Origin of the sequence: Streptomyces malaysiensis subsp. malaysiensis (assembly GCF_040653035.1) — a bacterium.
In the GTDB taxonomy this organism is placed as follows: domain Bacteria; phylum Actinomycetota; class Actinomycetes; order Streptomycetales; family Streptomycetaceae; genus Streptomyces; species Streptomyces malaysiensis.
This window is the reverse complement of the sequence record NZ_JBEZNG010000001.1, coordinates 441073-497001: the sequence shown is the minus strand read 5'-3', so window position 1 is coordinate 497001 and position 55929 is coordinate 441073. Positions and strand designations below refer to the sequence as shown.

Sequence of the window (55929 nt, the reverse complement as noted above, 5' to 3'; positions counted from 1 at the left end):
GTGGCTACGAGGCCACGCCACGTGACGCCGACGCGGTGCTCGACGGGCTCGACCCCGAGCAGCGCGAGGTGGCGACGTCCCTGCACGGCGCGGTGTGCGTGCTTGCCGGGGCCGGCACCGGCAAGACCCGCGCCATCACCCACCGGATCGCCTATGGGGTGCGCGCGGGCATACTCCAGCCGGCCAGTGTGCTGGCGGTCACCTTCACCAACCGGGCGGCGGGGGAGATGCGCGGCCGGCTGCGGCAGCTCGGCGCGGGCGGGGTGCAGGCGCGCACCTTCCACTCGGCGGCCCTGCGGCAGCTTCAGTACTTCTGGCCCAAGGCGGTCGGCGGGGAGGTGCCGCGGCTGGTCGAGCGCAAGGTGCAGCTCGTGGCCGAGGCCGCCGCGCGCTGCCGGGTCCGGCTGGACCGCAATGAGCTGCGGGACGTGACCGGTGAGATCGAATGGTCGAAGGTCACCCAGACCGTGCCCGAGGACTATCCGGCCCTGGCCGCCAAGTCCGGCCGGGAGGCGCCCCGCGACACCGCCGAGATCGGCCGGATCTACGCCACCTATGAGCAGCTGAAGCGCGACCGCGGCGTCATCGACTTCGAGGATGTGCTGCTCCTCACGGTCGGTGTGCTCCAGGAGCGGCCGGACATCGCCGATCAGGTGCGCCGTCAGTACCAGCACTTCGTGGTGGACGAGTACCAGGACGTCAGCCCGCTCCAGCAGCGGCTGCTTGAGCTGTGGCTGGGCGACCGGGACAGCCTGTGCGTGGTGGGCGACGCCAGCCAGACCATCTACTCCTTCACCGGCGCCACCCCCGACCATCTGCTCAACTTCCGCACCCGCCACCCCGGGGCCACGATGGTCAAGCTGATCCGGGACTACCGCTCCACCCCCCAGGTGGTCCACCTGGCCAACGGGCTGCTCTCCCAGGCCCGCGGCCGGGCCGCCGAGCACCGGCTGGAGCTGGTCTCCCAGCGGGAGGCGGGCCCCGACCCGGCCTACGCCGCCTATCAGGACGAGCCGGCCGAGGCCGAGGGCACCGCCCGGCGGATCCGTGAGCTGATCACCCCGGTCGAGCAGGGGGGCGGCGGCGTCCCGGCGAGCCAGATCGCGGTCCTCTACCGGGTCAACGCCCAGTCGGAGCTCTATGAGCAGGCGCTGGCCGATGCCCAGGTGCCCTATCAGCTGCGCGGCGCCGAGCGGTTCTTCGAGCGGCCCGAGGTGCGCGAGGCGGGGCTGCTGCTGCGCGGCGCGGCCCGCGGGGGAAGCGCCGATCCGGCGCTGGCGGATGTCGATATCCCGTCCCAGGTGCGGGCCGTGCTGGGCACCCGAGGCTGGACGCCCGAGCCCCCGGCGGGATCGGGCGCGGTGCGGGACCGCTGGGAGTCCCTGGCCGCCCTGGTGCGGCTCGCGGAGGACTTCGCGGCGAGCCGCCCCGGGGCCACGCTCTCCGATCTGGTGGCGGAGCTCGATGAGCGGGCGGCGGCACAGCACGCCCCGACCGTGGAGGGTGTGACCCTCGCCTCACTCCACGCGGCCAAGGGTCTCGAATGGGACGCGGTCTTCCTGGTCGGTCTCACCGAGGGGATGATGCCGATCACCTACGCCAAGACGGAGCAGCAGATCGAGGAGGAGCGCCGGCTGCTCTATGTGGGGGTCACCCGTGCCCGTCGCCATCTGACGCTGTCCTGGGCGCTCTCGCGGGCTCCGGGAGGCCGGGCCTCCCGCCGCCCCACCCGCTTTCTCAACGGGCTGCGGCCCGGCTCCCAGGCCATGGGCGCCGCCCGCACCCCGGGCGGGAGCGGTGGGATCGAGCGCGGGGCGGCGGCCCCGGGCGGGGGCGGCGCGGTGCGCAGGCGGCGCGGCCCGGTCCACTGCCGGGTGTGCGGCAGGGCGCTGACCGACGCGGGCGAGATGAAGCTGATGCGCTGCGAGGGCTGCCCGTCCGAGCTGGACGAGGCGCTCTATGAGCGGCTGCGCGACTGGCGGGCCGAGCAGGCGGGGCTGCTGGGGCAGCCGGCCTACTGCGTGTTCACCGACAAGACATTGCTCGCGATCGCCGAGGCCGTTCCGGGAACCGAATCGGAGCTCACCCGCATCTCCGGTGTCGGACGGCGGAAGCTGGACCGGTTCGGGGCCGATGTTCTCGCGCTGTGCGCGGGCCGGGAACTCCCCTCGGCAGTCGATGGCGAGGGCGGCGTCGAAGCCGGGTGAAGCCATTCGGGTGACCCTTGGCAAAACTCGACGGAAAAATAGTTTGCGCGCGCCGAGGCCATACCCATAGCCTTCCGAGCACGGAGACAACGGCCCTTCCAGGAGCCAAGGATTCCGTGTTGTACTGAACACCCGGACTGGTTTCGATCGGTCCCTGAGACGCCGAGAGGAGGCGAAGACCAGTGATCACCTTCATCAACACCATCAAAAAGGCCGATCGGTCGGTCGTCGCCACATGCCTGCTCGGCTCTGAGCTCCCTGGCACCGGTATGCCCGGCGCCAATGAGGCACGTCTCAGCGAGCGACCGATCCAGGCACCTGCGGTAGCAGCAGCGGCACAGGCAATGGCCTATGCCTTTGCGGCCAATGGTGCCGAATCCCGGATGACGCAGCAGCACCACAAGACGTGGGCCTTCCGCAGGCTCGAACCCTGGAGTTATCCAGCCTGATCCAGGATCAGGTCGGCACCTTCCAGGGCCGCGGAACCCACACCGGGATCCGCGGCCCTTTTGATTTGCCAAGCCCGGCCACCAGCCGGACCGAAGAGACGAGGAACACACCCCGTGCAACTCAACGCACCTGCCCCGTCCGCATCGACCGACCTGAACCGCCCGCCTGACTCCTCGGAGGACTCCTTGACCCCGCTCACCGCCCTCACCGAACTCGATGAGGCCATCGAGAACCTGGGCGTAGCCGTTCCGTGCCGTTCGTACGACCCGGAGGTCTTCTTCGCCGAGTCCCCGGCCGACGTCGAGTACGCAAAGTCGCTGTGTGAGACCTGCCCGCTGCGCGAGGCATGCCTCGCCGGTGCCAAGGACCGCCGGGAGCCCTGGGGTGTCTGGGGTGGCGAGCTCTTCGTCCAGGGCGTGGTGGTGGCCCGCAAGCGGCCGCGTGGTCGCCCGCGTAAGAACCCGGTCGCGGCATGAGCACCCACGGCACCATCGATCGCCCAGCGACGCACGACCCCATGAAGCAGGTCCCGACGATGACCCCACCGGTCTCCGACACCCCCGCACCCGATACCTCCGGCGCGCCCGAATCGCGCCAGAACAGGAACCGAGAGATGCAACTCATCCAAGAAGCCCTGGCTCGTGCGCATATGCACGACCGGATCCAGGAGGCCGAGTCCGAACGCCAGGCCGTTCGACTCGCCGCCGCCCGCCGGATGCAGCGCCGCGCGGAGCGTGCCTCGCTCCGCGCCCGCCGCGCCCTGGCCATGGCGGTCATGCAGTGACGCGGTGACCACCATGCGCGGCGCCGACCAGAAGCGGGGCTGACACGAACACACGCTGATGGGTCATACGCCGACCCATCGCGCAACCACAGAGGGCCGGTCCGATCGGACCGGCCCTTCGGTTACCCCAAGGCAGCCGCGCTCGGGGCGAGCGCTATCCCGGCGTCAGAGGCGCCAATCCCGGCGTTGGAGGCGTGACTGGCGTGACTGGCGTGACTGGCGTGACTGGCGTGACTGGCGTGACCGGCGTGACCGGTCCGGCCGACGTGACCGGCCCGGCCGGTGCTGCCAGTGCCGCATGTGCCGCATGCGCCGCCGATCTGGCCGGTGCGGCCGGGCGGCGAGCGGGCTCAGGCCGAGGTCTCCGCGGCCTCGGGCTCCTCCTTCACGCCCTTCTCGACGCGTCCATCGGGGCCTTCTTCTACGCCTTCTTCCGCGCCTTCTTCTGTATTTGCTTCTTCGGCGCGGTCCTCGGACTCCGGGTCCGCGGCGAAGCCGGGAACCCACGCCTCGAGCTCCTCCCGCATCCGCACGGTGGTACCCAGCTGGCACAGCACTCCGATGGTGCTCAGGGTCACCCGGTGAATCAGCAGATAGGAGGGCGGCAGATTCAGCTGATTGCCCAGCTCATAGACGGGGGAATGACGGTCGGCCATCCGTGCCGCCTGGCTGCGCAGCCACTGCCGGTCGAAGACGAACGCGTCGACCTGGGCCGGTTCGATCATCGGCAGCAGGAAGTCCAGCAGATCATCCGGGTCGATCTCGATCGTCGGCTTGACGAACCCCTCCCCGCGCATCAGTTCATAGACCCCCGTGGCGTCGCTCTCAAGGGCCAGGCGCAGCGCGATGCCGATGGGCTCCGGAAGCCCTCCCGGGAGCCGGTTCACCGATCCGAAGTCAAGGACCCCCAGCTTCCATCGCTCCGGCGGTCCGTCCGGGGAGTCACCGGTCAGCAGCCGGAAGTTCCCCGGATGCGGATCGGCGTGCAGCAGCCCGGTGCGGGACACCCCCGAGAACAGAAAGTGGGCCAGCAGTTGCCCGGCGCGGTCCCGCTGCTCCTGTGTGCCGTCGGCTATCACCTCGGAGAGCGGTATCCCCTCCAGCCATTCGGTGATCAGTATCTGGTCGCTCTGGTGCACCACCTCGGGCACCATGATCTCCGTGTCCTGTGCGTACTCCTCCACATGGGCCTGCTGGGACGCCGCCTCCAGCGCGTAGTCCAGCTCCTCGGCGACCCGCTCGCGCAACTCCGCGATCAGCGGCTTGATGTCCAGCCCCGGCACCAGCGGCCCCAGCACCCGGGCGAACCGACTCAGTTGGCTGAGGTCGGAGAGCAGCGCCTCGCCCGCGCCCGGGTACTGGATCTTGACCGCTACCTCGCGCCCGTCGTGCCAGACCGCCCGGTGCACCTGCCCGATCGAGGCGGCCGCCGCCGGTTTGTCCTCGAACTCCTGGAACAGCTCCGGCCAGTCCGGGCCCAACCGCTCCTCCAGCGCCGCGTGCACCGTACGGGTGGGCATCGGAGGGGCCGCTTCCTGGAGCTTGGTGAGGGCCGCCCGGTAGGGCTTGGCTATCTCCTCGGGCAGCGCCGACTCGAAGACCGACATGGCCTGCCCGAGCTTCATGGCCCCGCCCTTGAGCTCTCCGAGGACCTTGAACATTTGCTCGGCGGTGCGCTGCTGGACCTCGCGGGCGACGATCTCCGCCGGCCGTCCCCCTATCCGCTTCCCGAGCCCCCACGTGGCGCGCCCCGCGAATCCCAAGGGCAGCGCCGCCAGTTTGGCGGTACGGGTGATCGCCTTGCGCGGCAGATCGGTCATGCGCCCTCCAACTACAGCCGTGCCATCCCGGAAGGTGGTTCCCGGGCCCCCGTGCCCACTCCGCGGACGTGGGTCACCGGGACATTGTCGCGTGCGGTGCCTCTGCGGCCGAGGCATATACGGCATCCTCCTCCCCGGCGGCTCCGCAGCCGCATCCGGGATGTGCTTCGACCGGACGTGCCTCCCAGATGAGGGAGGGGAGCGCCAACTCCCACCGGACACCCGCGCCTCCCGAGGGCCGGCCGTCGAGGAAGGCCAGCGCCTGCACCGCTGTGAGCCCCGCCACCACCATCGCCAGCGCCGTGTCACAGGCCGGAGCGGTCCGGCGGCGCCCGGACCGCCACTGCGCGAGCATCCGCGGCCAGGCGGGCTCCCGCTCGGCCCGGCCCGCCGCGGCGCAGCCCGCGCAGGGTGTGATGCCCGGCACCACCAGCGGCCCCACCACCCCCGTGGCCTCGATGACTCCCGCGTAGAGATGGGGTGTGCCGGAGGCGAGCAGCGGCTGGGCCGGCTCCGGATCCGGTGCGTACGCGGCGAGGCCGTCACGCGGGGCGATCACCACAAGCGCCAGACCGGTCTCTCCTGAGGAGGTCCGCTCTTCGGCGGGGGTCCGCTCCCGGGCCGACCGGCGGGGGAGCGGACCCGGCGCGGCCTGTCGCACCACACGGCGCGCGGCCAGATCCCGGCGCTCCCCGATCTGCTCGGCCGACAGCCCGCCGGGCGCCACGTCCCAGGGCTCGACACAGCCCCCGTCCACCACATCGACCCGGCCGACCCCCGAGCCCGACAGGGCGGCCGCGACCGCGGCCCCGACCCGGCCGGCGCCCCGCACCTGAACCCGCATTGCCCGCCGCGCGGCGAGCAGCCGCGCAGCCGCCCCGGGCTCGGGGTGCAGCACCGAAAGCGCCCCAGCGTCGGGCCGCAGCCGGTCCAGGGCCGCGGCCGGCTCACCGCCGTCCTTCGGCTCGTCCAGCAGACCGGCCGCCGCCAGCCGGTCCACCAGTGCGTCGGCCCGCCCCTCCGGCAGCCCGATGGCCCGGGCCTCCTGCCGCAGCAGCGGCAGACCGCGGGTGCCGTCCAGCAGCTCCAGAAAGCTGCCCGTGGCCGTGTCCACCGGCCCCATCACCACCGCATGCGCCCGGGCCACCCCGAACTGCACCGTGTCCCGGCTCCGCCAGCCGCGCCGCAGCGCGGGCTTGAGCATCGGATGCATAGCCGCCCCCCGTTGATGTGCTGTATCTCTTCGCGTCCGTGCTTACCTGTTCATGACGTTTCACATGGATTTGCATCGGTTCGTTTCCGTTGAACCGCCTTCAGCATGCGGGCCGACGCCCGGAGCCCGCAGTGCGTTGTCCACAGGCAGTGGAATAAGTCGTACGAACACCGGTCATACAAGCCGTGCACACCGTGGAGTGGTTCGATCCGCAACCAACGGCGGGGTGGGACTTCCCTGGCCGCCAGCGGGTAACGTCAGGGCGTGTCCGCCGATCCGTCCTCTCGCGCCACGGGAGAGACCCCCTCCCGCAGCGCCGCGAGCGCACCGCGCACCGTCCCGAGCCCGAAGAGTCGAGATTCGGACGCGAACCCGGTCGAGGTCCGCCGGAGCACCCGGCGGCGCAGGACGGTCTCCGCCTATCGCGAGGGCGATCGCACCGTCGTTCTCATCCCCGCCCGGATGTCCGAGGCGGAGGAGCAGCGCTGGGTGAGGGTCATGCTGGAGAAGCTGGCAGCGCAGGAGAGCAAGCGGATGCTGGGCGACGCGGAGTTGGCCGCCCGCGCCGAGTGGCTCTCCGAGCAGTACCTGGGCGGTCGGGCCCGGCCCGCCTCCGTTCGCTGGGTCACCAACCAGAACACCCGCTGGGGGTCGTGCACCCCCGCCGAGGGCAGCATCCGGCTCTCGCATCGGCTCCAGGGCATGCCGGAGTACGTCGTGGACTATGTGCTCCTCCATGAGCTCGCTCATCTGCTGGTGCCGGGTCATGGCCCACGCTTCTGGCGGCTCCTGGAGGCGTATCCGCGGACCGAGCGCGCCCGGGGCTATCTCGAAGGGGTGGTCGCCGCCGGGCGGTTGCCGCACCTCTCCGGGCCCGGGGACGACCAGCCGTAGGGAGCGGCGCCCGGGACGTCACAGGACCGGACCAGGGGCGGCACGTCGCGGAACCACGCCCGGCACGTCACAGGACCACGCCCGGTACGTCACGGAACAGGCCCGGGACGTAACTGGAACCACACCCGGGCCCCCGGACGTCGCTCATAGTCGGCGGCAGCGGCTAGCCTGACGCGCAATGCACACACCGGTATCGGGATGGGGGACGGTCCTAACGTATGGCCAGGGAATTCCAACGCGGCCACAAGGCCAGGATCAGTGATCTGACGGCCGGGAGGGATCTGTACATCGGGGTGCAGATCGCCGGGCCCGGGCTGAGCTTCGACATCAGCTGCTTCGGCCTCGACGCGGACGAGCGGCTGTCGGACGATCGCTACTTCATCTTCTTCAACCAGCCGAAATCACCTGAAGAAGCGATACAGCAACTCGGACCGCAGGCCGGTGACACGGATTCGTTCCGCGTCACGCTCGACCGCATCCCGTCCACCATCCAGAAGCTCTCCTTCACCGCGACCATCGACGGTGCCGGGCAGATGTCGCAGGTCGGCCCCGGCTACCTCCGGATCGTCGCGGGCGGCGAGGAGGTGGCCCGGTATTCCTTCACCGGCTCGGAGTTCAGCACCGAACGTGCGGTGATGCTGGGCGACTTCTACCTCAAGGACGTCTGGCGGTTCGCCGCCGTCGGGCAGGGCTTCGACGGGGGACTGGAGGCGCTCCTCAAGAACTTCGGCGGTGAGGTGGCCGAGGAGGAGCCCGCCCCCGCGCCCGCCCAGGGCGCCGCGCCCGGTTTCGCGCCGCCCGGCCAGGCGGCCGCCGCCCCGGGCTTCGCGCCCCCGGCCGGAGCCCCTGCGCCTGCCGCACCGCAGCCCGCCCCGGCCCCGCCCGCACCGCAGCCCGCTCCCGCCTTCGGCGCTCCCCAAGGAACGCCACCCCAGGGGATGCCGCCCCAGGGAATGCCACCCCAGGGCATGCCCGCCCCGGGCACGCCCCCGCAGGGAATGCCCCAGGGCACACCCCCGCATGGCGTTCAGCCGCCAGCCCCCGGCACCCCGCAGATGCACGGCGCCCCGACGATCGCCGCGCCCATCGCGCCGCCCGGTCAGGTGCCGCCCCCGGGCCAGATGCCGCCGCCCCCGGCACCGCCGGGCCAGTTCCCGGGCCATCAGCCCCCGTTCGGCCAGGCGCCGGGTCAGACCCCGCCCGCCCCCGCGCCGTACGGTCAGCCGCCCGCCCAGCCATACCCCGGCCAGCCCGGTCCGCCCGGTGGACAGCCCGGTCAGCCGGGCCAGCCCGCTCCTTACGGTCAGCCGCAGGCCATGGGCGTGCCCCAGGGCGGTGGCGCGCCCGGGCTCCAGGCCGCGCTCGCCAAGTACCGCGAGGCGCCCACCGGTCAGCGCTGGACGCCGCAGAACCCCCGGCTGATGCGGGTCGACCTCGGTGTCGGCGGGCAGCCCGTGCTCGCCCGTCAGGGCACGATGGTGCTCTACCAGGGCAAGGTCGACTTCAGCTACAAGGGCGCCGGTTTCCGCGGCCGGATCGTCGGCAACGCGACCGGCCAGGAGATGCAGCTGATGCGCTGCACCGGCCAGGGCCAGGTCTTCCTCGCCGAGAACGCCGCCGAACTCCACCCGATCGAGCTCCAGGGCGACGCCATCTGTGTCTCCGCCGAGAACGTGCTCGCCTTCGATGAGTCGCTGCACCATGAGGTGCGCCGGATCGAGGGCCATGGCATCCCCGGTGGGGCGCTGTTCACCATGCAGTTCCAGGGCACCGGCACCGTCGTGGTGAAGACCGAGGGCACACCGGTCGTCCTCCCCGTCACCCCGACCACCTTCGCCGACAGCAACGCCATCGTGGCGTGGTCCGCCGGATCCCAGGTGATCATCTCCAGCCAGGTGCGGCTGCGCCGCAGCGCCTACCCCGGCCATAGCGGGGAGACCGTGAACCTCCAGTTCCGTGGCGCGCCCGGCAACTTCATCGTCGTCCAGCCCTACGAGGTCTGAAGGAGCCCGTCATGGACCAGCAAATGATCTCGGGCTTCGCACCCGCCCCGGTGGCCGCCCGTATGCAGAACCACGGCTCCAGCATGCTCAAGGTCGCCATGCAGAGCGGCCAGGACCTCTTCGCCCGCACCGGTTCGATGGTGGCCTACGAGGGCTTCGTCCAGTACGAGCCCAATCCGCCCGCGGTGCGGCAGATGGCCTCCCAGTGGCTGACCGGTGAGGGCGCCCCGCTGATGCGGTGCAGCGGCGACGGACTGCTCTACCTCGCCGACTACGGGGCCAACGTCGTCTGCATCAACCTCAACGGCGACGCGCTCTCGGTCAACGGCACCAATCTCCTCGCCTTCGACGCGCACCTCCAATGGGGCGTCGAACGCGTCAAGGGCATCGCCAAGTTCGCCGGTCAGGGCCTGTTCAACGTAGGCGTCTCCGGCACCGGCTGGGTCGCCCTGACCTCCCGCGGCACCCCCATCGTCGTCGACTGCGGCCGCGGCGAGGACGAGACCTATGTGGACCCGGACGCGCTCGTGGCCTGGTCCTCCGGGCTCAAGGTGAAGGGCAAGCGCAGCTTCAAGGCGTCGTCCCTGATCGGCAGGGGCAGCGGCGAGGCGTATCAGCTCGGCTTCTCCGGGCAGGGCTTCGTCGTCGTACAGCCCAGTGAGGACAGCACCGACCGGCTCCGGGCGCGGGGCTGAGGGGGAGGGACACCAGATGCAGAGCCCGCTTTTCGCCTTCACCGAGGCCCAGACGCAGGACCGCTACGCGCTCCAGAATCCGCAGCTGCTGCGGGTCGCCCTGAGCGGCCATGAGGATGTGCTCGCCCGTAAGGGCAGCATGGTCGCCTATCAGGGGCTCATCGAGTTCGACGGCGAGTACCAGACGCCGGGACAGCGCAGCGCCCGGGGCCGCACCGGTGAGGGCCTGGACCTGATGCGCTGCTCCGGGCAGGGCACGGTCTACCTCGCCAACCTCGCCCAGCACATCCATGTGATGGACGTGGATCACGACGGGCTGACCGTCGACAGCTCCTATGTGCTCGCGCTCGACTCCACGCTGCACTGGGAGGCGATCGCGGTGGACAGCCAGTACGGGATCGCCGGCTCCGGCAAGTACAACCTCAACATCTCCGGCCAGGGCAAGGTCGCGCTGATGACCTCGGGGGAGCCGCTGATGCTCCAGGTCACCCCCGACAAGTACGTCAACGCCGACGCGGACGCCATCGTCGCCTGGTCCAGTTCGCTACGGGTCCAGATGCAGGCGCAGACGCACTCCTCGGGCGTCTGGCGGCGGCGCGGCAACACCGGCGAGGGCTGGGAGCTCAGCTTCCTGGGCCAGGGCTACGCCCTGGTGCAGCCCAGCGAGCTGCTTCCGCCGCAGAACGCGGTGACGGGGGGCGGCATGGCGGCGCAGTTCGGCATGGGCCAGCAGGGCGCCCGCGGTCAGAACCAGGGCAACATCTTCAGCAACTGACGGCGGCCACGCTCACCCGGCCAGTCCCAACCCCGGCCACCGACTCACCCCGGCCAGTCCTCACCCCGGCCACCGGCTCACCCCGGCCACCGACGCGACGGCCGCGGGTCCCTCGGACCCGCGGCCGTCCCGCACTCCGTATGGCTTCTGCCCCGCGTTCGGAGCTCAGGGCTCAGAGCAGCGCACGCGTGCGCGTCACCAGGAGCCGCACCGACTCATCGGCCACGTCCGCCACCTCGTCGTAGCCGAACCAGCGCAGATCCAGTGACTCGTCGCTGATCGCCGTCACCGCGCCCCGGGGCGCCACCACCGCGTACTGGACGTCCAGATGCCAGGCGCAGGGGGTGTGGTGCCGGTCGAGCCGCACCGGGCCGTCCGGCAGCAGCGTCAGCCCCTCGATCCCGGACTCCTCGGTGGCCTCGCGCAGCGCCGCGCCCGCGAGCGTGGTGTCGCCCGGCTCGCAGTGGCCGCCCATCTGGAGCCACATCCGCAGCTTCCGGTGCAGGGTGAGCAGCACGCGCTCCCGCTCCGGGTCGATCACCAGCGCGCTCGCCGTGATGTGGCCGTCCCCGCACGCCTTCCACATACCGTCCGGATACGCGGCGAGATGGTCGCCGTACAGCAGCCGCAGCCGGTCCTGGGCGGCATCGGGCGCGGGCCACTCGGTGAGCACCCGCGCCGCGTCCTGGTGCAGATGGTTCACTTCTCGCCGTCGCCCCGGTCGTCGCCCTCGCCGTCCGTGCGGTCCTTACGGAGGTCGGGACGGTCGGGGCCGTCCTTACGGTCCGCACCGCCCGCCGCCTCGCCGAGCATCTTGTCCAGCTCGGAGAAGTCCAGCTGCTCGCGATGGACGAAGCCGTCCGGGTCGTCGAGGTCCTGCGCCGTCGGCAGCATGTCCGGATGCGCCCACAGCCCGTCGCGCCCCTCCAGGCCGCGGGCGTCGGTCAGGGAGGCCCACAGCCGGGAGGCGTCCCGCAGCCGACGCGGCCGCAGCTCCAGGCCGATCAGCGTGGCGAAGGTCTGCTCGGCGGGGCCGCCGCTCGCGCGGCGCCGCCGCAGCGTCTCGCGCAGGGCGTCGGCGGACGGCAGATGCGGCTTGGCGGCGGCGTGGACCACCGCGTCCACCCAGCCTTCCACCAGCGCCAGAGCGGTCTCCAGACGCGCCAGCGCGGCCTTCTGCTCGGGGGTGTCCTCGGGCTGGAACATGCCCTGCTGAAGCGCTTCCTGCAACTGCTCGGGGTGGGTCGGGTCGAGCTGACCGACCGCGTCCTCCAGCTTGGCGGTGTCGACCTTGATGCCGCGGGCGTACCCCTCGACGGCGCCGAAGAGGTGCGAGCGCAGCCACGGCACATGGGCGAACAGCCGCTGATGGGCCGCCTCGCGCAGCGCCAGATAGAGCCGGACCTCCTCCTTGGGCACGCCGAGGCCGGAGCCGAGCGCCGCGATGTTGACCGGCAGCAGGGCCGCCTTGCCCGCCGGGCCCAGCGGCAGCCCGATGTCGGTCGAGCCGACCACCTCACCGGCCAGCACGCCCAGCGCCTGCCCGATCTGGGTGCCGAACATGGCGCCGCCCATCGAGCGCATCATCCCGAGCAGCGGGCCCGCCATGGCCTGCATCTCCTCGGGCAGCACATCGCCCATGGCGGCACCGACCCGCTCGGCGACCGGGTCCACCAGGTCCTTCCACACCGGCAGGGTGGCCTCGACCCACTCGGCGCGGCTCCAGGCCACCGCGCTGCCGGAGCCCGAGGGCAGCGAGGTGACGCCGTCCAGCCACAGGTCCGCGAGGCGCACGGCCTCCTGGACCGCGGCACGGTCGGCGGGGCCGACGCTCTCGTCCTTGCTGCCGTCGGCGGTGCCGCGCGCGACCGTCTGGCGTGCGATGTCCTTGGCCATGTCCCAGTTCACCGGGCCGCCCTCGTAGGAGAGCATCTGCCCGAGCTGCTGGAACGCGGCGCCCAGGTCGCCCGGATTCAGTGAACCGAACATCGCGGCGAACGGATTCTCCGCGCCGCCCGCGCCACCGGGGCCGCCGCCGAACCCGAAGGGATTCGCGGGGCCCTGCTCGCCGCCCTGGCCGCCCTTCTTCTTACCGTCGTCGCCGTCGTCCGGCTCCTCCGGCGGAAGGCCGAATCCGAATGGGGTGTCACTCACGGGTTTCCTCGGCTCGTTGGGCCACCGGCCCCGGGCCGGTGGCGGATGCCCGACATCACCACCCAGCCTAGACACCTCGCCGGTTTCCGGGCTCGGTGCTTCGCTGATCGCCGCCCTGCGGCAGGATGGACGTCACCTGGTACGTATGCGTGCATGCGCTCCGTACTGAAGACAACCGCTGGAGACGCCCGGTGAGTTCCCCAGACCGAGAAGTTCGCGCTGCGCGAAACGATACGGCCCGCACCGTACGACGGCCCGTCGTGGCGGTGACCGGTGCCGCCTCGGGCCCAGGTGCCCTGCTGACGCAGCGGCTCGCGGAGTCCGAAGAGGTCAAGCAGGTCCTGGCCATCGATGAACGCCGCGGTGAGGTGACCGAGGCGCAGTGGCATGTGCTGGACGTCCGCGATCCGGCCATCGCCGACAAGCTGCGCGGCGCGGATGTGGTGGTCCACCTCGCCGTCGACCTGGACCTGGGCACCGACACCGCCGCCCGCACCGCCTACAACGTGCGCGGCACCCAGACCGTCCTGACGGCCGCCGCGGCGGCCGGGGTGCGCCGGGTGGTGCTGTGCACCTCCGCGATGGTCTACGGGGCGCTCCCGGACAACGACGTGCCGCTCGCCGAGGACGCGGAGCTGCGGGCGACCGCCGAGGCCACCGGCGTCGGCGACCTCCTGGAGATCGAGCGGCTCGGGGAGCGCGCGCCCCGGGCGCATCCGGGGCTGAATGTGACCGTGGTGCGTCCGGCGGTCCTGGTCGGCGGCACGGACACCGCGCTCACCCGCTACTTCGAGTCACCGCGGCTGCTGGTCGTCGCCGGATCCCGTCCCACCTGGCAGTTCTGCCATGTGGAGGACCTGGTCGGGGCGCTGGAGTACGCCGCCCTGGAGAAGGTCGAGGGTGAGCTGGCGGTCGGTTGCGAGGGCTGGCTGGAGCAGGAGGAGGTCGAGGAGCTGTCCGGCATCCGGCGCATGGAGCTGCCGTCGGCGGTGGCCCTGGGCGCCGCCTCCCGGCTGCACCGGCTCGGTCTGACGCCGTCCCCGGCCGGCGATCTCGCGTACACGATGCATCCCTGGGCGGTCAGCGGCAGCAGGCTGCACGCGGCGGGCTGGCGGCCGAGCTGGACCAATGAGGAGGTCCTGGCGGAGCTGCTGGAGGAGGTCTCCGGCCGCCATACGGTCGCGGGCCGGCGGCTCGGCCGTAAGGACGCCACGACGCTCGGCGCCGCGGGTGCGACCGTGGCCCTGGTGGGCACCGCGGCGATCGTGCGCCGCGCCCGTAAGGCGCGTCGCCGGGCCTGAGGCGGGCGCTCCCGGGCGCTTTCCGGCGTTCCCGGAAGATACTTTCCGGGATCCGGTATCCGGTTGCTCCATTCTTTCCACGAGGGCGGGACGGTACGGCACGATGGACCACATGGCACATTCGTACGATCACCCCGGCGAACTCGGCTCCGCCCACCCCATCCGGCTGCTCGCCGTCCGTGACACGCCCCTGTCCGTGGACGAGGTCTTCGGGGCGGTGGGCGATGCCGCGGCGGGCGGCACGGCGCTGTTCGTGGGTACCGTGCGCAACCACGACGGAGGCGCGGAGGTCGGCGCCCTCGGCTATTCCGCGCACCCCACCGCCGAGGCGGAGCTGCGCCGGGTGGCCGAGAAGGTCGTGGCGGACTTCCCGGTGCGCGCGCTGGCCGCCGTGCACCGGGTGGGCGATCTGGCGATCGGCGATCTGGCCGTGGTGGTGGCCGTCTCCTGCCCGCATCGCGCGGAGGCGTTCGCCGCCTGCCGACGGCTGATCGACGACCTCAAGCGCGAGGTCCCGATCTGGAAGCACCAGACCTTCGCCGACGGTACTGAAGAGTGGGTGGGCGCGTAGCGCCTCGTTGAGGGGTGGTGGTCGGGTGACGGGAGGGCGGGTGGGCGCGTAGCGCCTCGTTGAGGGGTGGTGGTCGGGTGACGGGAGGGCGGGTGGGCGCGTAGCGCCTCGTTGAGGGGTGACGGAAGGGCGGGTGGGCGCATGAGGAATGGGTGGGCGCGTAGGGGGAAAGCGCATGCGCATGGGGGCACGGAAGGGTGTACTCCGCTTGCGTAACCCCCACCCTGCCGTAAGCGTTGACCTGGCAGAGGTTTAATCTGCTCATCTGTCAGTCGCGGCTGTTCGTCGCGATTTTTCAAGGGGTCGGGAGGCTGCTGTGGGTGCGCTTCTCTGGTTGCTGATTCCACTGTTCGCGGCGATAGGCGCGGCGATATACGCCGGCATAGCCGCCCGGGCCGGCAAACGGAAGTCCGGGGGAGATGTAGCCGAGCTGGCCGGATATGCCCGCTTCCGCGAGGCGATGGAGCGCCGGCCCTCCGATTCGGACGCCGCGGCCTGACTCCGCGCTCCCCGTCCGCGCCGCCCCTCGTACGGACGGCCCCGACGGTGGACTGACGGACGGGTCCCGTACTGTCGTTCCATGCCACGCCGCACCGCGACGATGCTCGCTTCCCTTCTGATGCTGATCGCGCTGCTCTGCGCCGGAGTGCTGATCCCGGTGCCGTACGCGGAGATGTCGCCGGGGCCGACCTACAACACCCTGGGCGAGCACAACGGGGAGTGCGTGCTACAGATCTCCGGCAGTAAGAGCTGTGAGACCGCCGGTGGCCATCTGAACATGACCACGGTCCGGGTCACCGGCTCCGAGTACCGGATGAACCTCGTGGAGGCCGTCTACGGCTGGCTGGCACACGATGACGTGGTCGTGCCGCACAGCACCCTCTACCCGGACGACAAGACCCCGGACCAGGTGGACCAGCAGAACGCGGAGGAGTTCACCCAGTCCCAGGAGTCGGCCAAGGTCGCGGCGTTGCGGGCGCTGAAGAAGCCGGTCACCGCGCATGTGATCGTCGGCGCCGTCCAGAAGGGCGCCCCGGCCCAGGGCAGGCTGCACGCGGGCGATGTGATCAAGTCGGTGGACGGCACGGCGGTGCGCGAGCCCGATGACGTGGCCAAGCTGGTCACCAAGCACAAGCCGGGCCAGAAGGTGGTCTTCTCGGTCGTCCCGGCCAAGGACGTGGCCGCGGCGGAGAAGCGTGGCAAGCAGCCCACCGGCGAGGAGCGCGTCACCATCACCACCACGAAGGCGGACAAGGGCCCCTCGCGCGCCATCGTGGGCATCCAGGCCGGGATCGACTACACCTTCCCGTTCCGGATCGACATCAAGCTGGCGGACGTGGGCGGGCCCAGCGCGGGTCTGATGTTCGCGCTGGGGATCGTGGACCGGCTGTCGCCCGGCGATCTCACCGGCGGGAAGTTCATCGCGGGCACCGGCACGATCGACGACAAGGGCACGGTCGGCCCGATCGGCGGGATCGAGATGAAGACGATCGGCGCGCGTGACGCGGGCGCCCGCTACTTCCTCACGCCCAAGGAGAACTGCGCGGCCGCCGCCAAGGACGTGCCGAGCGGGCTGCGGCTGGTCAAGGTGCACACGATCGACGACGCCCTCACGGCGCTCGAGAAGATCCGTAAGGGGGACACCGCCGGTCTGCCGAAGTGCACGACGGGCTGAGCGGCGCCCCCGTGGCGGGCGTCAGTCGGTGGTGGCGAAGGTGGCGGCGAGGGCGTCCGCCAGGCCCGGCACCAGACCGGCCCCGGTGACCACCTCGGTGGCGGAGTCCTTCTCGCGCAGCCGCAGGGCCGACTCGCGCGCGCCGTCCCGCAGTACGGCGACGGTCATCCGGACCTCCTGGCGGTCCGGGTGGTCGGCGACCCATTTGGCCAGTGCGGCGTCGTCCAGGCCCTCGGGCACGGCGCCCTCGGCGGACGGCGGCAGCATCTGCCGCTCCACGGTCAGGGCGCAGCCGGTCACGGCGTCGGGCCAGGCGATGGTGGCGAGGAACTCGTCCAGCGGGGCGCCGGAGGGCATCTCGTCCTGCTCGATGGGGGTCAGGGAGGCGATCTCCTCGCCGTCCTCGTCAAGGCCGAGCTGGGCGGCGAGGCCGGGCTCCTCGGTGCGCAGCCGGGCGGTGTCGACGAGGGCAAAGAGCCGGGCGGGTTGGTCCCAGCCGAGCCCTGCGGCGTACTCGTCGATCTCGAGGACGGCTCGGGTCAGCGGATGCGCGGCCAGCGGGCCGGTGCCGGGGGTTGCGTTGGACATGGTTCATATCGTGCCCTGTTCGGACCCGGAAACGGGAACTGAGTAAAGCCTGAGTAAGTTGCATCAGGTGGGCCCTGGGTTTCAGGGTTCCCTCAATCGACAGCGAACTTCGAGGTGCGCACCTTGGCTTTCCAGATGCCGGACCGCGGCGGAGGCCCGACGGGGCCGCGGGTGAGAGTCGGCCGACCGTCCCGGCGTGCCAGAACCCTGCTCATGACCCTGGGCGTGCTGGCCGTGTTGGCCATGCTCTTTGTCATGTTTGCCGGGTTTTGGACGGATTGGCTCTGGTATAGCTCTCTTCATTACTCTTCTGTCTTCAGTACCACCTTGAAGACGAAGATCGGGCTGTTCTTCGTCTTCGGCGTGCTGATGGCCACGGCCGTCGGGATCAACATCTGGCTGGCGCACCGGCTGCGGCCGCCGCTCAGCGCGATGTCCATGGAGCAGCAGAGCCTGGACCGCTACCGGATGGGCATCGCCCCGTTCAAGAAGTGGGTGCTGCTCGCGGTCACCGCCCTGGTCGGGCTGATCGCGGGCGCCTCGGCGGCCGGCCAGTGGCGCATCTGGCTGCTGTGGGTCAACGGCGTGCCGTTCGGTCAGAAGGACCCGCAGTTCCACAAGGACGTGGCCTTCTACGCCTTCGATCTGCCCTGGTACCGCTTCCTGCTGAGCTTCGGCTTCGCGGCCACGGTGCTCTCGCTGATCGCCGCCGCCCTGGTGCACTACCTCTACGGCGGCCTGCGGGTCACCAGCCCCGGCGCCCGCGCGACCGCCGCGGCCACCGGCCATCTGTCGGTGCTGCTGGGCGTCTTCGTCGCGCTCAAGGCGGTGGCGTACTGGCTGGATCGCTACGGCCTCGCGGTGAAGTCCAGCGACTTCAAGGCGACGGGCAACTGGACGGGTCTGCGCTACGTGGACGCCAATGCCTATCTGCCCGCCAAGACGATCCTGTTCTTCATCGCGGCCATCTGCGCGGTGCTCTTCTTCGCCACGCTGTGGCGCCGCACCTGGCAGCTGCCGGTCATCGGCTTCGGGCTGATGGTGCTGTCGGCGATCCTGATCGGCGGGCTCTACCCGGCGATCGTGCAGAAGTTCCAGGTCCAGCCGAACGAGCAGGCCAAGGAGGCGCCGTACATCCAGAAGAACATCGAGGCCACGCGCCAGTCGTACGGCATCGATGACTCCAAGGTGGCGGACTACTCCGGTAAGAACGACAGCGACAGCGGCGGCGAGAAGCTCCGCAAGGACGCCAATACGGCGGCCAGTTACCGGCTGATGGACCCCAGTGTCATCTCGCCGACCTTCCAGCAGCTCCAGCAGGAGCGTAAGTACTACCAGTTCCCGTCCACGCTGGACGTCGACCGCTACAAGGGCGCCGACGGCAAGGAGCAGGACACCGTGGTCGGTGTGCGCGAGCTGAACCTCAGCGGCATCCCCAAGCGGAACTGGATCAACGACCACTTCACCTACACCCATGGCTACGGCATGGTGGCGGCGAAGGGCAGCACGCCCGATCCCAACGCGGACCCGGCGGGCTCGCCGGACTTCACCGAGTCCGGGCTGCCCACCAAGTCCTCCTCGGGCGGCGGGGTCGGCACCTACCGGCAGCAGGTCTACTACGGCGAGAAGACCGACCAGTACTCGATAGTCGGCGGGCCCCAGAAGGAGCTCGACTACGAGAAGAACGGCGAGCGGACCACCAGCTACAAGGGCAAGAGCGGGGTCAGTCTCTCCAACCCGGTCAACCGCGCCGCCTACGCGGTGGCGTTCGGCGAGCCCCAGATCCTCTACTCGGGCGCGATCGGCGACGGTTCGCGGATCCTGTACAACCGCACGCCCAAGGAGCGCGTCGAGAAGGTCGCCCCCTGGCTGACCATCGACGGTGACGCCTATCCGGCGGTGGTGGGCGGCCGGATCAAGTGGATCGTCGACGCCTACACCACGACCAACGGCTATCCGTACGCCTCGCGGACGACCCTGGGCGACAGCACGGCCGACTCGCTGAGTGACGGAGACCGTTCGGTGGTCGCGCAGCAGAACAAGGTCAACTACATCCGCAACTCGGTCAAGGCGACCGTGGACGCCTATGACGGCACCGTGAAGCTCTACGAGTGGGACACCAAGGACCCGGTCCTGAAGACCTGGGAGAAGGCGTTCCCGGGCACCGTGCAGCCCAAGGACAAGATCAGCGGCGAGCTGATGGAGCATCTGCGGTATCCGCAGGACCTGTTCAAGGTCCAGCGCGAGCTGCTGACCCGCTACCACGTCACGGACCCCAAGCAGTTCTACAGCGGCAGTGACGCCTGGCAGGTGCCCGAGGACCCGACCCACAAGGACGGGAACGCGGTGCCGCCGTACTACCTCAGCATGAAGATGCCCGACCAGAAGGCGCAGACGTTCTCGCTGACGACGACCTTCACCCCCAACGGGCGTCCCAACCTGGGCGCGTTCATGTCGATCGACGCGGATGCCAACAGCAAGGACTACGGCACGATAAGACTGCTGAAGGTCACCTCCAACGTGCCCGGTCCACAGCAGGTGCAGAGCGAGCTCAACGGTGATCCGGAGGTCGCCGAGTTCGTCCGTAACCTCAGGGGCACCGACTCCGATATCGAGTACGGCAATCTGCTCACCGTGCCGCTGGACAACGGCTTCCTCTATATCGAGCCCGTCTACGCCCGCGGTGGCAGCGCCAACTACCCGCTGCTGAAGAAGGTGGGCGTCTCCTACGGCAAGGAGACGGTCTTCAAGGACACCCTGGGGGAGGCCCTGGACGCCGTCTTCGGTGAGTCGTCCGAAGAGCGGCCACCGAACGACGGCGGTCAGCAAGAACCGCCGTCGAGCACCAACCCCACGGTGAAGGAGGCCCTCAAGGACGCCCAGGACGCCTATCAGGACGCCCAGGACGCGCTCCAGAAGCAGCCGCAGGACTGGGAGGCGTACGGCAGGGCCCAGGAGGACCTGAGGGACGCTCTGAACCGCGCCGCCAAGGCGGAGGAGAAGGCGGCCGACAGCAAGCAGGGGCAGAAGCAGAACCAGCCACAGAGCCAGAGCGCCGGTGAAGGCGCCGGTAAGAAGGGCGGCTGACCCCTGACGACCTGCGAGAACGGCCGGCCGGCCGACCCCACGCGCCGTGGTACGGTGGTTTCACCACGGCGCGGGGTGGAGCAGCTCGGTAGCTCGCTGGGCTCATAACCCAGAGGTCGCAGGTTCAAATCCTGTCCCCGCTACTAAAGGACGAGGCCCGGATCCGCAAGGATCCGGGCCTCGTTGTGCGTTCCAGGAGCGTCCACTCGGGGAATGCGGATACCAGCGTTTGGGTTGTCTCTCTGTGGGCATGTCGACAAAACGCTGAAGTGACCTCGTCGGCTGCGGTATACCAGGTGTACGCCGGATGCGGGTGATGCCACGATGGGATTTATGGGGGACAGGGTCAGTCTGTTGGAGACAGGGCGTTTTGCGCACACGCACGACGATGCCGAGGAAGAGACCCGGCACCGCCGTGCGGCCGAGGGCGGTGACACCGCCGCGATGAGCGCACTCGGCGCGCTGCTGCTGCGCCGCGGCGACCTCGACGGCGCCGAACCGCATCTGCGGGGAGCCACCGCGGCGGGCGATCGCGCCGCCGCCAACAACCTCGGCGTTCTGCTGCATCAGCGCGGCTACGCCGACGACGCCGCCGGCTGGTGGCGGATAGCCGCCGTCGCCGGCTCCCCCGCCGCGGCCCACGCCCTGGGCCGCCACCACCGTGAGCGGGGCGATGAGCCCGCCGCCGAGTACTGGCTGCGCCAGTCCGCCGAGTCCGGGCACACCCTGGGCGCGTACGCGCTGGGCGATCTGCTGGAGCACCGCAGCGACATCGGTGCCGAGCGCTGGTTCCGCACGGCCGCTGAGCGCGGCCACCGCGAGGCCGCGTACCGGCTCGCCCGCATCCTCGACGACCACGGCGACGAAGGGGACGAGCCGACGGCCGAGCGCCGCCGGGGCGCCGATGGCGCGGGCCGGGAGGAGGCCGAGCAGTGGTACCGGCAGGCCGCCGCGCGCGGCCACCGGCGCGCCGCCCTCCACCTCGGCACGCTGCTGGAGAAGCGCGGCGCGACCAAGGAGGCCGGCCGCTGGTACCTGATGTCGGCCAAGGACGGCGAGGCCCGTGCCGCCTGCGCGCTGGGCTTCCTGCTGCGCGACGCGGGCGACACCGACAGCGCCGCCGTCTGGTGGCACCGGGCGGCCCAGGACGGCGACGGCAACGCCGCCAACGCGCTGGGCGCGCTCCACGCCGACCGGGGCGAGCCCCAGACCGCCGAGCGCTGGTACCGCGCCGCGCTCGACGCCGGGGACATCAACGGCGCCTACAACCTCGGGCTGCTCTGCGCCGAGCAGGGCCGTACCGCCCAGGCCGAGCAGTGGTACCGCCGCGCCGCCTACGCGGGCCACCGCGAGGCCGCCAACGCGGTCGCCGTGATGCTGCTTCAGCGCGGCGACGCGGCGGGCGCCGAGCCGTGGTTCTCCAAGGCGGCCGAGGCGGGCAGCGTCGACGCCGCGTTCAACCTGGGGATCCTGTACGCGGGCCGGGGCGAGGGTAGGGCCGCCCGGCAGTGGTACGAGCGGGCCGCCGCCGCCGGGCACACCGAGGCGGCGCTCCAGATCGGCCTCGCCTTGCAGCGGGACGGCGACCTCCAGGGCGCCGAGCGCCATCTGCGCTGCGCCGCGGGCGGCGGCAGCGCGGAGGGCGCCTTCCGGCTGGCCGCGCTGCTGGACCGCTCGTCGGTCGGCGGCGACCCGGCGACCGGCACCGGCTTCGGCAGCTCCTCCGGGACACGCTTCCCGACCCCGCCGCCCCACGACGGCTCCGGGCCCATCGTCCCCGAGTACGAGGAGTGGTACGAGCGCGCCGCGCGCCAGGGCCACCGGCGGTCCCAGGTGCGGGTGGGCATGTTCGCGGCCGCGCGCGGCGATGTGGTCGAGGCCGCGCGCTGGTACCGCACGGCGGCCGAGGCGGGCAGCAGCAACGGCGCGTTCAACCTCGGGCTGCTGCTGGCCCGCGAGGGCAGCGAGCCGGAGGCCGCCCTGTGGTGGACGCGTGCCGCCGAGGCGGGCCACGGCCGGGCCGCACTGCGGCTCGCCCTGCTCGCGGCCCGGCGCGGGGCGCTCGCCGAGGGGCAACGGTGGTGCGCGCGAGCGGTCGAACTGGGTCCCGCGGAGGTCGCCGAGCGGGCGGCCCGACTCCGGGACGCGCTCCAACAGGAACTCACGGCGTAGGGACCCCGGCCCGGATCCCCTGGCCCGGATCCCCCGGCCCGGATCCCCCGGGTCGGGGGTCCGGCCCGGTGGTCGGCGGCGGGCGTGCCACTGGCGGGTGTCCCGGCGGTGGGTGGCCTGGCGGCGGGCTCCCTGGCGGTGGGTGGCCCGTTGGCGAGTGGCCCGCTGGTGCGTGTGCTAATGGCGGGTGGCCTGGCGGTAGGTGTCCCGGCGGCGGATGGCTCAGTGGCGTGCAGCCAAGAGGCCAGGCGCCCCGTCGGGTGGCCCGTTGGCGCCTGTACCAGCGGTGGGCGTGCCACCGGCGGGTGGCCTGGCGGCAGGCGGCCCGCTGGCGGGCGTGCTGCTGGGGCTGGCGGCGGGCGTCCCACGGGTGGGTGGCCTGGCGGCAGGCGGCCCATCGGCACGCGTCCCAGCGGCGGACGTCCCCCTGGCGTGCGGCCTAGCGGCCAGGTGTCCCAGCGGCGGCCGCCCCATGGGCAGGCGCCCCTTTGCCGGGCGGCCCACCGCCGGGCGCTCCAGGGGCAGGAATCCCGCTGGTGGGCGGGCCTGGCGGTAGTCGGTTTGCTCCTGCTGTCCACCCCGGGTTAAGATTGTTTCACAACGACGCGGGGTGGAGCAGCTCGGTAGCTCGCTGGGCTCATAACCCAGAGGTCGCAGGTTCAAATCCTGTCCCCGCTACCACGGCGAAGGCCCGGATCCTCAAGGATCCGGGCCTTTCGTCCGTCGCGGTCTCAGCCGCTCATCGCGCCGTTCCTCAGGCCGCACAGTCGGGGCACAGCCCCCGGTACGTCACCTCGACCGCGGAGACCGCGAAGCCGTAGCGCTCCTGCGCGGGCAGGTCGGAGAGCGGGTCGCCGGAGGGGTGGACATCGCGGATCGTGCCGCACCGCGCGCACACCAGATGCTGATGCGCGTGATGGGCGTTCGGGTCGTAGCGCTTGGCTCTGCCGTCCGTGGTGACCTCGATCACCTCGCCGAGCGTGACGAGCTCGCCGAGGGTGTTGTACACGGTCGCGCGGGAGATCTCGGGCAGTCGCTCGGCCGCCAGCGCGTGGACTTCGTCGGCGGTGTAGTGCACGTGGTCGCCGTCGAGGACCTCGGCGACGACACGCCGCTGCGCCGTCAGCCTCCAGCCGCGTCCCCGGAGTCGTTCCAGCAGGTCACTCATGCCATTCACCTATCAGTCAGATAAGGACAAGGGTAGCAGCGGACGAGTGCTTGACCAGATCGGGTATGACTCTCCATGCCTTCTTGACTTAGACGTTGTCCAATGTAGGATCAGGCCCAGCCCCAGACCAAAGGGACAGAACGCGATTACGCAGGAGGCGCACGTGACGGTCCAGGACAACATCACTGGTCCGCTGACCACGGAGTCCGGGGCTCCGGTGGCGGACAACCAGAACAGCGAGACGGCGGGCATCGGCGGTCCGGTCCTCATCCAGGACCAGCACCTGATCGAGAAGCTCGCCCACTTCAACCGTGAGCGGATCCCGGAGCGGATCGTGCACGCCCGCGGCGCCGGTGCGTACGGCACCTTCACCCTGACCGCGGACGTGTCGAAGTACACCCGCGCGGCGTTCCTCTCCGAGGTCGGCAAGCAGACCGAGACGTTCCTGCGCTTCTCGACGGTGGCCGGCAACCTCGGTTCGGCGGACGCGGTGCGCGACCCGCGCGGCTTCGCGCTGAAGTTCTACACCGAGGACGGCAATTACGACCTCGTCGGGAACAACACCCCGGTGTTCTTCATCAAGGACGCCATCAAGTTCCCCGACTTCATCCACACCCAGAAGCGCGACCCGTACACCGGCTCGCAGGAGGCGGACAACGTCTGGGACTTCTGGGGGCTCTCGCCCGAGGCCACCCACCAGGTGACCTGGCTGTTCGGTGACCGTGGCATCCCGGCCTCGTACCGCCATATGAACGGCTACGGTTCGCACACCTACCAGTGGAACAACGCCGCGGGCGAGGTCTTCTGGGTGAAGTACCACTTCAAGACCGACCAGGGGATCAAGAACCTCACCGCCGCCGAGGCGGCCGAGACCGCCGGTGCGGACCCGGACAGCCACCAGCGCGATCTGCGCGAGGCCATCGAGCGCGGCGACTTCCCGACCTGGACCGTGCAGGTGCAGATCATGCCGGCGGCCGAGGCGGCCAATTACCGCTTCAACCCGTTCGACCTGACCAAGGTCTGGCCGCACGAGGACTACCCGCCGATCGAGATCGGCAAGCTGGAGCTCAACCGCAACCCGCGGAACATCTTCGCCGAGGTCGAGCAGTCGATCTTCTCTCCGGCCCATTTCGTGCCGGGCATCGGCCCGTCCCCGGACAAGATGCTCCAGGGCCGCCTCTTCGCGTACGGCGACGCCCACCGCTACCGCGTCGGCATCAACGCCGACCATCTGCCGGTGAACCGTCCGCACGCGGCCGAGGCGCGCACCTACGGCCGGGACGGCTTCCTGTACGACGGCCGTCACGCGGGCGCCAAGAACTACGAGCCCAACAGCTTCGGCGGCCCGGCGGAGACCGGCCGGCCGCTGTGGCAGCCGTCCCCGGTGTCCGGCCGGACCGGCGACCACGAGGCCCCCTCGCACGCCGAGGACGACGACTTCGTCCAGGCGGGCAACCTCTACCGGCTGATGTCGGACGACGAGAAGGGGCGCCTGATCGACAATCTGGCGCAGTTCATCGCCAAGGTCTCCCGCGATGACATCGCACAGCGGGCGATCGAGAACTTCCGCAAGGCGGACGCCGACTACGGCAAGCGGCTGGAGGCCGCGGTCCAGGCCCTGCGCGGCTGACGGACGCTTGCCGTACCAACCGAAGAGGCCGGACGCCGACGGGCGCCGGCCTCTTCGCGTTCCGGGCGCCTCTTCGCGTTCCGGGCGCGGTTCCGCTTGACGCTCAGGCCGGTACCGGCTGTGGAGCCGGGGCCCAGCAGCGGATGATGTCCCGCACCGACACCACCCCGACGGGGTCGCCCCCGTCGAGGACGATCAGATGGCGGAAGCCGCCCTGGGACATCGCGCGGGCCGCCTCGTCCAGCGTCCACCCGGGGGCGGCGAAGACGACATCGGCGGTGGTGTGGTCGTGTGCGGTCTCCTGGTCCGGGTCCTGGTCCGCGCCCAGGGAGTTGAGGATGTCGCGCTCGGTGAGAATCCCCAGGCCGCTGGTGTCGGGATCGAGCACGATGGCCGATCCGACCCGGCGCGCGGACATCAGCCGGGCGGCCTGGCGGAGTGTATGTGCGGGGCCGATGGTGAGGACCACCGAGCTCATGGCGTCACGGACGTGCATGGGCATGGATGGAGCCACCTCCTTGGTGAATCCATTAGAGAACGGATTCACAAGTTCACAAGGTCCTGGATCCTCATGTTCACATGCCTCGGTGAGTGCAACAAGGGCGCGCGGAGGCCGACCTGCCGCGGAGCGCGCCCCGCGCTCCGGTTCACACTCCGGTTCTCGCCGCGTAAGGACCCGGCGGCTGCCTCGCGACCCTCAGGGCCGCAGATAGTCCAGCAGCGCCCCGTGCAGCAGCCCATTGGACGCCGCCGCGTCGCCGCTGTTCGGGCCCGGTACGCCGTCGAGCCCGGTGAAGCGGCCGCCCGCCTCCTGGACGATCACCGCGTTCGCCGCCATGTCCCACAGCGACAATTCCGGTTCGGCGCAGATGTCCACCGAGCCCTCGGCGACCATCATGTACGGCCAGAAGTCGCCGTAGCCACGGGTGCGCCAGCAGGCGCGCGTCAGATCGAGGAAGCCGTTCAGCCTGCCGCGCTCCTCCCAGCCGCTGATCGAGGAGTACGCGAACGAGGCGTCGGAGAGGCCGCTCACCTTGGAGACCGCCAGCCGGCTCGCGGAGGACAGGCTGCGCCCGGTGTACGCCCCCCGCCCCTCGGCGGCCCACCAGCGCCGTCCCAGGGCCGGTGCGGAGACCACCCCGACCACCGGCCGGTCGCCGCCCTGGCCGCGTTCCATGAGGGCGATCAGGGTGGCCCAGACCGGGACCCCGCGTACGTAGTTCTTGGTGCCGTCGATCGGGTCGACCACCCAGCGCCGCGGACCGGTGCCCTCGCTGCCGAACTCCTCGCCGAGCACCGCGTCGCGCGGCCGGGCGCGCTGGAGGGAGCTGCGGATCAGCTCCTCGGCCGCCTTGTCGGCCTCGCTCACCGGCGTCATATCGGGTTTTGTCTCGACCTTGAGGTCGAGCGCCTTGAACCGCTCCATGGTGGTCGCGTCGGCGGCATCGGCGAGGACATGGGCGAGACGCAGGTCATCGTGGTAGTCGGGCATGGCCGAACAGTATCGACAGGAAAAGACGGGGAGCTACACGACTCCGCATGGACTGGGGATTTGGGCCGTGCGGGGCGGCCCGCGCGGGGCTCTTGACTTCATCTGGCGGTCCGTCAATTCTGTCGGGCACATGCCAGGCCGGGAGGCGACGAAGCCGCTCTGGAGGCGACGATGCCCGCAGCGCGCGAATCCTTACTCGACGCGGCCTTCACCGCGCTCGGGAGCCGTCCGTGGCAGAGGGTGAGGATGGCCGAGGTCGCGGCGGCGGCCGGGGTCTCCCGGCAGACCCTCTACAACGAGTTCGGCAGCAAGGAGGGCCTCGCCCGCGCTCTGGTGCGGCGCGAGGCCGACGCGTATCTGCGCGGGATCGAGCGGGCGCTGTCCGGGGTGTCCGGCGCGGCGGCCCCCGGGGAGCGGCTGGCCGCCGCGGCCGTGTGGACGGTCCGTACGGCGGCCGAGAACCCGCTGGTGCGGGCGGCGCTCACGGGCTGCTGGAACGAGCGGCTGCCGACGACCGTAAGGACGGCACCACCCGGGGCGCTGCCCGCGCCGGGCGAACTGCTCGGCGAGGCCCGGGACCGGGCGGTGCGGCTGCTGGAGGGCGACTGGCCGCCCGGTGCGGTCGAGCTGCCGCTGGCCTGTGAGGCGGTCGCCAGGCTGGCCCTGTCGTACGTGGTGGCACCCGTCCCGGCGGCGGATGTGGCCCGTATGGTGCGCACCGTGCTGGCCTGAGCCGGGCTCCGGCCGGCCGGCCGGAGCTCAGCGGGCCGAAGGGGCTCACCGAGCCGAGACGGGCTTCGGCGAGCCGACGGGCTGGCTGGCTTCGGCGAGCCGACGGGCTCGGCGGCCCGATAGGCCCAGTGGGCCGGTAGGTCTCGGTGGGCCGATGGGTCTCGGTGAGCCAGCGGGCCAACGGGCCAACGGGCCAACGGGCCAATGGGCCTCAGTGGGCCGAGCCGGAGAGCTGGAGCCCTATCACGCCGACGATCACCAGGGAGATGGAGATGATCTTGAGCGTGGAGACGAGGTCGCCGAGGAAGATCATGCCGTAGATCGCGGTCCCGGCGGCCCCGATCCCCGTCCACACCGCGTACGCGGGCCCCACGTCGAGCTTCTTGAGGGACAGCGTCAGCAGCCCGAAGCTGCCGAGCGCGAATACGCAGAACGCGATCGTCGGCCAGAGGCGGGTGAAGCCGTGCGAGAGCTTGAGACAGACGGCGAAGCCGGTTTCGAGTAGCCCGGCGACCACGACCAGCAGCCACGCCATAGAGATGCCCTCCCGTGCCGCCGCCCGCTGCCGTCGCCCGGTGACCGCCCGGTCGCCCGGATTGCTTGATGCGATTATCCATTTACCGCCTGGGTCGGACGGCAAACACGCTCCCTAGTCGCCCTCCCGACGCTCCCGGGTGGCCAGCAGCCGCCGCAGGGAGTACAGCCGGGCGGGTTCGGCGTGGCCGTCCGCCACCCACTGGTCCAGCGCGCAGTCCGGCTCGTCGTGGCTGCAAGCGCGCGGACAGCCCTCGGTGCCCGGCTCCAGGTCCGGGAAGGCGTGGATGACCCGCGCCGGGTCCACGTGGTGCAGCCCGAAGGACCGCACGCCCGGGGTGTCGATCACCCATCCCTTGGTGTCCGGCAGGGGCAGCGCGAGCGCGGAGGTGGTGGTGTGGCGGCCGCGGCCGGTGACCGCGTTCACCTGGCCGGTGGCCCGCTGGTGGTCCGGGACCAGCGCGTTCACCAGCGTGGTCTTGCCCACGCCCGAATGGCCGACGAAGACGGTGATCCGGTCCGTCAGCCGCTCCCGCACCTGGTCGGCGGCGTCGTCGTCGGCCAGGTCGTCACGGCTGGTGACGACATAGGGGACGCCGAGCGGCTCATAGGTCTTCAGCAGCTCCCCGGCGGGCGCCAGATCGGACTTGGTGAGCACGAGCAGCGGTTCGAGACCCGCGTCGAAGGCGGCCACCAGACACCGGTCGATCAGGCGCGGGCGCGGCTCCGGGTCGGCCAGGGCGGTCACGATCGCGAGCTGGTCGGCGTTGGCGACCACGACCCGCTCGTACGGATCGTCGTCGTCGGCGGTCCGGCGCAGGGTCGAGGAGCGCTCCTCGACCCGTACGACCCGGGCGAGCGTGTCCTTGTCGCCGGAGAGATCCCCGACGACCGCGACCCGGTCGCCGACCACGACGCCCTTACGGCCGAGCTCGCGGGCCTTCATGGCGGTGACGGTGCGGTCCTCGACCAGGACCGTGAGCCGACCGCGGTCGACCGTCAGCACGAAGCCCTCGGTGGCGTCCTCGTGCTTGGGACGGATGTTGGTGCGCGGCCGGTTGCCCTTGCGGTTGGGGCGGATCCGAACGTCGTCCTCGTCGGTGTGTTTGCCGTAGCGGCGCATGAGTCCAGGCTCTCAGGATCTCCGCGCCGAGGTCGTCGTCGCGTCGAGCATGCCGGTCCACAGACCGGGGAAGTCGGGGAGGGTCTTGGCGGTGGTCGCCACGTTCTCGACCTGCACACCCTCGACGGCCAGGCCGAACACCGCGGCGGCGGTGGCCAGCCGGTGGTCCTCGTAGGTGTGGAAGATCCCGCCGTGCAGCGGGCGAGGGCGGATCCGCAGTCCGTCCTCGGTCTCGGTGACGTCCCCGCCGAGCTCGTTGATCTCCTTGGCGAGTGCGGCCAGCCGGTCGGTCTCATGGAGCCGCAGATGCGCGATGCCGCGCAGCACCGACTCGGAGTCGGCCAGCGCGGCGACCGCCGCGATCACCGGGGTGAGCTCGCCGACCTCGTGCAGATCGGCGTCGATCCCGGTGATCCGGCCCGTTCCGGTGAACGTCAGAGCGGTCTTGGTGAGCTCGCAGGAACCGCCCATCTCGGTGAAGATCCGGCGCAGTTCGTCCCCGGGCTGGGTGGTGCGCTCCGGCCAGTCGGGGATGGTCACCCGACCGCCGGTGACCAGGGCGGCGGCCAGGAATGGCGCCGCGTTGGACAGATCCGGCTCGACGACCAGGTCACGGCCGAGCAGCGCGCTCGGCGCCACCCGCCAGACGCCCCGCTCGCCGCCCGCCTCCGCGGTGTCCACCCGGGCGCCCGCCGCGCGCAGCATGTCGACGGTCATCCGGATGTGCGGCAGGGAGGGCAGCGCCGCGCCGATGTGGCGCACCTCGACGCCCTGGTTGAAGCGCGGCGCGGACAGCAGCAGCGCGCTCACGAACTGGGAGGACGAGGAGGCGTCGATGCGGACCGGGCCGCCGTCCAGCGCCCCGCCGCCGTGCACGGTCATCGGCAGCGCGCCGCGGCCGTCGTCGTCGATACGGGCGCCGAGGGCGCGCAGGGCGTCGATCACGCCGTGCAGCGGGCGCTCATGGGAGCGGGGGTCGCCGTCGAAGTGGACGGGGCCGTCGGCCAGGGCGGCGACCGGGGGCAGGAAGCGCATCACGGTGCCGGCGTTGCCGACGTCGATGGTGGCCGGGCCGTGCAGCCCCGCCGGGATGACCCGCCATGCCTCTCCGCCGCCGGCGGGGCCGCTGGAGCCGAGGGCGCCGTCGGACACCGTCTCCTCGATGCCGACGCCCATGGCGCGCAGCGCGGCGGCCATCAGGAGGGTGTCGCGGGAGCGGAGCGGGCGGCGCAGCCAGCCGGGTTCGGCGGCGAGCGCGGCCAGGATCAGACCGCGGTTGGTAACCGACTTGGATCCGGGCACGGTGACGGTCGCGTCCACCGCTCCGTCGGCGGTCGGAGCGGGCCAGAGGGCGGTGTGATCGCCCGGGGAGGTCTCAATGCCGGTCATGGGTCTCACTTTAGTGGTTCGCCCAGAGTGCCAATCTTGATCGAAAGTGGCGAAACCCAGTCGAAACACGGCGCTGCTACGGCTACCGATGGAAGCGCGCCGGGCGCTCGTACGGGGTCACAACCCCAGCAGCCAGCGCCCCCCGGCCAGCAGCGAACACAGCGAGACCACATGGAAGAGCAGCAGCCAGGCGCCGGCCGGAATGCCCGTCAGCCGCGCCAGCTGGTCGGGGTCGGAGTCGTACGCGCCGCCGTGACGGCGCTTGCGCTGGAGCTCGAAGGCCGGACGCACGCCCCCCAGGAGGAGGAACCAGACCACGGCATACGCGAACCCCGCCTGGACGTCCGGCCCGGTCAGCCAGGAGACGAGGAAGAAGGCGGCACCGCTGATGACGACCGTAAGGACGCCATAGGCGTTGCGGATCATGACCAGCATCGCGACCAGCAGCGCCGTCGTTCCCCACAGCAGCAAGGTGATGTGGTTCGCCGCCAGCAGCCAGGCGCCCCCGAGGCCCAGCAGCGACGGGGCGGTGTAGCCGGACGCCGCGGTGAGGATCATGCCCAGGCCGGTGGGCTTGCCGCGCGAGACGGTCAGCCCCGAGGTGTCCGAGTGCAGCCGAATGCCGTCCAGCCGCCGCCCGCTGAGCAGGGCGACCAGGGCGTGGCCGCCCTCGTGGGCGATGGTGATGGCGTTACGGGCTATTCGCCAGGCGGTGCGGAAGACCACGACCGCGAACGCGATCACGCCGGTGGAGACGACCAGCCAGGTGGTGGGGTCGGGCTGGGCGCCGGTCACCCGGTCCCAAAGGTCGGCGGCGTTCGTTGCGTCCATGTGCGGGCGGCTCCTCGCTTCGGTAGGGGTCGTGGCAGTGTGGCACCTATGTGCGGTCGATACGCAGCGAGCCGGAGGCCGGAGGATCTCGTCGGGCTCTTCGGAGTGGAGAAGTGGGAACCGGAGGAGACTCTGGCGCCCGATTGGAACGTCGCGCCCACCAAGGACGTGTACGCGGTGCTCGAACGCCCTCTTAAGGACGCCGCCGAGCCGCGCCCGGTTCGCCAGCTGAGGGCGCTGAAGTGGGGTCTCGTGCCCTCCTGGGCGAAGTCCCCCGAGGGCGGCGCGAAGATGATCAACGCACGGGCCGAGACCGTGCACGAGAAGCCGTCCTACCGGCGGCCCTTCGCCTCGCGGCGCTGCATCCTGCCCGCCGACGGCTACTACGAGTGGGTCACCGGGTCGGGGGAGCGGCAGCTCGAGGAGAAGGGCAAGCGGAAGCGGCCCCGCAAGCAGCCGTACTTCGTGACCCCGGTGGACGGCGCGGTGATGGCCATGGCCGGGCTGTACGAGTTCTGGCGGGACCGGACGCTGCCGGACGAGCATCCGCGGGCGTGGTGGGTGACCTGCACGGTGATCACCACCGAGGCGGACAAGGAGCCGTTCGGGGGCGTGAGCCGGGACGAGGGACCGCGGTCGCTCGCCGAGATCCACCCGCGGATGCCGCTGGTCCTCACCGAGGACCGCTGGGCCTCCTGGCTGGACCCCGGCCGCACCGACCCCGACGATCTGCTGCCGCTGCTGGCGCCGCCGCCCTCCGGGCTGCTGCGGGCGTACCCGGTGGCGACCGGTGTGAGTGATGTCCGTAACAACGGCCCCGAGCTGCTCGATGAGCTCGAGGCCCCGGAAGAGGGCACGCTGTTCTGATGGCGGCCAAGGAGAAGGGAACGCCCGAGGCGACCGCCGAGACGGTGCCGACCCCGGCCGGGGACGCCCGGATCACCTGGCACCACGCTCCCAGCCCCCACACCCTGCTCGCCGCGAGCCACGGCGCCGGCGGGGGCATCGAGGCGCGGGACCTGCGCGCGCTGGCCGCGGCGCTCCCCGGGCGCGGGGTGAGCGTCGCGCTGGTCGAGCAGCCGTGGCGGGTGGCGGGCAAGAAGATCGCGCCCGCGCCCTCGACCCTCGACACCGGATGGCGTGCCGTATGGCCCGCGCTGGAGAAGGCCGGGCTGCCGATCGTGGCGGGCGGGCGCAGCGCCGGGGCGCGGGTGGCCTGCCGGACCGCCCGTGAGCTGGGCGCGAAGGCCGTACTGGCGCTGTCCTTCCCGCTGCACCCACCGGGCAAGCCGGAGCGGTCCCGGGCCGGGGAGCTGCTGGCCACCGGGGTGCCGACGCTGATCGTCCAGGGCGGCCGGGACCCCTTCGGGCGGCCGGAGGAGTTCCCGGAGCTGCCCGCGGACATGGAGCTGGTCGAGGTGGCGTACGGCGATCATGGCTTCGGCCTGCCGAAGTCGGCGGACCTCGACGAGCCCGCGGCGCTCGCCCTGATCACCGGTGCCGTCGCCGACTGGCTGCCGCGCGCCCTGGGCTGATCTCCACGAGGTACGGGACGGGCGCGGCCCTTGACCGGTCGGTGCGCGGGGCGCCGGGGGGCCGTGGGGCGGGTCGGGAATGCGGCGGAGGGGCTTCGTGTTATGGGAAACGTTGGTTGTCACTGCGTAAGAGGCACTGATACGTGGAACACGAGGAAAGGAAGTTCCCCGCATGGGTTCGCTTGCTTGCCCGGCCCGTCCATACGCCGCTGACCTGGACTGGTCCCAGCTGCAAGCGGCACAGGCCATGAAGATCGGAGCGGCGGACGCACCGGATCGTCGTCTATTCTCCGATTCGAGCGGGTCCACATCCGGACCCGACCCGAAGCTGGAGGAGGTGGGTCAGGTCACTGGGACCGACGCAGGGACCGACGGCGTTACCGAGGGAGAAACGGTCGAGCGGTCGCAGGAGTCGTCATCGGAGCGCAACGCGCGCTTCGAGCGGGACGCCCTTGCCTTCTTGGACCAGATGTACTCGGCCGCGCTGCGGATGACGCGTAACCCGGCCGACGCCGAGGATCTCGTGCAGGAGATGTACGCCAAGGCGTACGGGTCCTTCCACCAGTTCCGCGAGGGCACCAACCTCAAGGCGTGGCTCTACCGCATCCTGACCAACACCTTCATCAACTCGTACCGCAAGAAGCAGCGGGAGCCCCAGCGCAGCGCGGCCGAGGAGATCGAGGACTGGCAGCTGGCGCGTGCCGAGTCGCATATGTCGACCGGTCTGCGGTCGGCCGAGTCGCAGGCCCTCGACCACCTGCCCGACTCCGATGTGAAGGAGGCCCTCCAGGCCATCCCCGAGGAGTTCCGCATCGCGGTCTATCTCGCGGACGTCGAGGGCTTTGCCTACAAGGAGATCGCGGACATCATGGGTACACCCATCGGTACGGTGATGTCCCGGCTGCACCGTGGGCGCCGCCAGCTGCGCGGTCTGCTGGAGGACTACGCCCGTGGGCGCGGGCTGGTTCCCGCGGGCGCGGGCGCCGCGGCGGACGAGTCGCACGATCGGAAAGGCACGGACTCATGAGCTGCGGAGAGCCGCATGAGACGGACTGCTCCGAGGTGCTCGACCACCTCTACGAGTTCCTCGACCACGAGATGCCGGACGGCGACTGCGCCAAGTTCGAGGTGCACTTCGACGAGTGCTCGCCCTGTCTGGAGAAGTACGGCCTCGAGAAGGCCGTGAAGAAGCTCGTGAAGCGCTGCTGCGGCCATGACGACGTGCCCACCGACCTCCGGTCGAAGGTCATGGGGCGGATCGAGCTGATCCGCTCCGGGCATGCGGTGCCCGAGCGGGAGGTCACCGCGGAGACCAACGCTCCGGGCAACGCCCAGGAGTGACCTTCGGGCCCCGGGTCTCCGGTGCCTCCGGCGCTTCTCTTGTGCGTCTCTCGCGCTTCTCTTGTGCCTCTCTTGTACTTCTCTTGTGCCTCCGGCCCTGGTGTGTCTGCCTCCGTGGCCCGGTGGATCGCCCCTCGATCGGCCGTTCGTCGAACGTCAGCGGGTCCGGCGCGTTCCCGCCCCCACCCTCGGTGATCAGATCATCACTCGAAGGGGTGTAATCGGACAGTCCCTCCGATCCCATGCGCCCCGGCCCGGCCTAAGCTCCCCAACCACCTGACCCGCCCCACCCGAGGGGCGGCGCTTCGGACCTGGATGGGGAGGAGGACACCGTGCGGGCACTTCCCCACGGGGCGCGCGCCTATGTCCTGTGCGCCGTGCTCGCCGGGGGGCTCTGCGCCGCCCCGGCCGTACGGCCTGGAGCGGCCGTGCCCTGGGCCACGACCGCCCTGCTCGCCGTGGTGCACGCGGCCGGTTCCAGGGTCCGGGCCCGCTGGCCCGAATGGTGCAGCCCCGTCCTTCTGGCCGGGGCTTTTCTGCTGCCGCCCGCCGCTGCGGCGCTGGTCGCCGTGCCCGGTGCGCTGCTCGCCCGCGTCGAGCGGCCCCCGGCCGGGATGCGGCGGGCCTGGCGCGCCGCACGGCTCTCGCTGGCCGTCTGGGCCGCCTCCTGCGCCTTCGCGGCCCTGGGCGGCCCCCGGACGCTCAGCGCCCTGTGGGCCTCCGGTGACGGCGCCCAGGTGGCCGCCGAGCAGATCTCCGGCGCCCAGGCCCCCATCGACCGGATGTCCGATGCGCCCGGCTTTCCGTACGCCCTGGCGGCCGCCGTGGCCGCCGCGCTCGTGCTGGGCCTGACCGCCACCGTCCTGGAGGGCGGGGTGCTGGTCACCGCCGAGCGCCGCTCCCCGCGCGCCGCCTGGGGCGGCCGGCTGCCCGGCGCCCTCGCCCCGTACCTGGTGCACGGGCCCGCCGGGCTGGCCATGGCGGTGCTGTGGCGCAGCCCTTACGGACCGGCGGCCGCCCTGCTGGTGCTGCTGCCCATGTACGTCTGCGCCTGCGGCTTCGTGCTCTACCGCCGTGAGAGCGCCGCCCACCAGGCCACCATCCGGGCCTTGGTCCAGGCGGTCGACATCAAGGACCGCTACACCCGGGGCCACAGCGAGCGCGTCGGCCGCGCCTCCGCGATGATCGCCCGCGAGCTGGGGATGAGCGGTGAGCGGCTGGAGGCGCTGCGGATCGCGGGCATCCTCCACGACGTGGGCAAGCTCGGTGTGCCGACCCGCCTGCTGCGCAAAAACGGTCCGCTGACCCCCGACGAGCGCCGGGTGATCGAGCTCCACCCCGAATACGGCGATGAGATGGTGCGCGGTATCGGCTTCCTGGGCGAGGCGCGGGCCGCGATCCTGCACCACCATGAGCGGCTGGACGGCAGCGGCTATCCGTACGGGCTCGCCGGGGCGCAGATCCCGGAGTTCGCCCGGGTGGTCGCGGTGGCGGACGCCTTCGACGCGATGACCTCCACGCGTACGTACAGCAGGGCGCGGCCGGTGCCCACGGCCGTGGAGGAGCTGAAGCGGTGTGCGGGGTCGCAGTTCGACCCCCGGATGGTGGGGGCGCTCACGCGGGCCCTGGACCGCCACGGCTGGCATGCGGCGGTCACCGCGGACGCCCCCGAGGAGCGCGGAAACGTCCCGGCAGAGCCCGCCCCGCCCCTCGTGCGCGCGGCGGCCCCCGGCGCGCCGGACGCCCCCGGCGAACCCCGCCCCACCCCCGGCGGTGGGGCATGAGCCCCGCCCAGGAGTCCGCCGCGTCCGGCCCGGAAGGCCCCGACCGGGTCCCTCGACCGGTCGGGGGTCCGGGCCCGGCCGGTCCGGGGAAGGCGGCGGCCCGGGATCCCCGACCGGGAGTGCGGCGGGGCTCGGCCGGTCCAGCCGACGCGGGGGTCGGGGGAGAGCCCGTCCCGCCGGGTGCCTTGGACGCCCCGGACGGCCTGGACGCCTTGGACATCCCCGGCGGTGTGAGGGCCGGGGACTCTCGATCGGTCGGGGGTCCGGGCTCCGCCACGCCGGGCGACGCGGGGGTCGGGGGAGAGCCCGCCCCGCTGGGGGTCCCCGACGTCTCGGGTGCCCTGGACCCCTCCGGGGGAGGCGGGGCCGACGGCCCGGCCTGTCCCGGTCCCTGTGGCCGGGACGAGAACGCGGCCCGGTGGCCGTCCAAGGCGCGCCGTCCCGCCCCGGCGGAGTCCGCTCCCCGACCATCGGAAGCCCTCCCCGGCGGCCTCGGCCGAATCGCCGAACGACATGCCCGCGCCCTCCGCCGTACCCGCCGCCAGCGGGACGAGACCACGGCCACTTCCGAGGACCCCCGGTCCTCGGCCACCGATGAGGCCGTTGAAGAGCCCGCTGACCGCGAGCCGAACAGCGGCATGGGCGCCCGCGAGGAGGGCCGCACCGCGGCCGTCACGGGGGAGGGCTGGGGTGCTGATGTCCGAGAGAAGGGCCGGGGTGCCCGCCGTAAGGGGCCCGGCGTGGTACTCCGCGCGGGCGCCCAGGGCGCGGGCGCCTGGGGTATACGTACCGCCCGTATACGCACCCCCCGGCCCAACCAAGAGTGCCCGCCGCGGCAGCGTCATGGCGCCCTTACCGTCGTCGCCGTGTACGGGGCGGCCGGGGCGTTGGCCGTTGTCGCGCTGGTGTGGACCGAGTGGCATGGGGTGCGGCAGCCGGAGGTGGCGCTGGCCTTCGGGGCGCTCATCGCCGTCGGGGAGGCGATCCGGTGCGTCGAGGCGCCGCCCGCGCTCCCGGGTGGCGGCGGGGCGCCCGATCCGCGCGGTGAGCCCGCGCCCGTCGCGGCCGCGGGCGCGCTCGGCTACGCCCTGCTCGGGCGGCTGGGCGGGGAGTCCGCCACGCACGGTGTCCTCCAGGTGGTCACCGTCGTCGTGGCCGCCTCCCTGGCCGGGCTGGTGGCGCCGCTGGGGCTCGGCTGTCCGGTCGACCCCGGCCACACCGTCCGCCGGGTGCTGACCGTCGCGTTCGCCGCCGTCTGCTTCCAACCGCTGCACCGGACCGGCGGCTTGGCCTCCTCGTTCGGCCACGGCCCGTATCTCGTGGGCTATTTGCTCGCCCTGCTGGCCCTGACCGCCCTGTGTGACGCGGTCCTGGCCGCCGCCCTGGCCCGCGCCCGTACCGGCTGGCCTTACGGGCCGCTGCTCCGTGACGAGCTGCGGCCGCTGCCCGGGGTGGGGTCGGCGGTCTGCGCGACCGCGGTGGTGATGGCGCTCACCGTGTCCGTGGCCGGGTTGTGGCCGGTGCCGGTCCTGGCGGTGCCGCTGCTGCTGATCCAGTACTCCTACCGCCGCTACGCCGGGATACGGGCCACCTACCGCCAGACCATCGCGTCCCTGGCCCGGTCGACCGAGATAGCCGGGTACACCCCGACGGGCCATGCCCGTGAGGTGGCCGTGCTCGGCCGGGCGGTGGGGCGTGAGCTGGGCCTCTCCGAGCCCCGGCTGACCGTGCTGGAGTACGCGGCGCTGATGCACGACATCGGCCAGCTGTCGCTGCTGGATCCGGTGCCCGCGGGGGCCACCGAGCCGCTGCCCGCCGCCGAGCAGCGCAGAATCGCCCTGCTCGGTGGCGCTGTGGTGCGCCAGACCGGGGTACCCGCCGAGGTGGCACTGATCGTCGAGCGCCAGGCGGACCCGTACCGCGAGCAGCCGCTCGCCGCGCGTATCGTGCGCGCGGTGAACGCGTACACCGAACTGGTGAGCGGTCCCGCGGCCGAGGGAGTGGCCGGGGTGGCCGCTCTGTGCGCACTGGAGCGGCTGCGGCTGGCCACGGCGCGCGATTTCGACCCGGTAGTGGTCGAGGCGCTCGCCACAGTGCTGTCGCGCCAGGTGTACGGCCGGCGCCGGTGAGAACTGAGAACTGAGAACTCGCCGGTAATGAGCGGGGCTCCGGAGGGGCATGGTTGGATGCGAGGAGAGGGGTGCCGGGCCGAATGGCCGGTGGCAAGGAGGTGTGGTGGGCTTCGCATCCCGGCCGCAGGGTGAGGGGTCGGGCTGAGATGTCCACGAATGTGTGGCAGGTTGTCTTCAAGGGAGGGCGACGCCGTCCGCGAAGGCATCTGGTACGGGACGACTTCGATACCGGCAGGCGGGAATCGTGAAGATCTTCGGCAAGGTACGGCACCGGCCGTCCGCCTCATGGCGGCAGGCCACGGACCGTGCGTTCACGCTCATCGGCGACGGCCGGTACGAGGACGCGGGCGCGCTGCTGACCCGCGCCGCCGACCTGGAGCCGTGGCTGTCGGAGTCCTGGTTCAACCTGGCGCTGCTGCACAAGTTCCGGCACGACTGGGAGCAGGCGCGCGCCGCGGGGCTGCGGGCGGTCGCGCTGCTGGACCGCGAGACCGGCGCCCCGGACTGGTGGAACGTGGGGATCGCGGCCACCGCGCTCCAGGACTGGCCGCTGGCCCGCCGCGCCTGGCAGGCGTACGGGCTGAAGGTGCCCGGAGAGGCGTCCGCGTCCGGGGAGCCGCTCGGCATGGAGCTGGGCAGCGCGGCGGTGCGGCTGTCCCCGGAGGGCGAGGCCGAGGTCGTCTGGGGCCGTCGGCTGGATCCGGCCCGGATCGAGGTGCTGTCCATCCCGCTGCCGTCGTCCGGGCGGCGCTGGGGCGAGGTGGTGCTGCACGACGGCGTACCGCACGGTGAGCGGGTGACCTCCGCGGGCCCCGCGTACCCGGTCTTCGACGAGATCGAGCTGTGGGCGCCGTCCCCGGTGCCGACCTGGGTGGTGCTGCTGGAGGCGGCCACCGAGGCCGACCGGGACGCCCTGGAGCGGCTGGCGGCGGACGCGGGCTTCGCGGCCGAGGACTGGTCTTCGTCGGTGCGGCTGCTGTGTCGTTCCTGCTCGGAGAGCAGGATGCCCAGCGACGAGGGCGAGGGCGAGCATCTGGACCCGCATGACCACAGTGAGCCGGGCCACCCCGGGCCGCTGGGCCACCGTATGGCGGGCTCTGGCTCGCTGTGGGTCCCTGAGCGCGAATGCGGGATCGCGGCGCCCGGCGGGTTGGTGCGGGGGCTGCTGGATGGCTGGGTCGCGGACAGTCCGGACACCCGTGAGTGGCGGGATCTGGAGGAGGTCTGCTGACCGCCTTGGCGGCTGGCGGGTCGTGACGCCTGCGGCGGGCTGTTCCCCTCCCCGCCCCTTCCCGAAACTGGGGCAGCGCCCCAGACCCCGCCGGGGCTGCGCCCCAGGCCCCGCCGGGGCTGCGCCCCAGGCCCCGCCGGGGCTGCGCTCCTGGCCCCGTTCCGGGGCTGCACGCCAGGTCCCGTTCGGGGCTGCGCTCCTGGCCCTGTTCCGGGGCTGTGCCCCGGGCCCCGCCGGGGCTGCGCTCCAGGTCCTGTTCCGGGGCTGCGCTCCAGGTCCTGTTCCGGGGCTGCGTCCCAAGCCCCGCCGGGGCTGCACGCCAGGTCCCGTTCCCGGGGCTGCGCTCCTGGCCCTGTTCCGGGGCTGTGCCCCGGGCCCCGCTGGGGCTGCACGCCAGGTCCCGTTCGGGGCTGCGCTCCTGGCCCTGTTCCGGGGCTGCGCCCCAGGCAGCGAAGGGCCGGGGCTGCGGAGTCCCGGATTCCGATTCCGTCGGTTCAGGGGTGGAGCCCCTGGTGTTCTGGCGGCGATCGCCGTTTCGCGCCATCTGTGCCGCCGCGTGCGGCGGAGTCGTATGGCGATGCTGGGGGGCCGGTCACGCCGCGTAAGCGCACCGCGCACGGTCGCGTGGTGCCCGTACCCTGTAGGGCGACGCATCACGGTTGAGGGAAGGCATACGGCGGACGATGTCGCAGCAAGGTACGAAGCAGCGGGTGGACGACGAGTTCATCGTGGACACGGAGGACTGCGAGGAGCGTGAGCGGGCCCACCGCGAGCGCGGCACCGCCCGCCCGATCACCGTGTACGGCCATCCGGTCCTGCACAAGGAGTGTCAGGACGTGACCGTGTTCGACGACGGGCTGGCACGGCTCGTCGACGACATGTTCGCCAGCCAGCGGGCGGCGGAGGGCGTGGGCCTGGCCGCCAACCAGATCGGTGTCGACCTCAAGGTCTTCGTCTACGACTGCATGGACGACGAGGGCGTGCGCCATGTGGGCGCGGTGTGCAACCCCGTGCTGGAGGAGCTGCCCGCCGAGCGCCGGGTCCTGGACGACTCCAACGAGGGCTGTCTGTCGGTCCCCACGGCCTACGCGGAGCTGGCCCGCCCCGACTACGCGGTGGTGCGCGGCCAGGACCTCGACGGTGCGCCGATCGCGGTGCGCGGCACCGGCTACTTCGCGCGCTGCCTTCAGCACGAGACGGACCATCTCTACGGCTACCTCTACATCGACCGGCTCTCCAAGCGCGACCGTAAGGATGTGCTGAAGCAGATGGCCGAGGGCACCGCCCGCTATGAGACGGTGCCCAATGAGACGGTGCCCAACGACTGAGTGTGCGGTACCTCACAGGGCCGGACCCCTCGGGGCCCGGCCCTGTGCCGTGGCGGGCGGCCTCAGAAGTCGTCGTCGAAGGCGACCGACCCCTCGACCGCGACCTGGTACGCCGAGGGGCGCCGCTCGAAGAAGTTGGTCAGCTCCTGGACGTTCTGTAGCTCCATGAAGGAGAACGGGTTCTCCGAGCCGAAGACCGCGGGGAAGCCGAGGCGCTGGAGGCGCTGGTCGGCCACGCACTGGAGATACTCCTGCATCGACGCGGTGTTCATGCCCGGCAGCCCGTCCCCGCACAGATCGCGGGCGAACTGGAGCTCTGCCTCGACGGCCTCCTTCAGCATGTCGGTGACCTGCCGCTGGAGCTCGTCGTCGAAGAGGTCCGGCTCCTCCTGGCGGACGGTGTCCACGACCGAGAAGGCGAACTCCATGTGCATCGACTCATCGCGGAACACCCAGTTGGTGCCCGTGGCCAGGCCGTGCAGCAGCCCGCGCGAGCGGAACCAGTACACATAGGCGAAGGCGCCGTAGAAGAACAGCCCCTCGATACAGGCCGCGAAGCAGATCAGGTTGAGCAGGAAGCGGCGGCGGTCCTCCCTGGTCTCCAACTGGTCCAGCTTCTCCACCGAGTCCATCCAGCGGAAGCAGAACTCCGCCTTCTCCCTGATGGAGGGGATGTTCTCGACGGCGGCGAAGGCCGCGGCGCGGTCGTCCGGATCGGGGAGGTAGGTGTCCAGCAGGGTCAGATAGAACTGGACGTGCACGGCCTCCTCGAAGAGCTGCCGCGACAGATACAGCCGCGCCTCGGGGGAGTTGATGTGCTTGTAGAGCGTCAGCACCAGGTTGTTGGCCACGATCGAGTCGCCGGTCGCGAAGAAGGCGACCAGTCGGCCGATCAGATGCTGCTCACCGGGGGAGAGCTTGGCGAGGTCGGCGACGTCGGAGTGGAGGTCGACCTCCTCCACGGTCCAGGTGTTCTTGATCGCGTCGCGGTAGCGGTCGTAGAACTGCGGGTACCGCATGGGCCGCAGGGTCAGTTCGAAGCCCGGGTCGAGCAGGTTCTTGGTGTCACTCATGGTTACTGGCATGCCTCGCAGGACTCGGGGTTCTCCAGGGAGCAGGCGATCGCGTCGGCCTCGGCCGGAGCCTGCTGTACGGGGAGGGGAGCAGGGGTGGTGGCGGCGGTGGCGCCGCCGCGGGCGCTCTGGGCGATCCGGGTGGCCGGCCGCGAGCGCAGGTAGTACGTGGTCTTGATGCCGCGCTTCCAGGCGTACGCGTACATCGAGCTGAGCTTGCCGATGGTCGGCGAGGCCATGAAGAGGTTCAGCGACTGGCTCTGGTCGAGGTACGGGGTGCGGGCCGCCGCCATGTCGATCAGGGCGCGCTGCGGGATCTCCCACGCGGTGCGGTACAGCTCCCGTACGTCCGCGGGCACCCAGGAGAGGTCCTGGACCGAGCCGTTGGACTCGCGCAGCGCCTCACGGGTCTTCGCGTCCCAGACGCCCAGCTTCTTCAGGTCGTCCACCAGATAGGAGTTGACCTGGAGGAACTCCCCGCTCAGCGTCTCGCGCTTGAAGAGGTTGGAGACCTGCGGCTCGATGCACTCGTAGACGCCTGCGATGGAGGCGATGGTCGCGGTCGGCGCGATCGCCAGCAGCAGCGAGTTCCGCATCCCGGACTTCGCCATCCGGGTGCGCAGCGCCTCCCAGCGCTCCGGCCAGGTGGCCACCGCGTCCGTGTAGTGGTCCGGGTGCAGCACCCCGCGTGCGGTGCGGGTCTCGGACCAGGCGGGGTGCGGGCCGTGGCGCTCGGCGAGCTCGCAGGACGCCTCGTACGCGGCGAGCATGATGCGCTCGGAGATCCGCGTGGAGAGCGCCGTGGCCTCGGGCGAGTCGAACGGCAGCCGCAGCCGGAAGAAGACGTCCTGGAGCCCCATGAGGCCCAGACCCACCGGGCGCCAGCGGGAGTTGGAGGCCCCGGCCTCCTCCGTGGGGTAGAAGTTGATGTCCACCACGCGGTCGAGGAAGGTGACGGCGGTGCGGACGGTGGCGTCCAGGCGCTCCCAGTCCAGCTGCCCGTCCTCGCCCAGGTGTGCGGCGAGGTTGACCGATCCGAGGTTGCACACGGCGGTCTCGCCGTCGTTGGTCACCTCCAGGATCTCGGTGCACAGATTCGAGGAGTGGACGACCCTGCCGGGCTCGGCGGTCTGGTTGGCGGTGCGGTTGGCGGCGTCCTTGAACGTCATCCAGCCGTTGCCGGTCTGTGCGAGGGTGCGCATCATCCGCGCGTACAGCTGGCGGGCCGGGACCTGCTTGACCGCCCGTCCCTCGGCCTCGGCCCTGCGGTACGCGGCGTCGAACTCCTCGCCCCACAGGTCCACCAGATCGGGCGCGTCGACCGGGGAGAACAGCGACCAGTCGGCGTCCGCCTCGACCCGGCGCATGAACTCGTCCGGGATCCAGTGGGCGATGTTGAGGTTGTGGGTGCGGCGGGCGTCCTCGCCCGTGTTGTCCCGGAGCTCCAGGAACTCCTCGAGGTCTGCGTGCCAGGTCTCCAGGTAGACACAGGCCGCGCCCTTGCGCCGGCCGCCCTGGTTGACGGCGGCCACCGAGGAGTCGAGCGTGCGCAGGAACGGCACGATGCCGTTGGAGTGCCCGTTGGTGCCCCGGATCAGCGAACCGCGGGCCCGGATGCGGGAGTAGGAAAGGCCGATGCCGCCCGCGTGCTTCGACAGCCGCGCCACCTGGTGGTAGCGGTTGTAGATCGAGTCCAGCTCGTCCAGCGGCGAGTCCAGCAGATAGCAGGACGACATCTGCGGATGCCGGGTGCCGGAGTTGAACAGCGTGGGGGAGCTGGGGAGGTACGACAGCGTGCTGGTCAGCCGGTACAGCTCGGCCACGTCCTCCAGCGCCCGCGCCGAGAGGTCCTCGGCGAGCCCGCAGGCCACCCGCAGCAGGAAGTGCTGCGGGGTCTCGATCACCTGCCGGGTGATGGGGTGGCGCAGCAGATAGCGGCTGTAGAGGGTGCGCAGCCCGAAGTAGCCGAAGCGGTTGTCGGCGCCGTCGGCCAGGGCCCGCTCCACCAGCGCGTCCAGCCGGCCGGCGTGGGCGGTGGCGAACTCCGCGGTGGAGTCGGCGAGCAGGCCCTCGCGGTGGCCCACCTGGACGGAGGTGGAGAAGGAGACCGCGCCCTGCCCGGCCGCCTCCTCGGTGATGGTGAGCGCCAGCAGCCGCGCGGCCAGCCGGGAGTACTCCGGCTCCTCGGCGATGAGCCCGGCCGCCGCCTCGGTCGCCAGCCCGCGCAACTCCGCCTCGTCCGAGCCGGGATGGCGGCCGCGCAGGGCGGCGGCCGCGACCTTACCGGGGTCGGTGGCGGGCAGGTCGGCGGTGAGTCCGGTGAGCGTCCGTAGCAGGGCGGTCCCGGGCGCGTCGACCGCTGCCTGAGAAACCGCCTGCTCTGAAACCGGATCTGCGGGCGCGATGGTCACTGAGGTGCTCTCCCTCGCTGGGCTGGGGCCACGAGGGGTGGTGCGATGGGCGCGTACGGGCATGCCGATGCCGCACTCCTCGTACGCCGGGCACACCACGCAGCGTCCATCGGCCCAACCCACGAGGCCGGGGGACGTGTTCACGCAAGGCCGTCGGCAGGTGCTCGGACTCACGGGTACGCCGCATAAGCGCACACGTACACCGTTGCGGGACAGTTCCGGATTCCCACCGGATTCCCCTGCGGCGACAGCGAGGACGAGCATACATCTTGTGCCGCCCGACGCACGCACCCCCATATCTAGTGTCGGGAGGTGCGGAGTTTCGTATGAATGTGCTAATGCGTTCCCGAGGCGGCCCGTGACCTGGGGCGCGCGGTGGCCGGTGGCCCGGGGCGGGTGGCGGCCGTGGCCGGGGCTGTGCGGCGCTCGTCGTCACAGCTCCACGGTGAACGCCCAGAGGGTGAGGTCCGTCCCGGCAAGCGGCGCCCAGTCCCGCTCCGGGGCCCGTACGAACCCCAGCCGCTCGTACAGCCGGTGGGCGGCGGTCATCGAGCGCTGGCTGCTGATCACTATGCGCTTCAGCCCCAGCGCGCGCGCCCGGTCCAGACACGCGCGCACCAGCGCCTCGGCCGCCCCGCGCCGCCGCGACTCGGGCCGCACGGCCAGCATCCGGAACTCGCCCTCGCCGGGCCGGGCCAGCTCCGCGTACGCCCCGCCGTACTCGGCGAACGCCACGGCCCCCAGCACCTCGTCACTCGCCGCGTCCGCCGCGACCAGCAGCTCGGAATCGGCGGCCCGGCGCCGGGCATCGCGCAGCGTGGCGAGATACGGATCGCTGTCCCCGAAGTCCAGCAGCCCGTCCCCGAGATACGCCTGAGCGGTGAGCTCCCCGATCCCGTCCAGTTCCTCGTCCCGCGCGTGCCTGATTGTGATATCCATGCGCGCAGTCTGCCGCAGACCACCGACAGCCGGGCTGCCTGGGTCGGGCGCGGATCTCCGCCGTCACTGGGTGACGGGGGTGATCACTCCGATGGAACCCGCGCGCTTGTTGGCGGCGTCGGCTTCCTGATGGGTGACGTACCGCCGGACCGTGCCGTCCGGCAGCTTCAACTCATAGACGACAGTGGGTTGAGGCGTCCATTGGGGCGCTCTTCCGCCGCAGTTGCAGGCCATGGCCGTCATTCCTTTCCATCGGGTCGCGAGTCGTGTTCGGGTCGGTGTCAGTCCAGCCAGCGCGAGGCGAGCCCCGCGAGGTAGGAGAGCGTCAGGGCGGTGGCCGGCAGCAGGAACCACGCGGTGGTGTGCAGCAAGGAGGCGTAGACGGCGATGGCGGCGGCGACCCAGATGCTGGTGCACCAACCGCAGTTGACCAGGTAGGAGGCCCGGGAGTCGTCGCCGAAGCGGTCGGCGACCCAGGTTCTGAACCCGGCCGCCAGGGTGTCCTTGGTGATGAAGCGGGTGATCCGGCAGGTGGTGCCGAGGGCGAGAAGGAACGCGGCGAGGCTCATCGGATCGCCCCCTCCCCAGGTGGTCAGGCGCGGGTCGGCAGTGCCGATATCACTCATTAGAGGCATGGCGGGCAACGGCAAGCCATACCTCCGTCGCGCGTTCCCCCGAATAGCCGAGCGCTTGTCATACAAGCGCGCCGCCGGCCACGCCCTGATGCGCCAAACGAGTGATGGACGCCCTGAGGGCCTTGAGCGATACGCAGGGGCGTGGATAACTGGAAACGTGGCCGCCGAGGCCGTCCCATACCTCATCGGCCACGTCAGGAGCCGGGCCTACGTCCCATGGCTCCGACTTCCTTCACGCACCGCTCCCGCGCCCCGACCGGCCGCCCGGCAGCTCTCCTCACCGTGCCACCGCCGCCGACGTGCCGCGACCGCGCGGTGACGACGAGGCGTTGACCGGCGGCCTGCCCACGACATGGGCTCGCCCACGACATCGGCATGCCGTCGGCGCACATCACCCGAACCCTTCCCCGGGAGGATCGACCATGACCTCGACCGCTTTAGCGACCGCCGCCCCCACCGCGGCCAACTGGCCCTCACCGACCGCGGGGCCGCCGTTGCTGCTGTCCGTGGTGCCCAACTCGGGCCCCACCAGCGGTGGCAACCTCGTCCAGCTGACCGGGCAGAACCTGCGCAACGTCATCAGTGTGACCTTCGGCGGCGTGCCCGCCCAGATCGTCAGCCAGAGCAATCCCGGCTGGTCCGGAGAGGGCGACTGGGGCGGCGGCGGTGGCTGGCCCGGAGGGGGCGGCTGGCCCGGTGGCGGCTGGCCGGGGAACCCCACCAACGACGTCATCGTGGTGATAGCCCCGCCGCACGCGCCCGGACCCGTCCAGGTCCTCGTCACCACCACCGCAGGCACCAGCAACAGCCAGCCGTACACCTATGTGGCCCCGCCCCCGCCCGTCGCCGTCGCCATCACCCCGACCGTGGGCCCGACCACCGGCGGCACCGTCTACGTGATCACGGGCACCAATCTGACCGGTGTCACCAGCGTCACCTTCGGCGGAACCCCCTCGACCATCCTGACCATCAACCCCGCCGGGACCACCCTGATCGGCATCACCCCGGCGGGCCCGCCCGCGGGCGGCCATGTCACCGTCACGCTCACCGGCCCCGGCGGCTCCGCCAATGTCCCCGGCGGCTTCACCTACTTCGTCGCGCCGCCCGCTCCGGTGCCCACCAGCATCACCCCCGCCACCGGGCCCGCGGCCGGCGGCACCGCGTTCACCGTCAACGGCACCAACCTCGGTGGTGTGCTGGGGGTGCTGTTCAACGGCGTGCCCGCCACCGGTGTGACCGCCACCGCCACCACGGTCACCGGCACCACCCCGCCCGGGGTGCCCGGTAGCGCGACCGTCACCCTGGTGACCGCCTTCGGGACCGTCACCGTCCCCGGCGGGTTCCTCTACGTCTGATACGTCCGGCCGTGCGCATCCGGCACCCAGCGCCGGTCACCGGGTCTCGTTCCACAGAGCCCGGTGACCGGCGTCGCCGTCGAGCTGGACGAACCCCTAACGAGTCCGCCTAACTGTCCTCGGTGCTCCTCCGGCGGCGCATCCACCACACCAGCGTTCCGCCGGCTGCCGCGAGCGCCGCGGCGATGCCCGCGATCAGGCCCACCGGGGTATTGGAGCCGGTGCCGGCGAGGTTCCCGTCCGGGTCCTTGGTCGCGGGCGGCTGACTGGCGTCCCCGCCGCCCGGGGTGGACGGGTCGGGCGCCGGAGTGGTCGGCTGGTCGGTCGGTTTGTCCGTGGGTTTGTCCGTGGGCTTGTCGGTCGGTGTGGGTGTCGGGGTCGGATCGGGGTCGTCGCCGTCGGGGAGCTTGCCGGAGGTGCCCCCGAGATAGGCGGTTTCGGTGTCCTGGTAGGTCGTCTCGGCGCCGGTGGAGGTTTTGGTGGTCTTGTCCAGACCGCGGTGCTCAAGGTTGAACTGGCTGCGGTTGATGTTCCGCCTGGGTGCCTTGGAGAAGTCCACACCGCCGACGGTGATCACCCAGACCTCCTGGCCCTTGGTGAGTTCGTACTTGAACTCACCCTCGGTGAAGATCTTCCGGTACTTGTCGAAGACCTGCTGCTTGTCCCAGTCCTGGTTGGGGGCGCGCAGCGGCCACCGCTTGACGTCGTTGCTGTCGATGATGCCGTGGAAGTCCGTCGGCGACGCCGCGTCCTTGCGGCGGATGTACTCGGCCGCCACCCGGGCGTTGTAGACCCGGCGCAGATCGGCGTACTGGGGCTCGGTGTTGATCCACTTCTCGACGAGCGGGACCACGGTGTTGTTGAGGACGCGCTCGTTGTGCTCGATCTCGGCCTTGGTGAGGTCTTCGGCGCAGGACCTTCCGCCGCCGGGGCCCGGGGTGTTGATGTCCATGTACTCCGACTTGAGCTTCAGCGGCGCGTCGAGGATGTAGACGCCGCCGTCCTGCTCACGGACCTTGGCCGTCTTGGGCTCGATCCAGTTGCGGCCGGAGTTCAGACACGGCCAGCCGTTGCGCTTGACCAGGCCGTCCCACGCGGCCTTGCCGGTGTCGGTCTTGGGGTCCATGGCCTTGAAGAAGTCGTGCTTGAGCCGGAGGTCGGCCTCCAGCAGCACACGGCCGGCGTCGGTGGACGCGAACTTGCTGTCCATGATCGTCTCGGGCTGGTCCGGGTTGAGGTTGACCCAGAACTTGTCCGGTGTGAGCGCCAGCCAGGTGAACATGGCGTCCGAGGACATCGTCAGCTTCGCGTCCCCGCCGTAACCCGGGTTGGTGTCGGGGTTCTTGGCGTAGTCGGCCTTCATCGAATAGTTGAAGCCCTTGCCCTTCACCGGGGCGCCCACGTAGCTGAGTTCGAGACTGGAGAAGTCGATGCCGCCGGGGCCGCGCATGAAATAGCCGCGGGAATTGTTGTTGTTGTAGATCCGCTGGAGTTTCTGGGCCTCTTCCAGGGATTTCCCCGACCGGAGGGCCTGGTCGATGATCGGGCCGCGCATGCCGTTCTTGCGCGGGTCGGGGTTGAACCGCGGGTCATAGCGCGTGTAGTTGTTCGGGTTCCGGGTGCGCTCGATCGCGTTCGAGCGGCGCTCGTTGATCCCGGCCACCGTGCGGGTGGTGCCGCGGTACTGCTGGACGTCCTTGTTGAGCTGGGAGACCCGGTCCTTGGTGCCCTGGTCGGTGCGCGCGCCGGTCAGGTACCGGTTGGTGACCTTCTCGTTCTGCTTGGCGATCTGCCGATCGGCGTCGATCTGGCCCTGCTTGACCTCGCCGTTGGACTTGCCCTCGACGTGCACATTGGTCCGCCGGTTGCGGGCGTCGACCCAGCGGCGCTTCTTCTTGCCGTCCTCGTCGGTGTAGTCGACGGGGTCCTCGCACCACCAGTCGGGGCCGATCATGTTGTATTTCTTGACCATGCGGGCCATGAAGGCTTCGCCGCGGTAGTTGTTGCCCGGCTTGCCGATGTACTTCACGTCCAGATAGCGCTTGAAGTCCGTGTATCCGCCGCGGTCGCGCTGCTCCTGGAAGCGGGCGTAGATCTCCATGACGCGGTCCGCCGGTTTGCCGGACTTATTGGCGATCCGCTGCCACTTGCGGTAATCCGTGCCCGCTTTCTCGAGCTGTTTCTCCGTCGGCGGCAGGACGCCGTCGTATGCCTTGGCCGGGTTGTCGTAGGTGTACGTCTCGTCGTTGGGCCAGGGGTCGTACTCCAGGTTGTCCGGGGGGCCGGAGTTCGCCGGAGTGCGGTCGAACTTCTGGCCCAGGTACTTCTCGTCACAGCGCTGTGTACGCGGCTTGGCCTCGGCCTCGTCGGTGTGGAGGCCGGGCAGACCGGCCAGCGTGACGGCACTGGCCGCGGTGAAGGCGACCGCCAAGCGCGCCCAGAGGCGCCGTGGATGAGTGGGTTGGGATATGAGGCTGTTCAACGTGCGCCCTCCCCCTGGAGCCCCCGTTCAAGACCGCGGCGCGTGAGGCGGCTCCGAGGCTGCGTCCGGGTGTCGGTCGCGCCGACGGCGGCCCAACGCTAGTGGCTGGGGCGCGTGTTGCCCCGGGGTTTTGCTCGGCGTGTCCGCGTCAAAACTGACTGGTTCCCGGATCGTTACCGTTCGAACCAGGTGTCTTCCATCGCCACGACGGCGTCCTCGGTGTGCCGCACCCGGAAGACCGAGGCCATCAGGCCGCGCCGGTCGGTCGGCGAAACGGCCTTGAGCGCAAGGCGCGCCAGGGCGTCCCACGCGAAGCTCCGCGGCGGCTGGGCGGGGTCGACCCCGACGGCGGCGGCCCGCTCCGGGGTGATCCCGAAGGCGTCGAGCGCCGCGGTCACCTCACCTTCGACGTCCCAGTCCTCCTCACCGGAGAAACCGGCCGCGAAGATGCGGGCGCCATCCGGGTGGACGATCTTCCAGGTTCCGTAGTCGGCGCCGGGGAGGTCCATCTCCGCGGCGGCCACGATGACCGCGTCGGGATGACGGTCGGCGAGCGCCTCGGCCTGCTCCTGGACGGGGAACCGCTCGGACAGGCTGATCAGGGCCGGGTCGTTGATCTCGGTGACACCGCCCCAGCAGCCGACCCGGATCACCTCCAGGTCGGAGCGGGTGTCCACGTCGATGAATTCGGTGACCGGAATCGTCCCTTGCTGGTCCAGCACCTGATGGACGGTGCCGAACGCCTCGGCGAACGTCCGCGCCCGCGCCTCGTCATGGGCCCCGAGCACGCCGTCCGGGCCGGGGAACGGCGGGTGCACGACGGTCAGGGTGAACTCGCCGTGCCGCTCGACCGGTTCATCGGAGGGGTGGTCCCACAGGGTCTCGTCAGACATGGGGGACACGGTAGTGGCGGGCTCGCGAGTCCTGGACGGTCGGGCCGCCGCACTGTCGGATGAATATGTGCGCTGAGCACAGACTACGGGGGCTGGAGTCCGCTCCATAGCTTGACTCGACCACTCTATCGTGTGCATTCTGCACACGATAGATGCCTCTGGCGCGGACGAGTGCCCCGGAGGGTCGACACCCATGGAAGGCGGAGCCATGCCCCGAACCCCTGAACCCGAAGTGATCATCAGCGGCGCCGGCGCGGCGGGGCTGACCCTCGCCATCGACCTCGCCCGCAGAAATGTGGGCTTCCTGCTGATCGACAAGGCGGCCGGACCGTTCATGGGATCCCGCGGCAAGGGGATACAGCCCCGCAGCCAGGAAGTCTTCGAGGACCTCGGGGTCATCGACCGGATCGTGGCCTCCGGCGGGGAGTACCCCGTGGTGCGCTTCCACACCGACGAGGGGCCGGTCGACCGGCCCTTCGAGAGGTCCGGCCCGACCCCGGCGGAGCCGTACCATATCCCGCTGCTGGTCCCGCAGTTCCTCACCGAGCGCTGTCTGCGCGAGCGCCTGGCCGAGCTGGGGCACGCCCCGCTGTACGGCCACGAGCTCACCGGAATCGACCAGGACGACGACGGCGTGTCCGCGCGGATCGCCACCCCGTCCGGGGAGCGGACCGTGCGCGCCGCCTATCTCGTAGGCGCCGACGGTGGATCGAGCTTCGTCCGCAAGTCCCTGGACATCGGCTTCCCGGGCAAGACGCTCGGCGTGCGGGCCGTCGTCGCCGACGTACGCGTCGACGGCGTCTCGACGGACGCCTGGCACCGCTGGGGGGAGGGCGCGGACACGCAGGTGTCACTGTGCCCGCTGTACGGCACGGACATGTTCCAGTACGTGGGGCCGGTCCCCTTCGACGTGGACATCGACGTCTCGGCGGCGGGCCTGACCGCCCTCTTCCACGAACGCACGGGCCGCACCGACATCGTCGTCCGCGAGGTGTCCTGGGCTTCCGTCTTCTCGATGAACGCCCGCCTGGCCGACACGTATCGGATCGGCCGGGTGCTCCTGACCGGTGACGCCGCCCATGTCCATCCGCCGACGGGTGGGCAGGGCCTGAACACCGGCGTGCAGGACGCGTACAACCTCGGCTGGAAGCTCGCCGCGGTCCTGGACGGCGCCCCGCGCTCCCTCCTGGACAGCTACGAGCGGGAGCGCCGCCCGATCGCCGAGGCCGTCCTCGGCCTCTCCGAGCGGCTGCTGGAGGCCGCGAAGGAGCGCTTCACCAGCCGGGGCCGTGAGGTCAGCCAGCTCGACCTCGGCTATGCGGACTCGCCTCTCACGCTCCCCACTCCCCACCGGGACAAGGGCCCGCTTGCCGGGGAACGCGCCCCCGACGCCCCCGTCACCGGTGCCGGAGGGCTCGACACCCGCCTCTTCAGCCTCTTCCAGGGCCCCCACTGGACCCTGCTGGGCCACGAGGTCGCCCGCACCGCCGCCCCGACCGCCCGCAAGGGCCTGCACATCCACACCACGGGTCCGCGCGGCGATCTGAACGACACCGGGGGCCACTTCCGTGACGCGTACGGCCTGGCGGCCGGGCAGTGGGTGCTCGTCCGGCCCGACGGATACATCGCGGCCGTCGCCGACACCGCCGACCTCCCCACCGTCGAGGCCCACCTCGAAGCCGTCGGCTCGTGGTGACCATGCGCACCGGCCGCGCCCCATCCCCGTGGCGGTAGTCTCTGGGGCCATGGCCACACGACGCCAGCGGCAGGTCACGCAGCGACGGCTGCATGAGTCGATCATCGACCTGATCGCGATCATGAACCAGCCGCACCGGGACGAGATCCTCATCGCCGAGGCGGGTATCCAGCTCGACCGGGCGCTCTTCCAGCTGATCGTGGGCATCCACCGGTTCGCCCCGATCGGCGTGGTCGAGCTCGCCGACCGAGCGGGCCGTGATCACACGACGGTCAGCCGCCAGGTCGCGAAGCTCGCGGAGCTGGGTTTGGTGGAACGCCGTCCCAGCGCGGAAGATCGTCGCGTCAAGGAAGCCCTTCTCACCGAAGAGGGCCGCCGCGTCATCGACGCGCTCGACGCCGCGCGCGGACGCCTCAGCCAGCCGGTGTTCGAGCAGTGGAGCGACCGCGACCTGCTCGAGCTGGAACGGCTCATGCGGCGCTTCGTGGACGACCTGGTCGGCTGGTCCGCGGCCGAGAAGGCCGCGGCCGCGGACGACCGCTGACCCTCACCCCTCGCCGAGGTGGTCCAGCTGCCCTTTCTTGGCGCTGCGTATGAGGGCGCGTAGGGCGGTGGGGTCGGTGGTGAGGATGGTGTCGGGTTGGTCGCTTTCGCGGAGCCGGATGGTGGCGCCGTCGGGCGCGGAGACGTAGAGGCAGTTGGCCCCTTGAGCGCTGTACGAGGACTTCCGCCAGCGGTGGGTGGGCATGGGTTCCGCCCTATCCCTTGCTGATGTGGTCCAGCTGCCCTGCCTTGGCGCTGCGTATGAGGGCGCTGAGGGCGGTGGGGTCGGTGGTGAGGATGGTGTCGGGTTGGTCGCTCTCGCGGAGCCGGATGGTGGCGCTGTCGAGTGCGGAGACGTAAAGGCAAGCGTTGCCTTCGGAGCTGTACGAGGACTTGCGCCAGTCGCGAGCGGACAACTTATTCACCTTTCAGGGTGCTGACGATGTTCCGGATGAAGTCACGGGATTGGTTCTCTGGCAGAGCGACCGCTTCCATACGATCCAGCACGACGCGGTACTTCTCCAACTGGGCCGCTGCATCAAGGAGTTCGGAGCCATACTCCGCATCGAGTTGCACCGTGTCCAGTTGAGGGACAGGCCCGGTGGCGTAGCAAACGGACTGCCCCGCGCCCGGGAACGACCCGGCATCGAAGGAGATCACCAGCACTTTGACGTGATCGTGCTCGCTCATGTCGAGGATGTGCTGGAGCTGCGCTCGTGCGGTTTCCGATCCGCCGAAGCGCATCCGCAGGGCGGCCTCATGAACAATCGCCGTATAGGGCGTCGGTTTGTCCCGGTAGAGGATGGCCTGGCGCTTTACGCGGTGCGAGACACGATGTTCCACGTCCGGAGGAGGCAAGGGAGGCACGGCTTGCCGGAAGACCTCCCGGGCATGCTCGGACGTTTGCAGCAGACCGGGGATGTGCGCGATGTACGCCGTTCGCAGTGAGACGGCATGGTGTTCGAGCTCGGCCAGGTCGAGCAACCCGGTCGGCAGGATCTCCCGGTACTCCTCCCACCAGCCGCGCTTGCGCTGTGCCGCCATGTCGATGAGCGCCGCGATCAGGGTTTCGTCCCCGCACGAGTAATTCCGCGCCAGCGCTCGCAGCCGCTCCGCGCTGACTCCGAACCGGCTCGCCTCGATGTTGCTGATGGCCGTCTGATTGGTGCCGAGCAGGCGCCCGGCCTCGGTCGACGTCAAACCGGCGCGTTCCCGAAGCCTGCGCAGCTCGGTGCCGAGGCGGAGTTGGCGTGCTGTCGGAACACTTCTCTGAGGCATTCGCCGATTCTCTCTGCTCATGCGCAACGGGCGCGTCACTCACACGGGTGGCATTCCAAGCACTTCTATCGCCGCCATCGAATAGCTTATGCGCACAGCGCTACGGTGTGTGCCCGGACACAGTCCAACTCCTCGCACAAACCGGAGACTTCATGCCCACCCCCGCACCGGAAACACCGGACACCCCGGAAACCCCCTGGTCGTACTCGCTCCGACTGCCCCATGACCCCCGTGCCGTGGCCATCGCCCGGACTACGCTCCGTGCTGTGCTTGCCCGGCATGAGATGCGTGAGCTCAGTGACCCCGCGACCCTCGTGGCCAGCGAGATGGTCACCAATGCCTACCGCCACACCACCGGCCCGGCCGAAATGCGTATCCGCGCCGTGGAGGAGGGGCGGCTGCGGATCAGTGTGTGGGACACCAATCCGGACATCCCGCCGCCCTTCGACAAGCCCCCGGCCCTCTTCGACCGCTCGTCCGCCCTCGCGGAAGCCGCCGCGAACACCGAGGCCACGTACGGCCGTGGCCTGCTCATCGTCCGGATCTGCGCCGACAACTGGGGCGGCTACGCCCTCGCCGATGAGCTCTTCGGGCGGAGCGGCAAGCTGCTCTGGTTCGAACTCGCACCGCACCACCCCTGCGACGCCTTCGAGATCGCCGCCTGATGCCTGCGGCGGGCTGTTCCCCTCCCCGCCCCTTCCCGAAACTGGGGCTCTGCCCCAGACCCCGGCCCGGCGTTCTGCCCCGGGCCCGGGGCCCAGGGGCGGAGCCCCAGCCACGCGGTGGAGCCGCATATCGATGCTTTCTCCTCCCCGCTACCAGGGGCGGGTAGGGGAACAGCCCGCGGCGGCACCGTCACGGGAACGTTCTGTGGATGGAGATCAGCAATCGCCAGACCTGCCGCGAGAGCGCGGCCGGCGCCGCGTCGATCAGCCCGTGGAGCCAGTCGGCGAACAGGCCCGTGAACGTGGCGGCCACGGCCGAGTCCGCGGCGTCGGAGTGGCGCAATCCGGCGCGTTCCCGCTCCAGCCCGGAGCGCGCCCGCAGTTCGCGGTGCAGCAGCTCTCCGAGGGGCCCGCTGCCGCCCGCCTGGAGCAGGCCCCGGTACAGGTCGGCGTGGGGTGTCACCGAGGTGAAGAACTCCGCGAGCGCGGCCGGGGGCGCTTCGGGGTCGGGGATGCCGTCGAAGGCGTGCACCGCTTCCACGGCGTCCCGGACCACCTCCGCGCACGCGTCGACGGCCAGCGCCTGGAGATCCTCGTAGTGCAGATAGAACGTGGCGCGGCCGACCTCGGCGCGGCGGACCACCGCGGAGACGCTCACCTTTTCCAGTGGCTGGGAGGCGCATTCGGCGAGCAGGGCGGCACGCAGCCGCCCACGGGTCCGTACGGTGCGCGGGTCCTGGCCCGCCGTCAGATCGTCAGTCACCCGGCGATGATGACAGCCGCCAGAGCGAGCGCGCCCGGAGTGAGCTGTGAGAACAGGATCTTTCGGTTCGATGTGCTGGCCGCCCCGTAGGCTCCGGCGACCACGACACAGACGAGGAAGAAGACCTGCGCCTGGAAGCCCACCGGGTCGGCCGCGATCAGGCCCCATATGAGACCGGCCGCCAGAAAGCCGTTGTACAGGCCCTGGTTGGCGGCGAGCGGCGCCGTGATGCGGGCCGTCTCCTCATCCATGCCGAAGGCCGCCCGGCCGCGCGGCCGCTGCCAGAAGACCATCTCCAGCACCATGATGTACGCGTGCAGCACCGCGACCGCACCGACCAGAACTTCCGCCAGAATCCGCACGCCGAGCCATCCTTTTCGCACGTCAAGGCCGGCGTGCTGATGCCGCCAACTCCTGGACAACTGTACAGGAGTTGATGATGCGAACGGGCCGCCGGCTCCCTGCGAGGGAAGCCGACGGCCCGTTTCACCGTCGATCCGCGCGGCCCGCCGCCAGGCGTCAGTGGCCGCCCGGGGCGCCCGCCGTGGCGGGCGGGA

53 protein-coding genes, 2 tRNA genes and 1 riboswitch (2 of these 56 cut by a window edge) are annotated in these 55929 nt (G+C 71.1%); of the genes, 30 read left to right on the top strand and 25 right to left on the bottom strand.

Annotation, left to right across the window (positions count from 1 at the left end; translation table 11 throughout):
- The 4 genes from AB0E24_RS02195 to AB0E24_RS02180 form a co-directional block, all read left to right on the top strand.
- Positions 1-2207, top strand: the 3' portion of a protein-coding gene (locus tag AB0E24_RS02195; protein ID WP_079258931.1) for an ATP-dependent DNA helicase UvrD2. Its footprint begins 49 nt before the window's first position; only the last 2207 of its 2256 coding nucleotides appear in the window; the start codon falls outside the window, past its left edge; its stop codon occupies positions 2205-2207.
- A gap of 182 nt (positions 2208-2389) precedes the next feature.
- Positions 2390-2656, top strand: a complete 267-nt coding sequence (locus AB0E24_RS02190) for a hypothetical protein (RefSeq protein WP_079152989.1) — start codon at positions 2390-2392, stop codon at positions 2654-2656.
- Positions 2657-2770: 114 nt separating this feature from the next.
- Positions 2771-3133 carry a WhiB family transcriptional regulator gene (locus AB0E24_RS02185; protein ID WP_359374440.1) on the top strand — a complete coding sequence of 121 codons (363 nt, stop codon included), beginning with the start codon at positions 2771-2773 and terminating at the stop codon, positions 3131-3133.
- Positions 3130-3441 carry a putative WhiB-interacting protein gene (locus AB0E24_RS02180; protein WP_069864250.1) on the top strand — a complete coding sequence of 104 codons (312 nt, stop codon included), beginning with the start codon at positions 3130-3132 and terminating at the stop codon, positions 3439-3441. Before AB0E24_RS02185 ends, AB0E24_RS02180 begins: the two co-directional genes overlap by 4 nt.
- Positions 3442-3791: 350 nt before the next feature.
- On the opposite strand, the gene AB0E24_RS02175 is transcribed toward AB0E24_RS02180, so the two are convergent.
- Together AB0E24_RS02175 and AB0E24_RS02170 are read right to left on the bottom strand one after the other, a co-directional pair.
- The gene (locus AB0E24_RS02175; protein ID WP_359374438.1) at positions 3792-5261 is read right to left on the bottom strand and encodes an ABC1 kinase family protein; all 1470 of its coding nucleotides are present in this window, start codon (positions 5259-5261) and stop codon (positions 3792-3794) included.
- A 73-nt stretch (positions 5262-5334) separates the two neighbouring features.
- Positions 5335-6474, bottom strand: coding sequence for a ThiF family adenylyltransferase (locus tag AB0E24_RS02170; RefSeq protein ID WP_359374436.1), 1140 nt, complete (start codon positions 6472-6474; stop codon positions 5335-5337).
- Between the two features lie 264 nt (positions 6475-6738).
- On the opposite strand from AB0E24_RS02170, the gene AB0E24_RS02165 reads away from it, so the two are divergent.
- From AB0E24_RS02165 to AB0E24_RS02150, 4 genes are all read left to right on the top strand, one after another.
- The gene (locus AB0E24_RS02165) at positions 6739-7368 is read left to right on the top strand and encodes a M48 metallopeptidase family protein (protein WP_069864244.1); all 630 of its coding nucleotides are present in this window, start codon (positions 6739-6741) and stop codon (positions 7366-7368) included.
- A gap of 218 nt (positions 7369-7586) precedes the next feature.
- Positions 7587-9371, top strand: coding sequence for a TerD family protein (locus tag AB0E24_RS02160; RefSeq protein WP_359374434.1), 1785 nt, complete (start codon positions 7587-7589; stop codon positions 9369-9371).
- Positions 9372-9382: 11 nt separating this feature from the next.
- Complete coding sequence (locus AB0E24_RS02155; RefSeq protein ID WP_359374433.1) at positions 9383-10066, top strand: AIM24 family protein; 684 nt, start codon at positions 9383-9385, stop codon at positions 10064-10066.
- 16 nt (positions 10067-10082) lie between these two features.
- Entirely contained in the window at positions 10083-10841 is a 759-nt protein-coding gene (locus AB0E24_RS02150) for an AIM24 family protein (RefSeq protein ID WP_069864239.1), read from the top strand.
- A gap of 172 nt (positions 10842-11013) precedes the next feature.
- Here AB0E24_RS02150 and AB0E24_RS02145 read toward each other — a convergent pair whose 3' ends face one another.
- Both AB0E24_RS02145 and AB0E24_RS02140 read right to left on the bottom strand, forming a co-directional pair.
- Complete coding sequence (locus tag AB0E24_RS02145) at positions 11014-11544, bottom strand: NUDIX hydrolase (protein ID WP_425508842.1); 531 nt, start codon at positions 11542-11544, stop codon at positions 11014-11016.
- Positions 11541-12995 (bottom strand): zinc-dependent metalloprotease, encoded by a 1455-nt coding sequence (locus AB0E24_RS02140; protein ID WP_093705775.1) that lies wholly within the window; start codon positions 12993-12995, stop codon positions 11541-11543. The genes AB0E24_RS02145 and AB0E24_RS02140 overlap by 4 nt, the downstream gene beginning before the upstream one ends.
- A gap of 191 nt (positions 12996-13186) precedes the next feature.
- On the opposite strand from AB0E24_RS02140, the gene AB0E24_RS02135 reads away from it, so the two are divergent.
- From AB0E24_RS02135 to AB0E24_RS02120, 4 genes are all read left to right on the top strand, one after another.
- A complete protein-coding gene (locus AB0E24_RS02135; RefSeq protein ID WP_069864235.1) occupies positions 13187-14296 on the top strand; it encodes an NAD-dependent epimerase/dehydratase family protein in 1110 nt (369 codons plus the stop codon).
- A gap of 103 nt (positions 14297-14399) precedes the next feature.
- Entirely contained in the window at positions 14400-14867 is a 468-nt protein-coding gene (locus AB0E24_RS02130) for a molybdenum cofactor biosynthesis protein MoaE (protein WP_069864233.1), read from the top strand.
- Between the two features lie 316 nt (positions 14868-15183).
- Positions 15184-15366, top strand: coding sequence for a hypothetical protein (locus tag AB0E24_RS02125; RefSeq protein WP_079258936.1), 183 nt, complete (start codon positions 15184-15186; stop codon positions 15364-15366).
- 81 nt (positions 15367-15447) lie between these two features.
- A complete protein-coding gene (locus tag AB0E24_RS02120) occupies positions 15448-16542 on the top strand; it encodes a YlbL family protein (RefSeq protein WP_087684288.1) in 1095 nt (364 codons plus the stop codon).
- Positions 16543-16563: 21 nt separating this feature from the next.
- Here AB0E24_RS02120 and AB0E24_RS02115 read toward each other — a convergent pair whose 3' ends face one another.
- Positions 16564-17130, bottom strand: coding sequence for a PPA1309 family protein (locus AB0E24_RS02115; RefSeq protein WP_069864229.1), 567 nt, complete (start codon positions 17128-17130; stop codon positions 16564-16566).
- 135 nt (positions 17131-17265) lie between these two features.
- On the opposite strand from AB0E24_RS02115, the gene AB0E24_RS02110 reads away from it, so the two are divergent.
- From AB0E24_RS02110 to AB0E24_RS02095, 4 genes are all read left to right on the top strand, one after another.
- Entirely contained in the window at positions 17266-20217 is a 2952-nt protein-coding gene (locus AB0E24_RS02110; RefSeq protein WP_193525058.1) for a UPF0182 family membrane protein, read from the top strand.
- Between the two features lie 69 nt (positions 20218-20286).
- A tRNA-Met gene (locus AB0E24_RS02105) sits at positions 20287-20360 on the top strand.
- A gap of 181 nt (positions 20361-20541) precedes the next feature.
- Positions 20542-22389: a tetratricopeptide repeat protein gene (locus AB0E24_RS02100; protein WP_079152988.1), complete on the top strand. Its 1848-nt coding sequence runs from the start codon at positions 20542-20544 to the stop codon at positions 22387-22389.
- A gap of 604 nt (positions 22390-22993) precedes the next feature.
- Positions 22994-23070: transfer RNA gene (locus AB0E24_RS02095), tRNA-Met, on the top strand.
- Positions 23071-23143: 73 nt separating this feature from the next.
- Here AB0E24_RS02095 and AB0E24_RS02090 read toward each other — a convergent pair.
- A complete protein-coding gene (locus AB0E24_RS02090; RefSeq protein WP_069864224.1) occupies positions 23144-23557 on the bottom strand; it encodes a Fur family transcriptional regulator in 414 nt (137 codons plus the stop codon).
- 145 nt (positions 23558-23702) lie between these two features.
- Between AB0E24_RS02090 and AB0E24_RS02085 the strand changes: the two genes are divergently transcribed.
- Positions 23703-25187: a catalase gene (locus AB0E24_RS02085; protein WP_079260653.1), complete on the top strand. Its 1485-nt coding sequence runs from the start codon at positions 23703-23705 to the stop codon at positions 25185-25187.
- 103 nt (positions 25188-25290) lie between these two features.
- Here AB0E24_RS02085 and AB0E24_RS02080 read toward each other — a convergent pair whose 3' ends face one another.
- Both AB0E24_RS02080 and hisN read right to left on the bottom strand, forming a co-directional pair.
- Positions 25291-25683, bottom strand: a complete 393-nt coding sequence (locus AB0E24_RS02080) for a CBS domain-containing protein (RefSeq protein WP_069864220.1) — start codon at positions 25681-25683, stop codon at positions 25291-25293.
- A gap of 201 nt (positions 25684-25884) precedes the next feature.
- Positions 25885-26679, bottom strand: coding sequence for a histidinol-phosphatase (gene hisN / locus AB0E24_RS02075; protein ID WP_069864218.1), 795 nt, complete (start codon positions 26677-26679; stop codon positions 25885-25887).
- Positions 26680-26850: 171 nt separating this feature from the next.
- Between hisN and AB0E24_RS02070 the strand changes: the two genes are divergently transcribed.
- Positions 26851-27411, top strand: a complete 561-nt coding sequence (locus AB0E24_RS02070) for a TetR/AcrR family transcriptional regulator (protein WP_359374428.1) — start codon at positions 26851-26853, stop codon at positions 27409-27411.
- A gap of 211 nt (positions 27412-27622) precedes the next feature.
- On the opposite strand, the gene AB0E24_RS02065 is transcribed toward AB0E24_RS02070, so the two are convergent.
- The 4 genes from AB0E24_RS02065 to AB0E24_RS02050 form a co-directional block, all read right to left on the bottom strand.
- Positions 27623-27946, bottom strand: a complete 324-nt coding sequence (locus AB0E24_RS02065; RefSeq protein WP_069864214.1) for a DMT family transporter — start codon at positions 27944-27946, stop codon at positions 27623-27625.
- 114 nt (positions 27947-28060) lie between these two features.
- Complete coding sequence (rsgA, locus tag AB0E24_RS02060) at positions 28061-29068, bottom strand: ribosome small subunit-dependent GTPase A (protein ID WP_359374425.1); 1008 nt, start codon at positions 29066-29068, stop codon at positions 28061-28063.
- Between the two features lie 12 nt (positions 29069-29080).
- Positions 29081-30457, bottom strand: a complete 1377-nt coding sequence (gene aroA, locus AB0E24_RS02055; RefSeq protein WP_079258941.1) for a 3-phosphoshikimate 1-carboxyvinyltransferase — start codon at positions 30455-30457, stop codon at positions 29081-29083.
- Positions 30458-30574: 117 nt separating this feature from the next.
- Complete coding sequence (locus tag AB0E24_RS02050) at positions 30575-31288, bottom strand: M50 family metallopeptidase (RefSeq protein ID WP_069873083.1); 714 nt, start codon at positions 31286-31288, stop codon at positions 30575-30577.
- A 48-nt stretch (positions 31289-31336) separates the two neighbouring features.
- On the opposite strand from AB0E24_RS02050, the gene AB0E24_RS02045 reads away from it, so the two are divergent.
- The 8 genes from AB0E24_RS02045 to def all read left to right on the top strand — a co-directional run bounded on the left by AB0E24_RS02045 (position 31337) and on the right by def (position 40639).
- Entirely contained in the window at positions 31337-32155 is an 819-nt protein-coding gene (locus AB0E24_RS02045) for an SOS response-associated peptidase (RefSeq protein ID WP_093704775.1), read from the top strand.
- Entirely contained in the window at positions 32155-32823 is a 669-nt protein-coding gene (locus tag AB0E24_RS02040; RefSeq protein WP_206333282.1) for an alpha/beta hydrolase family protein, read from the top strand. Before AB0E24_RS02045 ends, AB0E24_RS02040 begins: the two co-directional genes overlap by 1 nt.
- A 337-nt stretch (positions 32824-33160) precedes the next feature.
- The gene (locus tag AB0E24_RS02035; protein ID WP_069873090.1) at positions 33161-33850 is read left to right on the top strand and encodes a sigma-70 family RNA polymerase sigma factor; all 690 of its coding nucleotides are present in this window, start codon (positions 33161-33163) and stop codon (positions 33848-33850) included.
- Entirely contained in the window at positions 33847-34164 is a 318-nt protein-coding gene (gene rsrA, locus AB0E24_RS02030) for a mycothiol system anti-sigma-R factor (RefSeq protein WP_069873091.1), read from the top strand. The genes AB0E24_RS02035 and rsrA overlap by 4 nt, the downstream gene beginning before the upstream one ends.
- A 332-nt stretch (positions 34165-34496) precedes the next feature.
- Positions 34497-35948: an HD-GYP domain-containing protein gene (locus AB0E24_RS02025; RefSeq protein WP_359374421.1), complete on the top strand. Its 1452-nt coding sequence runs from the start codon at positions 34497-34499 to the stop codon at positions 35946-35948.
- A gap of 866 nt (positions 35949-36814) precedes the next feature.
- Positions 36815-38077, top strand: a complete 1263-nt coding sequence (locus AB0E24_RS02020) for an HD-GYP domain-containing protein (protein WP_435865242.1) — start codon at positions 36815-36817, stop codon at positions 38075-38077.
- Positions 38078-38324: 247 nt separating this feature from the next.
- Positions 38325-39311: a tetratricopeptide repeat protein gene (locus AB0E24_RS02015; RefSeq protein WP_020868546.1), complete on the top strand. Its 987-nt coding sequence runs from the start codon at positions 38325-38327 to the stop codon at positions 39309-39311.
- A 683-nt stretch (positions 39312-39994) separates the two neighbouring features.
- Positions 39995-40639 (top strand): peptide deformylase, encoded by a 645-nt coding sequence (gene def, locus AB0E24_RS02010; RefSeq protein ID WP_079258946.1) that lies wholly within the window; start codon positions 39995-39997, stop codon positions 40637-40639.
- Between the two features lie 62 nt (positions 40640-40701).
- Here the strand turns inward: def and AB0E24_RS02005 are convergent, their stop codons facing one another.
- The 5 genes from AB0E24_RS02005 to AB0E24_RS01985 all read right to left on the bottom strand — a co-directional run bounded on the left by AB0E24_RS02005 (position 40702) and on the right by AB0E24_RS01985 (position 45688).
- Complete coding sequence (locus tag AB0E24_RS02005; protein ID WP_069873097.1) at positions 40702-41724, bottom strand: ribonucleotide-diphosphate reductase subunit beta; 1023 nt, start codon at positions 41722-41724, stop codon at positions 40702-40704.
- Positions 41715-44123 carry a ribonucleoside-diphosphate reductase subunit alpha gene (locus tag AB0E24_RS02000; RefSeq protein WP_147967864.1) on the bottom strand — a complete coding sequence of 803 codons (2409 nt, stop codon included), beginning with the start codon at positions 44121-44123 and terminating at the stop codon, positions 41715-41717. The genes AB0E24_RS02005 and AB0E24_RS02000 overlap by 10 nt, the downstream gene beginning before the upstream one ends.
- A 138-nt stretch (positions 44124-44261) precedes the next feature.
- A riboswitch (cobalamin riboswitch) is annotated at positions 44262-44421 on the bottom strand.
- A 134-nt stretch (positions 44422-44555) separates the two neighbouring features.
- Complete coding sequence (locus AB0E24_RS01995) at positions 44556-45062, bottom strand: GNAT family N-acetyltransferase (protein WP_147967865.1); 507 nt, start codon at positions 45060-45062, stop codon at positions 44556-44558.
- A gap of 63 nt (positions 45063-45125) precedes the next feature.
- Positions 45126-45296, bottom strand: coding sequence for a DUF7196 family protein (locus AB0E24_RS01990; RefSeq protein ID WP_173963219.1), 171 nt, complete (start codon positions 45294-45296; stop codon positions 45126-45128).
- A 47-nt stretch (positions 45297-45343) separates the two neighbouring features.
- Entirely contained in the window at positions 45344-45688 is a 345-nt protein-coding gene (locus AB0E24_RS01985) for a DUF1360 domain-containing protein (protein ID WP_231981302.1), read from the bottom strand.
- Between the two features lie 431 nt (positions 45689-46119).
- On the opposite strand from AB0E24_RS01985, the gene AB0E24_RS01980 reads away from it, so the two are divergent.
- On the top strand, positions 46120-47052 hold the full coding sequence (locus tag AB0E24_RS01980; protein WP_359374417.1) for an IPT/TIG domain-containing protein: 933 nt from the start codon (positions 46120-46122) through the stop codon (positions 47050-47052).
- Between the two features lie 109 nt (positions 47053-47161).
- On the opposite strand, the gene AB0E24_RS01975 is transcribed toward AB0E24_RS01980, so the two are convergent.
- Both AB0E24_RS01975 and AB0E24_RS01970 read right to left on the bottom strand, forming a co-directional pair.
- Positions 47162-49534: a hypothetical protein gene (locus AB0E24_RS01975; protein ID WP_359374415.1), complete on the bottom strand. Its 2373-nt coding sequence runs from the start codon at positions 49532-49534 to the stop codon at positions 47162-47164.
- A gap of 173 nt (positions 49535-49707) precedes the next feature.
- Complete coding sequence (locus AB0E24_RS01970) at positions 49708-50427, bottom strand: DUF6333 family protein (RefSeq protein ID WP_359374413.1); 720 nt, start codon at positions 50425-50427, stop codon at positions 49708-49710.
- Between the two features lie 208 nt (positions 50428-50635).
- Between AB0E24_RS01970 and AB0E24_RS01965 the strand changes: the two genes are divergently transcribed.
- Together AB0E24_RS01965 and AB0E24_RS01960 are read left to right on the top strand one after the other, a co-directional pair.
- Positions 50636-52123, top strand: coding sequence for an FAD-dependent oxidoreductase (locus AB0E24_RS01965; RefSeq protein ID WP_359374411.1), 1488 nt, complete (start codon positions 50636-50638; stop codon positions 52121-52123).
- Between the two features lie 49 nt (positions 52124-52172).
- On the top strand, positions 52173-52667 hold the full coding sequence (locus tag AB0E24_RS01960; protein ID WP_069873112.1) for a MarR family winged helix-turn-helix transcriptional regulator: 495 nt from the start codon (positions 52173-52175) through the stop codon (positions 52665-52667).
- A gap of 3 nt (positions 52668-52670) precedes the next feature.
- Here AB0E24_RS01960 and AB0E24_RS01955 read toward each other — a convergent pair whose 3' ends face one another.
- The 3 genes from AB0E24_RS01955 to AB0E24_RS01945 are packed head-to-tail and all read right to left on the bottom strand — an operon-like array spanning position 52671 to position 53944.
- Complete coding sequence (locus AB0E24_RS01955; RefSeq protein WP_351376578.1) at positions 52671-52871, bottom strand: DUF397 domain-containing protein; 201 nt, start codon at positions 52869-52871, stop codon at positions 52671-52673.
- A gap of 10 nt (positions 52872-52881) precedes the next feature.
- Positions 52882-53082, bottom strand: coding sequence for a DUF397 domain-containing protein (locus tag AB0E24_RS01950; protein ID WP_359374408.1), 201 nt, complete (start codon positions 53080-53082; stop codon positions 52882-52884).
- A 1-nt stretch (position 53083) separates the two neighbouring features.
- The gene (locus AB0E24_RS01945) at positions 53084-53944 is read right to left on the bottom strand and encodes a helix-turn-helix domain-containing protein (RefSeq protein WP_359374405.1); all 861 of its coding nucleotides are present in this window, start codon (positions 53942-53944) and stop codon (positions 53084-53086) included.
- Positions 53945-54096: 152 nt separating this feature from the next.
- Between AB0E24_RS01945 and AB0E24_RS01940 the strand changes: the two genes are divergently transcribed.
- A complete protein-coding gene (locus tag AB0E24_RS01940) occupies positions 54097-54609 on the top strand; it encodes an ATP-binding protein (RefSeq protein WP_206333291.1) in 513 nt (170 codons plus the stop codon).
- Positions 54610-54799: 190 nt separating this feature from the next.
- Here the strand turns inward: AB0E24_RS01940 and AB0E24_RS01935 are convergent, their stop codons facing one another.
- From AB0E24_RS01935 to mctP, 3 genes are all read right to left on the bottom strand, one after another.
- Positions 54800-55372, bottom strand: a complete 573-nt coding sequence (locus AB0E24_RS01935) for a TetR/AcrR family transcriptional regulator (protein WP_232639610.1) — start codon at positions 55370-55372, stop codon at positions 54800-54802.
- A complete protein-coding gene (locus tag AB0E24_RS01930; RefSeq protein WP_079153725.1) occupies positions 55369-55734 on the bottom strand; it encodes a DUF1304 domain-containing protein in 366 nt (121 codons plus the stop codon). Before AB0E24_RS01930 ends, AB0E24_RS01935 begins: the two co-directional genes overlap by 4 nt.
- Before the next feature lie 157 nt (positions 55735-55891).
- Positions 55892-55929 carry the 3' end of a monocarboxylate uptake permease MctP gene (mctP, locus tag AB0E24_RS01925; protein ID WP_069873121.1) on the bottom strand. The gene runs 1597 nt beyond the window's last position, so the window shows 38 of its 1635 coding nt (coding positions 1598-1635); the start codon falls outside the window, past its right edge — the gene reads right to left on this strand; its stop codon occupies positions 55892-55894.

Bases quoted from the DNA above. Each gene is read 5' to 3' on its own strand.
- AB0E24_RS02120 (WP_087684288.1), top strand. From the start codon at position 15,448: ATGCCACGCCGCACCGCGACGATGCTCGCTTCCCTTCTGATGCTGATC.
- rsgA (WP_359374425.1), bottom strand. From the start codon at position 29,068: ATGCGCCGCTACGGCAAACACACCGACGAGGACGACGTTCGGATCCGC.
- AB0E24_RS02170 (WP_359374436.1), bottom strand. From the start codon at position 6,474: ATGCATCCGATGCTCAAGCCCGCGCTGCGGCGCGGCTGGCGGAGCCGG.
- AB0E24_RS02155 (WP_359374433.1), top strand. From the start codon at position 9,383: ATGGACCAGCAAATGATCTCGGGCTTCGCACCCGCCCCGGTGGCCGCC.
- AB0E24_RS02045 (WP_093704775.1), top strand. From the start codon at position 31,337: ATGTGCGGTCGATACGCAGCGAGCCGGAGGCCGGAGGATCTCGTCGGG.
- AB0E24_RS01990 (WP_173963219.1), bottom strand. From the start codon at position 45,296: ATGGCCTGCAACTGCGGCGGAAGAGCGCCCCAATGGACGCCTCAACCC.
- AB0E24_RS01940 (WP_206333291.1), top strand. From the start codon at position 54,097: ATGCCCACCCCCGCACCGGAAACACCGGACACCCCGGAAACCCCCTGG.
- AB0E24_RS02040 (WP_206333282.1), top strand. From the start codon at position 32,155: ATGGCGGCCAAGGAGAAGGGAACGCCCGAGGCGACCGCCGAGACGGTG.
- AB0E24_RS01970 (WP_359374413.1), bottom strand. From the start codon at position 50,427: ATGTCTGACGAGACCCTGTGGGACCACCCCTCCGATGAACCGGTCGAG.
- AB0E24_RS02130 (WP_069864233.1), top strand. From the start codon at position 14,400: ATGGACCACATGGCACATTCGTACGATCACCCCGGCGAACTCGGCTCC.
- AB0E24_RS02175 (WP_359374438.1), bottom strand. From the start codon at position 5,261: ATGACCGATCTGCCGCGCAAGGCGATCACCCGTACCGCCAAACTGGCG.
- AB0E24_RS02065 (WP_069864214.1), bottom strand. From the start codon at position 27,946: ATGGCGTGGCTGCTGGTCGTGGTCGCCGGGCTACTCGAAACCGGCTTC.
- AB0E24_RS02070 (WP_359374428.1), top strand. From the start codon at position 26,851: ATGCCCGCAGCGCGCGAATCCTTACTCGACGCGGCCTTCACCGCGCTC.
- rsrA (WP_069873091.1), top strand. From the start codon at position 33,847: ATGAGCTGCGGAGAGCCGCATGAGACGGACTGCTCCGAGGTGCTCGAC.
- AB0E24_RS01965 (WP_359374411.1), top strand. From the start codon at position 50,636: ATGCCCCGAACCCCTGAACCCGAAGTGATCATCAGCGGCGCCGGCGCG.
- AB0E24_RS02005 (WP_069873097.1), bottom strand. From the start codon at position 41,724: ATGCCAGTAACCATGAGTGACACCAAGAACCTGCTCGACCCGGGCTTC.
- AB0E24_RS02180 (WP_069864250.1), top strand. From the start codon at position 3,130: ATGAGCACCCACGGCACCATCGATCGCCCAGCGACGCACGACCCCATG.
- hisN (WP_069864218.1), bottom strand. From the start codon at position 26,679: ATGCCCGACTACCACGATGACCTGCGTCTCGCCCATGTCCTCGCCGAT.
- AB0E24_RS01955 (WP_351376578.1), bottom strand. From the start codon at position 52,871: ATGCCCACCCACCGCTGGCGGAAGTCCTCGTACAGCGCTCAAGGGGCC.
- AB0E24_RS02150 (WP_069864239.1), top strand. From the start codon at position 10,083: ATGCAGAGCCCGCTTTTCGCCTTCACCGAGGCCCAGACGCAGGACCGC.
- AB0E24_RS02100 (WP_079152988.1), top strand. From the start codon at position 20,542: ATGGGATTTATGGGGGACAGGGTCAGTCTGTTGGAGACAGGGCGTTTT.
- AB0E24_RS01995 (WP_147967865.1), bottom strand. From the start codon at position 45,062: ATGGATATCACAATCAGGCACGCGCGGGACGAGGAACTGGACGGGATC.
- aroA (WP_079258941.1), bottom strand. From the start codon at position 30,457: ATGACCGGCATTGAGACCTCCCCGGGCGATCACACCGCCCTCTGGCCC.
- AB0E24_RS02115 (WP_069864229.1), bottom strand. From the start codon at position 17,130: ATGTCCAACGCAACCCCCGGCACCGGCCCGCTGGCCGCGCATCCGCTG.
- AB0E24_RS02160 (WP_359374434.1), top strand. From the start codon at position 7,587: ATGGCCAGGGAATTCCAACGCGGCCACAAGGCCAGGATCAGTGATCTG.
- AB0E24_RS02090 (WP_069864224.1), bottom strand. From the start codon at position 23,557: ATGAGTGACCTGCTGGAACGACTCCGGGGACGCGGCTGGAGGCTGACG.
- AB0E24_RS01960 (WP_069873112.1), top strand. From the start codon at position 52,173: ATGGCCACACGACGCCAGCGGCAGGTCACGCAGCGACGGCTGCATGAG.
- def (WP_079258946.1), top strand. From the start codon at position 39,995: ATGTCGCAGCAAGGTACGAAGCAGCGGGTGGACGACGAGTTCATCGTG.
- AB0E24_RS02050 (WP_069873083.1), bottom strand. From the start codon at position 31,288: ATGGACGCAACGAACGCCGCCGACCTTTGGGACCGGGTGACCGGCGCC.
- AB0E24_RS02110 (WP_193525058.1), top strand. From the start codon at position 17,266: ATGCCGGACCGCGGCGGAGGCCCGACGGGGCCGCGGGTGAGAGTCGGC.
- AB0E24_RS01980 (WP_359374417.1), top strand. From the start codon at position 46,120: ATGACCTCGACCGCTTTAGCGACCGCCGCCCCCACCGCGGCCAACTGG.
- AB0E24_RS02080 (WP_069864220.1), bottom strand. From the start codon at position 25,683: ATGCACGTCCGTGACGCCATGAGCTCGGTGGTCCTCACCATCGGCCCC.
- AB0E24_RS01985 (WP_231981302.1), bottom strand. From the start codon at position 45,688: ATGAGTGATATCGGCACTGCCGACCCGCGCCTGACCACCTGGGGAGGG.
- AB0E24_RS01945 (WP_359374405.1), bottom strand. From the start codon at position 53,944: ATGCCTCAGAGAAGTGTTCCGACAGCACGCCAACTCCGCCTCGGCACC.